Annotated in this window: 54 protein-coding genes, 1 tRNA gene and 1 pseudogene (1 of these 56 cut by a window edge); 24 read left to right on the top strand and 32 right to left on the bottom strand. The window is 70.6% G+C overall.

All coding sequences use genetic code 11. The features are described 5' to 3' along the window. The 5 genes from IPG65_RS09925 to IPG65_RS09905 form a co-directional block, all read right to left on the bottom strand. On the bottom strand, positions 1–233 hold the 5' portion of the coding sequence (locus tag IPG65_RS09925) for an SCO family protein (protein WP_293189039.1). 379 nt of this gene lie to the left of the window's left edge; only the first 233 of its 612 coding nucleotides appear in the window; its start codon is at positions 231–233; its stop codon lies beyond the left edge, outside the window. Between the two features lie 11 nt (positions 234–244). After that, a complete protein-coding gene (gene cyoE, locus IPG65_RS09920; protein ID WP_293189038.1) occupies positions 245–1,156 on the bottom strand; it encodes a heme o synthase in 912 nt (303 codons plus the stop codon). Then, positions 1,153–2,292, bottom strand: coding sequence for a heme A synthase (locus IPG65_RS09915; protein WP_293189037.1), 1,140 nt, complete (start codon positions 2,290–2,292; stop codon positions 1,153–1,155). The genes cyoE and IPG65_RS09915 overlap by 4 nt, the downstream gene beginning before the upstream one ends. A 71-nt stretch (positions 2,293–2,363) precedes the next feature. Then, entirely contained in the window at positions 2,364–3,011 is a 648-nt protein-coding gene (locus tag IPG65_RS09910) for a hypothetical protein (protein WP_293190046.1), read from the bottom strand. Positions 3,012–3,057: 46 nt separating this feature from the next. Next, positions 3,058–3,738 (bottom strand): SURF1 family protein, encoded by a 681-nt coding sequence (locus IPG65_RS09905; RefSeq protein WP_293190044.1) that lies wholly within the window; start codon positions 3,736–3,738, stop codon positions 3,058–3,060. A 75-nt stretch (positions 3,739–3,813) separates the two neighbouring features. Between IPG65_RS09905 and IPG65_RS09900 the strand changes: the two genes are divergently transcribed. Further along, complete coding sequence (locus IPG65_RS09900) at positions 3,814–4,053, top strand: twin transmembrane helix small protein (RefSeq protein ID WP_293189036.1); 240 nt, start codon at positions 3,814–3,816, stop codon at positions 4,051–4,053. A gap of 81 nt (positions 4,054–4,134) precedes the next feature. Here IPG65_RS09900 and IPG65_RS09895 read toward each other — a convergent pair whose 3' ends face one another. The 7 genes from IPG65_RS09895 to IPG65_RS09865 form a co-directional block, all read right to left on the bottom strand. Next, on the bottom strand, positions 4,135–5,016 hold the full coding sequence (locus IPG65_RS09895) for a cytochrome c oxidase subunit 3 (protein WP_293189035.1): 882 nt from the start codon (positions 5,014–5,016) through the stop codon (positions 4,135–4,137). 103 nt (positions 5,017–5,119) lie between these two features. Next, positions 5,120–5,338, bottom strand: coding sequence for a DUF2970 domain-containing protein (locus IPG65_RS09890; protein ID WP_293189034.1), 219 nt, complete (start codon positions 5,336–5,338; stop codon positions 5,120–5,122). After that, the gene (locus tag IPG65_RS09885) at positions 5,335–5,955 is read right to left on the bottom strand and encodes a cytochrome c oxidase assembly protein (RefSeq protein ID WP_293189033.1); all 621 of its coding nucleotides are present in this window, start codon (positions 5,953–5,955) and stop codon (positions 5,335–5,337) included. The genes IPG65_RS09890 and IPG65_RS09885 overlap by 4 nt, the downstream gene beginning before the upstream one ends. Positions 5,956–5,969: 14 nt before the next feature. Further along, a complete protein-coding gene (locus IPG65_RS09880; RefSeq protein ID WP_293189032.1) occupies positions 5,970–6,083 on the bottom strand; it encodes a cytochrome oxidase small assembly protein in 114 nt (37 codons plus the stop codon). A 13-nt stretch (positions 6,084–6,096) separates the two neighbouring features. Then, on the bottom strand, positions 6,097–7,731 hold the full coding sequence (gene ctaD / locus IPG65_RS09875) for a cytochrome c oxidase subunit I (RefSeq protein ID WP_293189031.1): 1,635 nt from the start codon (positions 7,729–7,731) through the stop codon (positions 6,097–6,099). A 43-nt stretch (positions 7,732–7,774) separates the two neighbouring features. Further along, positions 7,775–9,358: a cytochrome c oxidase subunit II gene (coxB, locus tag IPG65_RS09870; RefSeq protein WP_293189030.1), complete on the bottom strand. Its 1,584-nt coding sequence runs from the start codon at positions 9,356–9,358 to the stop codon at positions 7,775–7,777. Positions 9,359–9,643: 285 nt separating this feature from the next. After that, positions 9,644–10,555, bottom strand: a complete 912-nt coding sequence (locus tag IPG65_RS09865; RefSeq protein WP_293189029.1) for a biotin synthase — start codon at positions 10,553–10,555, stop codon at positions 9,644–9,646. A 52-nt stretch (positions 10,556–10,607) separates the two neighbouring features. Here IPG65_RS09865 and IPG65_RS09860 point away from each other — a divergent pair, with 52 nt between their 5' ends. Then, positions 10,608–11,318, top strand: a complete 711-nt coding sequence (locus IPG65_RS09860; protein ID WP_293189028.1) for a ComF family protein — start codon at positions 10,608–10,610, stop codon at positions 11,316–11,318. A gap of 18 nt (positions 11,319–11,336) precedes the next feature. Then, on the top strand, positions 11,337–11,804 hold the full coding sequence (gene trmL / locus IPG65_RS09855; RefSeq protein WP_293189027.1) for a tRNA (uridine(34)/cytosine(34)/5-carboxymethylaminomethyluridine(34)-2'-O)-methyltransferase TrmL: 468 nt from the start codon (positions 11,337–11,339) through the stop codon (positions 11,802–11,804). A gap of 13 nt (positions 11,805–11,817) precedes the next feature. Here the strand turns inward: trmL and IPG65_RS09850 are convergent, their stop codons facing one another. Continuing rightward, positions 11,818–12,270, bottom strand: coding sequence for a MaoC family dehydratase (locus tag IPG65_RS09850; protein WP_293189026.1), 453 nt, complete (start codon positions 12,268–12,270; stop codon positions 11,818–11,820). Between the two features lie 211 nt (positions 12,271–12,481). Here IPG65_RS09850 and IPG65_RS09845 point away from each other — a divergent pair, with 211 nt between their 5' ends. Together IPG65_RS09845 and IPG65_RS09840 are read left to right on the top strand one after the other, a co-directional pair. Beyond that, a complete protein-coding gene (locus tag IPG65_RS09845; RefSeq protein WP_293189025.1) occupies positions 12,482–13,132 on the top strand; it encodes a trimeric intracellular cation channel family protein in 651 nt (216 codons plus the stop codon). A gap of 33 nt (positions 13,133–13,165) precedes the next feature. Next, the gene (locus IPG65_RS09840; RefSeq protein WP_293189024.1) at positions 13,166–13,600 is read left to right on the top strand and encodes a DUF1841 family protein; all 435 of its coding nucleotides are present in this window, start codon (positions 13,166–13,168) and stop codon (positions 13,598–13,600) included. Between the two features lie 108 nt (positions 13,601–13,708). Here the strand turns inward: IPG65_RS09840 and IPG65_RS09835 are convergent, their stop codons facing one another. Both IPG65_RS09835 and IPG65_RS09830 read right to left on the bottom strand, forming a co-directional pair. Continuing rightward, on the bottom strand, positions 13,709–14,911 hold the full coding sequence (locus IPG65_RS09835; protein WP_293189023.1) for a CoA transferase: 1,203 nt from the start codon (positions 14,909–14,911) through the stop codon (positions 13,709–13,711). 274 nt (positions 14,912–15,185) lie between these two features. Next, entirely contained in the window at positions 15,186–15,860 is a 675-nt protein-coding gene (locus IPG65_RS09830) for a c-type cytochrome (RefSeq protein ID WP_293189022.1), read from the bottom strand. Positions 15,861–15,969: 109 nt separating this feature from the next. Here IPG65_RS09830 and IPG65_RS09825 point away from each other — a divergent pair, with 109 nt between their 5' ends. From IPG65_RS09825 to IPG65_RS09815, 3 genes are all read left to right on the top strand, one after another. Next, a complete protein-coding gene (locus tag IPG65_RS09825; RefSeq protein ID WP_293189021.1) occupies positions 15,970–16,812 on the top strand; it encodes a MoxR family ATPase in 843 nt (280 codons plus the stop codon). Positions 16,813–16,878: 66 nt separating this feature from the next. Beyond that, on the top strand, positions 16,879–17,496 hold the full coding sequence (locus IPG65_RS09820; RefSeq protein WP_293189020.1) for a GNAT family protein: 618 nt from the start codon (positions 16,879–16,881) through the stop codon (positions 17,494–17,496). 10 nt (positions 17,497–17,506) lie between these two features. Then, on the top strand, positions 17,507–18,694 hold the full coding sequence (locus IPG65_RS09815) for a VWA domain-containing protein (RefSeq protein WP_293189019.1): 1,188 nt from the start codon (positions 17,507–17,509) through the stop codon (positions 18,692–18,694). Between the two features lie 3 nt (positions 18,695–18,697). On the opposite strand, the gene IPG65_RS09810 is transcribed toward IPG65_RS09815, so the two are convergent. Further along, positions 18,698–19,255, bottom strand: a complete 558-nt coding sequence (locus IPG65_RS09810) for a hemerythrin domain-containing protein (protein WP_293189018.1) — start codon at positions 19,253–19,255, stop codon at positions 18,698–18,700. A 126-nt stretch (positions 19,256–19,381) separates the two neighbouring features. On the opposite strand from IPG65_RS09810, the gene IPG65_RS09805 reads away from it, so the two are divergent. Beyond that, positions 19,382–21,274, top strand: a complete 1,893-nt coding sequence (locus IPG65_RS09805; protein ID WP_293189017.1) for a BamA/TamA family outer membrane protein — start codon at positions 19,382–19,384, stop codon at positions 21,272–21,274. Next, on the top strand, positions 21,274–25,383 hold the full coding sequence (locus tag IPG65_RS09800; RefSeq protein WP_293189016.1) for a translocation/assembly module TamB domain-containing protein: 4,110 nt from the start codon (positions 21,274–21,276) through the stop codon (positions 25,381–25,383). The genes IPG65_RS09805 and IPG65_RS09800 overlap by 1 nt, the downstream gene beginning before the upstream one ends. 125 nt (positions 25,384–25,508) lie before the next feature. Here the strand turns inward: IPG65_RS09800 and IPG65_RS09795 are convergent, their stop codons facing one another. Then, positions 25,509–25,937 carry an RNA-binding S4 domain-containing protein gene (locus IPG65_RS09795; RefSeq protein WP_293189015.1) on the bottom strand — a complete coding sequence of 143 codons (429 nt, stop codon included), beginning with the start codon at positions 25,935–25,937 and terminating at the stop codon, positions 25,509–25,511. Positions 25,938–26,054: 117 nt separating this feature from the next. On the opposite strand from IPG65_RS09795, the gene IPG65_RS09790 reads away from it, so the two are divergent. The 3 genes from IPG65_RS09790 (at position 26,055) to IPG65_RS09780 (ending at position 29,202) form a co-directional block, all read left to right on the top strand. After that, the gene (locus tag IPG65_RS09790) at positions 26,055–27,011 is read left to right on the top strand and encodes a tripartite tricarboxylate transporter substrate-binding protein (protein ID WP_293189014.1); all 957 of its coding nucleotides are present in this window, start codon (positions 26,055–26,057) and stop codon (positions 27,009–27,011) included. 156 nt (positions 27,012–27,167) lie between these two features. Then, positions 27,168–27,695: a tripartite tricarboxylate transporter TctB family protein gene (locus IPG65_RS09785; protein ID WP_293190042.1), complete on the top strand. Its 528-nt coding sequence runs from the start codon at positions 27,168–27,170 to the stop codon at positions 27,693–27,695. A 19-nt stretch (positions 27,696–27,714) separates the two neighbouring features. Further along, positions 27,715–29,202, top strand: a complete 1,488-nt coding sequence (locus IPG65_RS09780) for a tripartite tricarboxylate transporter permease (protein ID WP_293189013.1) — start codon at positions 27,715–27,717, stop codon at positions 29,200–29,202. 7 nt (positions 29,203–29,209) lie between these two features. On the opposite strand, the gene IPG65_RS09775 is transcribed toward IPG65_RS09780, so the two are convergent. The 6 genes from IPG65_RS09775 to acnA form a co-directional block, all read right to left on the bottom strand. Beyond that, positions 29,210–30,580: an MATE family efflux transporter gene (locus IPG65_RS09775; protein ID WP_293189012.1), complete on the bottom strand. Its 1,371-nt coding sequence runs from the start codon at positions 30,578–30,580 to the stop codon at positions 29,210–29,212. Then, a complete protein-coding gene (locus IPG65_RS09770; protein ID WP_293189011.1) occupies positions 30,577–31,194 on the bottom strand; it encodes a DUF2239 family protein in 618 nt (205 codons plus the stop codon). Before IPG65_RS09770 ends, IPG65_RS09775 begins: the two co-directional genes overlap by 4 nt. Before the next feature lie 266 nt (positions 31,195–31,460). Then, entirely contained in the window at positions 31,461–32,534 is a 1,074-nt protein-coding gene (locus IPG65_RS09765; protein ID WP_293189010.1) for a lactonase family protein, read from the bottom strand. A 4-nt stretch (positions 32,535–32,538) separates the two neighbouring features. After that, the gene (locus tag IPG65_RS09760) at positions 32,539–33,282 is read right to left on the bottom strand and encodes an ABC transporter substrate-binding protein (protein WP_293189009.1); all 744 of its coding nucleotides are present in this window, start codon (positions 33,280–33,282) and stop codon (positions 32,539–32,541) included. Next, complete coding sequence (locus IPG65_RS09755; RefSeq protein WP_293189008.1) at positions 33,279–34,175, bottom strand: GntR family transcriptional regulator; 897 nt, start codon at positions 34,173–34,175, stop codon at positions 33,279–33,281. The genes IPG65_RS09760 and IPG65_RS09755 overlap by 4 nt, the downstream gene beginning before the upstream one ends. A 35-nt stretch (positions 34,176–34,210) precedes the next feature. Then, positions 34,211–36,832, bottom strand: coding sequence for an aconitate hydratase AcnA (acnA, locus tag IPG65_RS09750; RefSeq protein WP_293190040.1), 2,622 nt, complete (start codon positions 36,830–36,832; stop codon positions 34,211–34,213). Positions 36,833–36,941: 109 nt separating this feature from the next. Here acnA and IPG65_RS19345 point away from each other — a divergent pair. The 3 genes and pseudogenes from IPG65_RS19345 to IPG65_RS09740 form a co-directional block, all read left to right on the top strand. After that, a pseudogene (locus tag IPG65_RS19345) lies at positions 36,942–37,379 on the top strand (tripartite tricarboxylate transporter substrate-binding protein); the annotation flags it as partial. A gap of 55 nt (positions 37,380–37,434) precedes the next feature. Continuing rightward, positions 37,435–37,932, top strand: a complete 498-nt coding sequence (locus IPG65_RS19340) for a tripartite tricarboxylate transporter substrate-binding protein (protein WP_366820368.1) — start codon at positions 37,435–37,437, stop codon at positions 37,930–37,932. 35 nt (positions 37,933–37,967) lie between these two features. Next, positions 37,968–38,795 carry an alpha/beta fold hydrolase gene (locus tag IPG65_RS09740; RefSeq protein ID WP_293189007.1) on the top strand — a complete coding sequence of 276 codons (828 nt, stop codon included), beginning with the start codon at positions 37,968–37,970 and terminating at the stop codon, positions 38,793–38,795. A gap of 56 nt (positions 38,796–38,851) precedes the next feature. Here the strand turns inward: IPG65_RS09740 and hemH are convergent, their stop codons facing one another. After that, positions 38,852–39,916, bottom strand: a complete 1,065-nt coding sequence (gene hemH / locus IPG65_RS09735) for a ferrochelatase (RefSeq protein WP_293189006.1) — start codon at positions 39,914–39,916, stop codon at positions 38,852–38,854. Between the two features lie 15 nt (positions 39,917–39,931). Here hemH and IPG65_RS09730 point away from each other — a divergent pair, with 15 nt between their 5' ends. From IPG65_RS09730 to IPG65_RS09715, 4 genes are all read left to right on the top strand, one after another. Then, positions 39,932–40,657, top strand: a complete 726-nt coding sequence (locus tag IPG65_RS09730; protein ID WP_293189005.1) for an HAD-IA family hydrolase — start codon at positions 39,932–39,934, stop codon at positions 40,655–40,657. 119 nt (positions 40,658–40,776) lie between these two features. Then, on the top strand, positions 40,777–42,093 hold the full coding sequence (locus tag IPG65_RS09725; protein WP_293189004.1) for a citrate:proton symporter: 1,317 nt from the start codon (positions 40,777–40,779) through the stop codon (positions 42,091–42,093). Beyond that, positions 42,090–42,575, top strand: coding sequence for a universal stress protein (locus tag IPG65_RS09720; RefSeq protein WP_293189003.1), 486 nt, complete (start codon positions 42,090–42,092; stop codon positions 42,573–42,575). Before IPG65_RS09725 ends, IPG65_RS09720 begins: the two co-directional genes overlap by 4 nt. Continuing rightward, entirely contained in the window at positions 42,575–43,765 is a 1,191-nt protein-coding gene (locus IPG65_RS09715; RefSeq protein WP_293189002.1) for an ABC transporter substrate-binding protein, read from the top strand. Before IPG65_RS09720 ends, IPG65_RS09715 begins: the two co-directional genes overlap by 1 nt. 102 nt (positions 43,766–43,867) lie before the next feature. On the opposite strand, the gene IPG65_RS09710 is transcribed toward IPG65_RS09715, so the two are convergent. The 4 genes from IPG65_RS09710 to IPG65_RS09695 form a co-directional block, all read right to left on the bottom strand. After that, positions 43,868–43,957, bottom strand: a tRNA-Ser gene (locus IPG65_RS09710). Between the two features lie 33 nt (positions 43,958–43,990). Beyond that, complete coding sequence (gene serS / locus IPG65_RS09705; RefSeq protein ID WP_293189001.1) at positions 43,991–45,289, bottom strand: serine--tRNA ligase; 1,299 nt, start codon at positions 45,287–45,289, stop codon at positions 43,991–43,993. Positions 45,290–45,449: 160 nt separating this feature from the next. Next, positions 45,450–46,421: a 4-hydroxy-3-methylbut-2-enyl diphosphate reductase gene (gene ispH / locus IPG65_RS09700; protein ID WP_293189000.1), complete on the bottom strand. Its 972-nt coding sequence runs from the start codon at positions 46,419–46,421 to the stop codon at positions 45,450–45,452. Positions 46,422–46,598: 177 nt separating this feature from the next. Next, entirely contained in the window at positions 46,599–47,042 is a 444-nt protein-coding gene (locus tag IPG65_RS09695) for an FKBP-type peptidyl-prolyl cis-trans isomerase (RefSeq protein ID WP_293188999.1), read from the bottom strand. Positions 47,043–47,098: 56 nt separating this feature from the next. Here IPG65_RS09695 and radC point away from each other — a divergent pair, with 56 nt between their 5' ends. Both radC and IPG65_RS09685 read left to right on the top strand, forming a co-directional pair. Beyond that, positions 47,099–47,776, top strand: a complete 678-nt coding sequence (radC, locus tag IPG65_RS09690) for a DNA repair protein RadC (protein WP_293188998.1) — start codon at positions 47,099–47,101, stop codon at positions 47,774–47,776. Then, on the top strand, positions 47,767–48,408 hold the full coding sequence (locus tag IPG65_RS09685; protein WP_293190038.1) for a Smr/MutS family protein: 642 nt from the start codon (positions 47,767–47,769) through the stop codon (positions 48,406–48,408). Before radC ends, IPG65_RS09685 begins: the two co-directional genes overlap by 10 nt. 63 nt (positions 48,409–48,471) lie before the next feature. Here IPG65_RS09685 and IPG65_RS09680 read toward each other — a convergent pair whose 3' ends face one another. Genes IPG65_RS09680 through IPG65_RS09665 form a run of 4 tightly spaced genes read right to left on the bottom strand, consistent with a single transcriptional unit; the run spans position 48,472 to position 52,670 of the window. Further along, a complete protein-coding gene (locus IPG65_RS09680; RefSeq protein WP_293188997.1) occupies positions 48,472–49,422 on the bottom strand; it encodes an MFS transporter in 951 nt (316 codons plus the stop codon). After that, positions 49,320–49,697 carry a hypothetical protein gene (locus tag IPG65_RS09675; RefSeq protein ID WP_293188996.1) on the bottom strand — a complete coding sequence of 126 codons (378 nt, stop codon included), beginning with the start codon at positions 49,695–49,697 and terminating at the stop codon, positions 49,320–49,322. The genes IPG65_RS09680 and IPG65_RS09675 overlap by 103 nt, the downstream gene beginning before the upstream one ends. Then, on the bottom strand, positions 49,690–50,088 hold the full coding sequence (locus tag IPG65_RS09670; RefSeq protein WP_293188995.1) for a group II truncated hemoglobin: 399 nt from the start codon (positions 50,086–50,088) through the stop codon (positions 49,690–49,692). Before IPG65_RS09670 ends, IPG65_RS09675 begins: the two co-directional genes overlap by 8 nt. Before the next feature lie 56 nt (positions 50,089–50,144). Next, positions 50,145–52,670 carry an FtsX-like permease family protein gene (locus IPG65_RS09665; protein WP_293188994.1) on the bottom strand — a complete coding sequence of 842 codons (2,526 nt, stop codon included), beginning with the start codon at positions 52,668–52,670 and terminating at the stop codon, positions 50,145–50,147. Positions 52,671–52,786: 116 nt separating this feature from the next. Between IPG65_RS09665 and IPG65_RS09660 the strand changes: the two genes are divergently transcribed. Next, complete coding sequence (locus tag IPG65_RS09660) at positions 52,787–53,539, top strand: Coq4 family protein (RefSeq protein ID WP_293188993.1); 753 nt, start codon at positions 52,787–52,789, stop codon at positions 53,537–53,539. A gap of 186 nt (positions 53,540–53,725) precedes the next feature. Then, the gene (locus tag IPG65_RS09655) at positions 53,726–55,213 is read left to right on the top strand and encodes a HEPN domain-containing protein (RefSeq protein WP_293188992.1); all 1,488 of its coding nucleotides are present in this window, start codon (positions 53,726–53,728) and stop codon (positions 55,211–55,213) included. The last annotated feature ends 121 nt before the right edge of the window (positions 55,214–55,334 follow it).

Here is a 55,334-nt window from a genome sequence, read left to right as displayed (position 1 = left end):
TCGGGGCACTGGGTGTAGCCGAAGAACACCACCACCACCTTGCCCGCGAAGTCGCCCAGCGTGCGCGGCTGGCCGTTGAAGTCGGTGAGCGCGAAGCCGCGGGCGTAGTCGGCGCCGGTGATGTCGATGCCGCGGAACGACGGCTTGTCGGGCGTGCAGGCACTAAAAACGGCCACAGCCCCCGCCAATACTGCGCTGGATGCTATTTTCTTGAGAGCAGATCGTCGCCGCATGAAGGTATCCGTCATTTCAGGTAGTGATCGACCAGCAGCGCCGCGAACAGCAGCGACAGGTGGATGAGCGAGAAGCGGAAGGTCTTGCGCGCGAGCTGGTCGGAATAGCCGCGCCACAGCTTGAACGCATGGCCGATGAAGCCGGCATTGAGCAGCACGGCCGCCGCCAGGTACAGCCAGCCGCTCATGCCGTAGACGAAGGGCAGCAGGCAGGCCGCCAGCAGGATGAAGGTGTACAGCAGGATCTGCAGCCGCGTGAAGGCGTTGCCGTGCGTGACGGGCAGCATCGGCAGGCCGCTCTTGCGGTAGTCCTCCACGCGGTACAGCGCCAGCGCCCAGAAGTGCGGCGGGGTCCAGATGAAGATGATCAGGAACAGGATCAGCGCCTGCGGCCCCACCTCGCCCGTCATCGCCGCCCAGCCCAGCACCGGCGGCATCGCGCCGGAGGCGCCACCGATGACGATGTTCTGCGGCGTCAACGGCTTGAGCACCACGGTGTAGATGACCGCGTAGCCGACGAAGGTGGCGAAAGTGAGCCACATCGTCAGCGGATTGACCCACGCGTACAGCACGGTGGAGCCGGCCACGCACAGCAGGGCCGAAAAGACCAGCGCCTGCGTGTCCGACAGCTCGCCGCGCGCCGTGGGACGCCAGGCGGTGCGCTTCATGCGCGCATCGATGGATTTCTCGACCAGACAGTTGAAGGCCGCCGCCGCTGCCGCCACCAGCCAGATGCCGGCGCAGGCGATCGCCATGCGGCCCAGCGCCGCCGCGCTGGGCAGGCCGGGCACGGCCAGCACCATGCCGATCAGGGCGCAGAACACGATGAGCTGCACCACGCGCGGCTTGGTCAGCACGTAGTACTGGCGCCAGACGGGCATGGCCGGCAGCGCCACGGCGGGCGCGGACGCGGGCGCCGTCATGCCGCCACCTCCCGGACCGTGGAGGGCGACGGCGCGGCGGCCACGTCCGCGGCCCGCGCGCGGCTGGCGCACAGCGCCCAGGCCAGCACCGTCATCAGCGCGGCGGCCCCGCCGGTGTGCAGCACGGCGGCCAGCAGCGGCCAGTCCAGCACCACGTTGGACAGGCCCGTGAGCAACTGCAGCGCGGCCAGCCCCAGCAGCCAGCGCCGCTGCGCTGGCAGGGCGTCCGCGCGGCGCAGCCGCCAGACCAGTCCCAGCAGCACGGCGAACACGGCGTAGGCGAACAGGCGGTGCGCGTAGTGGATCGCCGTCAGCGCTGCAAAGGCCAGCGGCGTGCCGTCGCTCGACGCGCCCAGCGGGCGCCACAGCTCGAAGCCCTGCGCGAAGTCCATGGCCGGCCACCAACCCCCCTGGCACAGGGGGAAGGTGTTGCACACCAGCACCGCATAGTTGGTGCTGACCCACCCGCCCAGGGCGATCTGCACGCCCACCATGGCCGCCGCCAGCCACAGCAGCGCCCGCAGGCCGCGGCCCAGGCCCCGGACCGCGCCGCCGGCGGCCTGGCGGTAGCGCTCGGCCTGCATCGCCAGCAGCACCAGCAGGCCCACGCCGCCCAGCAGGTGCAGGGTGACGATGGCGGGGAACAGCTTCATCGTCACCGTGAGCGCGCCAAACGCCCCTTGCGCGCACACCCACACCAGCGTGGCCAGCGGCCACCAGGGGCTGAGCACGCGCGCGCCCGCCGGCGCCTGGCCCCCGCTGCGGCGGCCGCGGCGCCACTGCAGGGCCGTGGCCAGCGCCAGCACGATGATCAGCACGCCGACGCCGGTGGCCAGGTAGCGGTGCACCATCTCCACCCAGGCCTTGCCGTGGGTGACAGGGCCGGTGGGCATGGCGTCCTGCGCGGCGGCGATGTGCGCGCGCGCGCCCACCGGGCTGGCATGGCCGTAGCAGCCGGGCCAGTCGGGGCAGCCCAGGCCGGAATCGGTCAGGCGCGTGAAGGCGCCGAACAGCACCAGGTCGAACGTCAGGAACAGCGTCAGCAGGGTCAGTGCGCGCAGGCGGCTGGCCGGCGGCGCGCCGCGGCTGCGCAGCCACAGCCAGGCCAGGGGCCCCAGCGCGACCGCCAGGCCCATGCCCATCAGCCGCAGGGCCGGGCTCAGGTCGTACAGGAAGGGGTGTCCATGGCGTGTGCGTCGGGCATGCCCTACGGGTGGTCGCGGCCGGCCGTGTCCCAGCTGGCGGACGCGCGCATCAGGCGCTCCAGGTCGCGCTTGGCCTGGGCGGCGCCGGCGTGGTCCAGCCCGGCGGGAAAGCGCATCATCCAGTGGCCCATGGGATCGACCACGTACAGGTGCTCGGCGAGCTGGCGGCCGGCTTCGGGCGCCAGCCAGCCCGCCAGGGCGTCGTCCGGCACTCGCACCACGGTGGCCTGGCCGAGCGCGGGGCGCAGCGCATCGGGAATGCGCGCGTCGTCGTTGACCAGCCAGATCCAGTCCAGGCGGTCCTTGTCCTTGCCCAGGCCCTCGCGCAGCTGGCGCTGCAGGTACAGGTGGTTCTCGCAGCCGGCGTCGCAGGCGCCGCCGGCCACGCTGACCAGCAGCCACTGGCCCTTGAGCGCGGACAGGTCGAAGGGCTGGCCGCTCAGGTCGGTGGCGGCCATGGTCGCGGGCAGCGGGCGCTGCGGCTCGATCAGCACGCCGAAGTTGCGCCGCCCCTCGGGCCGCACCACGTAGTAGCTGAGGTAGGACGCCAGCACCGGGGCCGCGCACACCAGCGCCAAGCCCAGCATCTGCCAGCGCCCCGCGTGCGTGCGGCGCGCATCCCGCGCCACCGCGCCGCCGGGCGAGGGCATGGAGTGGACGGTCAAGCCCAGCGGCTCGTCGCGCGCGCCGGCAGGATCAGGCACGTGGGGAACGGTAGAAAGGTCTGACAACTTGAAACCACAGAAAAAGCGCGCCGATCAGGGCGCACAGGCCGAACCACTGGAAGGCGTAGCCGTAATGCGTGTCGATGCCGGTCGCCGGCTCGGGCCAGTCGCGCTCCAGCCCTTCCGACGTGCCGCCGGTCTGCCGCACGACCATATCCGCCAAGGGCAGGCCGGTCTCGCGCCGAAAGGCGTCCAGGTCGAGATTTTGCCGGATCGGGCCGCCCGCCTCCTCGCCAAGGGCATACGCGCGCGGCGGCCGCACGGCGATGCGGCCGTGGACCTCGACCTCGCCGGGCGGCGTCAGCACGGCCGGCAGGGCCGCGCGGTCCACGAAGTTGCGCGGCGCCCAGCCCCGCTGCACCAGCACCACCGCGGGGCTGCCGGCCAGGCGCAGCGGCGTCAGCACGTAGAAGCCGGTCCGGCGGTCCATGGGGCGGTTGTCGAGGTACACCGTGCGCTCCGGCAGCCACGTGCCGCGCAGCGCGACGGCGCGGTGCAGCAACGCGCCGGCCTGCGCAGGCGGCAGCGGCTGCGCGAGGGTGGCGCCGTCGAGGGCGGGAAGGTGTTGGCGCTGGGCGATGGCGGCTTGCAGGGCCTCCTTCTCGGCCGCGCGCGACAACTGCCAGCGCCCGAGCGCACCGGTGGCGGCCATGGCCGCCAGCGTCGCCACGACCAGCAGCACCCGGCGTCCTTCCACGGTCCAGCCGCTCACGGGATAATCCGCTCCATGAAACAACTGCTCGTCGGCTTGGCCTTCGTGGGCATCATCGGTAGCCTGGGATCGGCGCTGTTCTTCATGATGCGCGGGGACAAGCCAGGGCCAGGCAATGACGACCCGCGCCGCGCCAACCGCATGTTCAAGGCGCTGGCGCTGCGCGTGGGCCTGTCGGTGCTGCTGTTCATCTGCATCCTCATCGCCTGGAAGCTGGGCTACATCCAGCCCACCGGCCTGCCCGCCAGCCCCTGAGCGCCCCCGGCGCCACGGCCTGGCGATCCAAGAAAAAGAGCGCCGGCCGGCGCTCTTTTCTCGTTCGGCCCGCAGCGGCTCTCACATCCAGTACACCAGCAGGTACAGGCCCAGCCACACCACGTCCACGAAGTGCCAGTACCACGCGGCGCCCTCGAAGCCGAAGTGGCGCTCGGGGGTGAAATGGCCCTTCATCAGGCGCAGGGTGATGAACAGCAGCATCAGCATGCCCACGAACACGTGCAAGCCGTGGAAGCCCGTCAGCATGAAGAAGGTCGAGCCGTAGACGCCGGAGCTGAGCTTGAGGTTCAGGTCGCTGTAGGCGTGGAAGTATTCGTAGCCCTGCACGAACAGGAAGACGATGCCCAGCAGCACGGTGAGCCACATGAACGACACGCAGCGGCTGCGGTTGCCCACCTGCAGGGCGTGGTGCGCGATGGTCAGGGTGACGCCCGAGGTGAGCAGCAGCGCCGTGTTGATGGTGGGCAGCCAGAACGGGCCCATGGTCTGGAACGGCTCGACGATGCCGGCGGGCGACGCAGTGGCGCCGGCTACCACGCTGGGCCATACCGCCTTGAAGTCGGGCCAGAGCAGCGCGTTGTCCAGGCTGCCCAGCGCCGGCACCGAGTGCGCACGCGCCCACCACAGCGCGGTGAAGAAGGCGCCGAAGAACATCACCTCGGAGAAGATGAACCAGCTCATGCTCCAGCGGTAGGACAGGTCGATCTTGCGGCCGTACAGGCCGCCTTCGCTCTCGCGCACGGCCTCGCCGAACCACTGGTAGAGCACGAACAGCCATCCGAGCATGCCCAGCAGCAGCAGCCAGGCGCCCCAGCCCGCGCCGTTGATCCACTGGGTCGCGCCCAGGATGACCAGGAACAGCCCGATGGCCGCCATCACCGGATGGCGCGACGGGTGCGGGACGTAGTAGTACGGCGCGTGGCCGTGGGCGGTGCTGCTCATGTCGACTTCACTCCTATGCTCTCGATTTTATAGCTTATAGCGCTTGTTCGATGTGGGCTGGAGGCCCATTTTGCTTGTAAAATGATTCACGCCGGCCGCGCGCTCAGGCGCTGGCCACCACCCACTTCACGATGCCGACCAGCGCCAGCACCAGGATCACCACGCCGGCGAGGGCCGCCAGCACGACGTGGAACGGGTTGACTTGCGCCAGATCGTCCTGGTAGCCGCTCTTCTTGCGTATCCCCAGAAACCCCCAGGCGACGGTGCGCACCGAGCGCCAGAACGACGCCTTGCGCGGCTGCGGGGCGCGAGCATCGCTCATGCGCCGGCTCCGACACGCGCATGCTCGCCTGCATTGGCCGTGGCCGGCGCGGGCGGCGTCTTGCCGCCCACCTCGAAGAAGGTGTAGGACAGCGTGATCGTGGTCACGTCCTTGGAGATGCGCGGATCGATGACGAAGGCCACCGGCCACTCGCGCTTCTCGCCCGGATCCAGCGTGTACTGGTTGAAGCAGAAGCACTCCAGCTTGTTGAAGTGCGGCGCGGCCTGGCGCGGCGCGTAGCTGGGAATGGCCTGTGCCGCCATGCGATGGTCTTGCACGTTCTGGAACTCGTACATCACCGTGGCCAGCTCGCCCGGATGCACCTGGATCGAGCGCTGCGCCGGCCTGAAGTGCCAGGGCCCGCGCGCGTTGGCGTCGAACTCGACCGTGATGAGGCGGCTGCGGTCCACCTGCGTGTTGCCGGCCGCCGCGCGCGCCGCCGTGCCGGCCACGCCGTTGCCCGGAACCTGACGCTCGGACAGCGACAGGATGTTGATGCCCGTGGCCTCGCAGATGGCGCGGTACAGCGGAATCATGGCGTAGCCGAAAGCGAACATGCCGGCCGCCACGACGGCCAGCTTGCCCACCATCCTGAAGTTTTCCGCGCGCAGACCCATGGCTCGATCGGTGCTCAGCCGCCCAGCAGGACCATGCGCGCCATGAAGCCGAGGAAGAACACAGCCGCCACCGACGCCAGGATCAGGCCCAGCCGCAGGTTGCGCTTCTTCTGTTCTTCGCGCGTCATCGCACCAGCCCCGTCAACCCACCACGCGCGTGGCCGTGGCGTCCAGCTTGGGCGGCGTCTCGAAGGTGTGGAAGGGTGCCGGCGACGGCACTTCCCATTCCAGGCCCTCGGCGCCTTCCCAGGGACGCTGGGGCGCCTTCTCCCCCTGGCCGCGCATCGTCGGCAGCACCACGAACAGGAAGAAGTACACCTGGGCGAAACCGAAGAAGAACGCGCCCACGGAGGCCACCATGTTGAAGTCCGCGAACTGCATCGGATAGTCGGCATAGCGGCGCGGCATGCCCGCCAGGCCGAGGAAGTGCATCGGGAAGAAGGTGACGTTGAAGGAGATGAGCGACCACCAGAAATGGATCTTGCCGCGCGTCTCGTTGTACATCACGCCTGTCCACTTGGGCGACCAGTAGTAGAAGCCGGCGAACAGCGCGAACAGCGAGCCGGCCACCAGCACGTAGTGGAAGTGCGCCACGATGTAGTAGGTGTCCTGGATCTGCGTGTCGATCGGGGCGACGGCCGGGATCAGGCCGGTGAAGCCGCCGATGGTGAACACGAAGATGAAGCCGACCGAGAACAGCATGGGCGTCTCGAAGGTCATCGAACCGCGCCACATGGTGGCGATCCAGTTGAAGATCTTCACCGCCGTGGGCACGGCGATCAGCATCGTCGCGTACATGAAGAAGAGCTGGCCCGTCACCGGCATGCCGGTGGTGAACATGTGGTGCGCCCACACGATGAACGACAGGATGGCGATGGCCGAGGTGGCGTACACCATCGAGGCGTAGCCGAACAGCTTCTTGCGCGAGAACGCCGGCACCATCTGGCTGATGATGCCGAAGGCCGGCAAGATCATGATGTACACCTCGGGGTGACCGAAGAACCAGAAGATGTGCTGGTACATCACCGGGTCGCCGCCGCCGGCGGGATTGAAGAAGCTGGTGCCGAAGTGGCGGTCGGTCAGCGTCATGGTGATGGCGCCGGCCAGCACGGGCATCACGGCGATCAGCAGGTAGGCGGTGATGAGCCAGGTCCAGGCGAACATCGGCATCTTCATCAGCGTCATGCCGGGGGCGCGCATGTTCAGGATGGTGACGATGATGTTGATCGCCCCCATGATCGAGCTGGCGCCCATGATGTGCATGGCGAAGATGCCGGCGTCCATCGACGGACCCATCTGTAGCGTCAGCGGCGCGTACAGCGTCCAGCCGGCGGCGGGCGCGCCGCCGGGCATGAAGAAGGAGCCGACCAGCATCAGGCCCGCCGGGATCAGCAGCCAGAAGCTGAAGTTGTTCATGCGCGCGAACGCCATGTCGGAGGCCCCGACCTGCAGCGGCAGCATCCAGTTGGCGAAGCCCACGAAGGCCGGCATGATGGCGCCGAACACCATGATCAGGCCGTGCATGGTGGTGAGCTGGTTGAACAGCTCGGGGTTGACCACCTGCAGCCCGGGCTGGAACAGCTCGGCACGGATCAGCAGCGCCAGCAGGCCGCCCACCATCAGCATGGTGAAGGAGAACAGCAGGTACAGCGTGCCGATGTCCTTGTGGTTGGTCGCGTAGACCCAACGGCGCCAGCCGGTCGGCGCGTCGTGGCCGTGGTCGTCGTGCGCATGGTCGTGGTGGCCGGCATGCGGGGTGGGAAGTACGGCGCTCATGGGCGTTCTCTCTCGAATGAAACTCTGGTGTTGCCGTGCGGGATCAGCTGGCGGCCTGGATGTCGACGCGGCGGGGGGCGTCGCGGTCGGCGCCCTGGCCGGCGGTGATCACCTCGGGCTTGCGCAAGTCGATCCGGTCAGCCGCCACGCCGCCCGCCTGCAGCGCGTCGCGCACGGCTTCGGCGCGCTTCTTGGCCAGCTCGGCGTTGGCATCGGCGTTGCCGGTGGAATCGACGAAGCCGGACAGGGCGACCTTCACGTCGGCGTGCGACTTCAGGTAATCGACCGCCGCCTTGAGCGTGGTGGAGGCTTCGGCGTCGAGGCTGCTCTGGCCCGAGGCGAAGAAGACCTGGAATGGCATGCCGGCGGCAGGCGCGGGCGCGGCAGGGGCCGCCGCGGCGGGCGCGGGCGTCACGGCCGCGAGCGCCGCCGCGCCGCCGTCGGGGAATTTGCCCTCACGCGCGGCCTTGAAGTCGGCCGGCTGGATCAGTTGGCCGGTCTTGTTCGTCCAGTGGTTCTTGGTGTAGGTGGCGACCGCCGCCAGCTCGACGTCGGACAGCTGCTTCCAGGCCGGCATGGCGCCGTTGGCGCGGCCTTCCAGCAGCACGTGCATCTGCTCGGCCACGCCACCCAGCACCACCGGGCTGCCGTCCAGCGCCTTGATGGCGCCGCCGCCCTTGCCGCTCTCCAGGTGGCAGGCCGCGCAGTTGGCGGCATAAACCTTCTCGCCGCGCGCCACCATCTCGGGCAGCGTCCAGACCTTGCTGGGGTCGTCGGCCAGCGCCGCCAGGCGCTTCTTCTCGCCCTCGACCCAGGCGGTGTATTCGTTCTGCGGCAGCACCTTCACGTGGATGGGCATGTAGGCGTGCTCCTTGCCGCACAGCTCGGCGCATTGGCCATAGAAATCGCCGGTCTTTTCGGCGCGGAACCAGGTGTCGCGCACAAAGCCGGGGATGGCGTCCTGCTTGACGCCGAAGGCCGGCACCATCCAGGCGTGAATCACGTCGTTGGCGGTGGTGATGATGCGGACCTTCTTGTTGACCGGCACCACCAGCGGGTTGTCCACCTTCAGCAGATAGTCGTCGCCTTCGGGCGTGCCGGCGTCCGACAGGGCGCGCTGCGACGAATCGAGCGTCGCCAGGAACGAAATGCCCTCGCCCTCGCCGCTCAGGTAGTCGTAGCCCCACTTCCATTGGTAGCCCGTGGCCTTGATGGTGAGGTCGGCGTTGGTGGTGTCCTTCTGCGCCACCAAAACCTTGGTGGCCGGCAGGGCCATCCCGATGATGATCAGGAACGGCACCACCGTCCACGCCACCTCGACGGCCACCGATTCGTGGAAACTCGCCGGCTTGGCGCCTTGCGACTTGCGGTGCTTCCAGATCGAATAAAACATGACCGAGAAGACGCACAAGAAGATGATCACGCACAGCGTCAGCATCATCCAGTGCAGCCAGTGCTGCGACTCGGCGATCTTGGTGACGGGCGGATGCAGGTTGAGCTGATTGACCGCAGGACCGCCGGGCAGGTCGTTCACCTTGGCCGCGTGCGCGGCGGCGGCGACCCATGCCGTCGTCCAGACGGCCGCATGGCGCGGAAAGCCGGCCAGCGTCTTTGCAATGCTCTTCATCGTGTCACGTCTTCCAGAGTCTCAAACAATCACGTCCCGATCCACGCGGTGCGGCGGGATGCGCGGCCGCGGGATCCGGCGCTGTCTCCTGCCAGCGGCAGGCGCCGGAGGGGCCGCTCGCAGCCGGACTCCGTGCGCTCGCGCCTGCCGGCCCGCTTCCTCTTCCCAAGATCCAAAGCGACGGGGCAATTCCCTCCGAGATCACCGCCGCGCCAGGCTCTCGCGCGTAGCTGGCCGCAAGTTTAACCGACTCGCATCGGCCGATTCGGCGCCGCCGGGCAATTCTCAAGGCGGCGGCGCCTTGCGGCGCTGCCGCAGCGAGGCCCGCATTTCCTCGACCGTGATCTCGGCGCGCGGCGCCATCGCAAGGCGCGGCGCGGGCTTGAGCGCGTGGCCATAGATGATCTCGAAGGTCAGCGCCAGCGGGCCGCCGCCGGCCGGCCGCAGGCGCCGCTCCAGCGCCGCCTCCAGCCGGCCGCGCCAGGCCGGCGTGCGCAGGCCGGCGAAGCGCGCGGGGTGCAGGTTGCGCCCCAGGCCGCGCAGCTCGGCCAGCAGGCGCTCGGGGGTCTCGAAGGTCAGCGTGATGTGCTCCATGTCCATCACCGGCTCGGCGAAGCCGGCGGCCACCAACTGGTCGCCCCAATCGTGCATGTCGGTGAAGTCCTGGGCCGGGGGCGGCCAGCCGGCGTCGGCATACGGCGCCCGCAACTCGCGCAGTGTGTCGGGCCCCAGGCAGGAGAACATCACGAAGCCGTCCACCGCCAGGGCGCGGTGCCAGGCGGCCAGCAGCGCGCCCGGATCGGCGACCTGGTGCGCCAGCATGTTGGCCCAGACCAGTTGCACCGCGCCATCGGGCGGCGCCTCTCCCGTGGCCAGGGCTCCCGCACGCCCCAGGCCGAGCCGTTGCCACCATTTGTTTACTACGTTTTCAGTAGCTGCTGGCGTTTGACTGGTGCGGGCAAACACCTCAAAACACTTTGAATCCGGGTAGCGGGCCGCCACCAGCGCCCGCCCCTGCCGACCACCGCGCACCGGCTCCCACTGCGCCCAGCGCCGCACCGGCAGCCGGATCCACGCCAGGCGTTCGGCCATGCGCCGCGCCACTTCGTCGTGCAGCCAGGGCGATTGGGCGAGCGGCCGCGCGGCCCAGCGGCGGGCGGCAACGGGATCGATGGTCGGCGGCAGGTGGGCGGGCATGGCGGATCGCGGCAGTATATTGATCCAGCCGTCTTCGCCTCCATCGCGTCGGATGTCCACGCCCCGCCCCACCCGCCGCCCCTGGCCCAGCCAGTGCCTGATCTGCCGCGCCTGGCCCGCGCAGCCGGTGTGCCGGGCCTGCGCGGCGCGCTTCGCGCCGCCGGGCACGCGCTGCGAAAGCTGCGCGCTGCCCGTGCCCGCCGGCGTGGCGCGCTGCGGAGCCTGCCTGCGCGAGCCGCCGCCGCTCGACCTCTGCCTGGCCGCCGTGCCCTACCAATGGCCCTGGACGGGCTGCATCGCGCGCCTCAAGTTCCACCAGGATGCCGGCCTCGCCGCGCCGCTGGCCGACCTGCTGACCCGCGCCCCCGGCGTGGCGGATGCGCTGGCGCTGGCCGACCTGGTGCTGCCCATGCCGCTGTCGCCCGAGCGCCTGGCCGAGCGCGGCTACAACCCGTCCGTGCTGCTGGCCCGCCGGCTAGCGCCGGCGCGCTGCCGCATCGACCTGCTGGTGCGCACGCGCCATACGCCGCCGCAGCGCGGGCTGGCGCGCGCGGACCGCCTCAGGAACGTGCGCGGCGCCTTCTCCGTCGATCCCCTGCGCGCGCACGAGCTGCACGAACGGCGCGTGGCGCTGGTGGACGACGTGATGACCACTGGCGCCAGCCTGCACGAGGCCGCGCGGGCGCTGCGCGACGCCGGCGCGCGCCACGTCGTCGCCCTGGCGTTCGCGCGCACCGACGAGCCGGCTGCCGGCCGCTCATAGGGGACGACAATCCCCGCCATGTTCCACATCGTCCTGGTCGAGCCCGAGATCCCGCCCAACACCGGCAACGTGATCCGCCTGGCCGCCAACACCGGCTGCACGCTGCACCTGATCGAACCGCTGGGCTTCTCGATGGACGACAAGCTGCTGCGCCGCGCCGGACTGGACTACCACGAGTACGCCGAGGTGCGCCGCCATGCCGGGTGGGAGGCGTTCATCCAGGCGGAGCAGCCCGACCCGGCCCGCCTGTTCGCGCTCACCACGCGCGGCACGCGCGGGCTGCACGAGGTGCGCTTTCAGCCCGGCGACTGGCTAGTGTTCGGCGCCGAGACGCGCGGACTGCCGCCCGCCGTGCTGGAGCGCCTGGCACCGGCACAGCAGTTGCGCCTACCCATGCGCGCCGGCCAGCGCAGCCTGAACCTGTCCAATGCGGTGGCGGTGAGCGTCTTTGAGGCCTGGCGACAGAACGGCTTTGCCGGCGACTGACGGCCCGCCCGCTTCAGACGAAGTAGCGCGCCAGCGACTCCGCGATGCACGCGGGCTTGTCCGCGCCCTCGCGCTCGATGGTGGACTGCCACGCCAATTGCAGGCCGCCCTCGATAGGCGTCGCCTCCAGCAGCTTCATGCGCAGGCGCACGCGGCTGCCCGCCGGCACGGGGGAGGTGAAGCGCACCTTGTTCAGGCCGTAGTTGACGCCCATGCGCACGTCATTGATCACGAACGAACGGTCGGCCAGTCCGGCCAGCAGCGACAGTGTCAGGAAGCCGTGCGCGATGGTGGTGCCGAAGGGCCCGGTCTTGGCGCGCTCGGGATCGACGTGGATCCATTGGTGGTCGCCGGTGGCGTCGGCGAACTGGTCGATGTGCTGCTGCGTCACCGTGTGCCAGTCGCTCACGATGACTTCCTGGCCGGTGCAGGCCGCCAATTCGGCAAGGGTGTTGAAGGTTCTCATGGATGGCAATCTAGTCCGGCGGCGCTCCCGTGGCTGTCAACCGCGCGACTGGGCGAGCCGCGACCCGCCACGGGCGGCGCCCTCCGCCGGCGGCTCAGCGCACCGGTTTTCGAATGAGATCAGACCCATGCCCGCGCCGGATATACACCTGCAGCTACTTAAATAGCAGCACCCAGCGAACCCATCCGCGCCGGCCGCCACAATACGCGCCATGGACTTGATGCAACCGCTGCCCCCGGCCTGGGGCGAAAAGCTGCGCTTGGCGCTGGAATTCGCGGCCACGCTGGCCTTCGCGCTGTCGGGCGTGATCGAAGCCGCGCGCAAGCGCCTGGACGCGGTGGGCGTGTGCGTGGTGGCCTTCGCCACCGCCTTCGGCGGCGGCACGCTGCGCGACCTGCTGCTGGACCAGCGGCCCTTCTTCTGGGCCCGGCACGTCGAATACCTGTGGGGGCTGCTGGCACTGTGCGCGCTGGCGATCCTGTTCATGCGCCAGCGGCACCTGGCGCCGACCGAACGCGCCATCCTCTGGCCCGACGCCCTCGGCCTGGGCCTGTTCACCGCCGTGGGCGTGGACCTGGCGCTGGCCCTGGGCCAGCCGATGCTGGTGGCGGTGCTGATGGGCGTGATCACCAGCACCTTCGGCGGCGTGATCCGCGACATCCTGTGCAACGAGATCCCGCGCGCCCTCAGCGACCACCGGCCCTATGCGCTGTGCGCCTTCGCGGGCGCCTGGCTGCACGTGCTGCTGCAGACGCTGGGCCTGCCCCCGTGGCTGGTGCTCACGGTGACGGTCGCCGCGACGGCGGGCCTGCGGCTGCTGTCGGTGCGCCGCGACTGGCAGGTGCCGGGCTGGCGGCACTGAAGGCAGCCCTGGCCGTGCTACCCTCCTCGCACCATGTTCGCCCCCACGCAAGAAGAAGTCCGTCGTTTTTTTTGTAGCGCCTGGGCCAAGTCACGCGCGGGTCAGCCGATGGAAGCCATCGAGACCCTGGCCGCTGGCTGGATCGCCGAGCACCCCGAATGGCACGCCGACTTCGCCGACGCCGAGGCGGCCGTGGCGCGCGTCTACACCGACGGGCCGGGCCGCGCCAACCCGTTCCTGCACCTGTCGATGCACCTGTCGATCAGCGAGCAGTGCAGCATCGACCAGCCCCCCGGCATCCGCCAGGCGGTGGAGTTGCTGGCGCGCCGCCGGGACAGCCTGCACGACGCGCACCACGAGGTGATGGACTGCTTGGGCCAGATGCTGCAGGACGCGCAGCGCCACGGCCGCGCGCCGGACGGCGAGGCCTACATCGCCTGCGTGCAGCGGCGCGCCACGCGCGACTGATGGCTGCCGATAGCTGCATTATTGATAGCTTATAGCGCAATATCTACGCGGGCTTGAGGCCGATTTCATCACGAATCGACTCGGCGCCCGCAGCCGCGCGCCAGACGGTCAGGCGACAACCTTGCCGTCGCGCAGCTTCGCGATCGCCGCGTCGTCGTAGCCGGCATCGCGCAGCACCTGGTCGCTGTGCTCGCCGAGGGCCGGCGCCTTGCGCGGCCGGGCCTTCGGGGCGCCGCCGATGAAGAAGGGGCTGTCGATCGTCAGCATCGTGCCGTCCTCGAAGGGCACGAGCACGCCCGCATCCTTGGCCTGCTGGTCGTGCGGCAAGTCGCTCATCTCGGCGACGCACTCGAAGACGATGCTCGCCGCGTCCAGGCGCTGGCGCCAGTCGTCGCGGTCGCGGGTGGCAAAGGCGGCGTCGAACAGCGCGATCAACTCGACCGACCGCGCATACCGGTCGGCCTGCTTGGCGAACCGCGGGTCGTCGATCAGGTCCGCGCGGCCCATGCAGGCGGCGAAGACCGGCCAGTCGCGCGCCTCGTTGACGATGGACAGCAGCAGCCAACGCCCGTCGCGGCAGCGGTAGTAGCAGCCCAGCGCGCTGAAGCCCTTCTCGCGCGGCGGGCGCGGCGTGAAGCTGGCGCCGCACAGCGCCGCCTGCGCGAAGGTGCCGTTGGCCCACAGCCCGTTGGCCAGCAGGGATGAGCCGACCAGGGTGCCGCGCCCGGTGCGCTCGCGCTGGTACAGCGCCACCGCGACGGCCGCGAACAGCGAGACGCCGGAGGGGTGGTCGCCCATGCCGGCGATCGCGCGCGCCGGCGGCGTGGAGGCGTCGGGGCGCACCAGGGCCATCAGGCCCGAGCGCGCCCAGTAGGCCGTGGCGTCGAAGCCGGGCTTGGCCATCTCGGCGCCGGTTTCGCCGTAGCCGGTGAAGGACGCGTAGATCATCCGCTCGTTGAGGGCCATGAGCCGCCCATGGTCGAGCGCCAGCTTGTGGCGCACCGCGAGCGGGTAGTTGGTGACGAACACGTCGGCCTGGGCCGCCAGCCGATGCATCACGGCCTGGCCCTCCGGCTTGGACAGGTCCAGCGCCAGGCCGCGCTTGCCGCGGTTGTCGAGCATCCAGCCGTACGGATGCTCCGATTTCGGCATGCCGGGCAGGTGGGGAAGGGTGCGGCACGGATCGCCCGCGCCCGGCGGCTCGACCTTGATGACATCGGCGCCCAGGTCGCCCAGCAGGGTCGCCGCGGTGGGGGCGGCGATGAAGCTGCTGCAGTCGATGACTTTCAGTCCCTCGAAGATGTTGCTCATGCGTGTGTCTCCTTCCAATCAAGCTTCTGGTTCGATGTGCGCGGGACGCTGGCGCCGCGCGGATTCATCTTCTTCGCTCGCCCATGCATCCGGCGGCTGGAGCAGTGAGCCTCGGCCCGTGACGTGCCAGCCCGCGGGGCTGGCGGGAACGCGCAGGACCCTGGCGCGGGCCGCGCAAGCGGGGCGGTACTCTCGAAAATCAAACCGCCAAGCCGGTCAACGTGGACTCGATCGCTGCGGGTCCACGGAACGATGCGCCGTGGCGGAGGCGGGCTCAGCGGAACCGGGACTGCGGCACCGTCTTCAGATCGCCCGGCAGCGAGCCGATGTATTGGGCCATGGCCTTCAACTCGGCGTTGGAGAACTGCTTGGCCATGCCGGCCATGACGGGGTTGGCGCGACCCCAGCTGGCGTGCGTGTTGTCGCGGTAGGCCTTCAGCGCGACGTAAAGATAGTCGGCATGCTGGCCGGCGATCTTGGGGTAGCCCGGGTCGATCGGCTTGGCATAGTTGTCGCCGTGGCAGGACACGCAGGCGCCCTTTTGCAGCAGTTGCGCCACCTCGGTGCTGGGCTGGCGCGGGGCCGGCAGCTCGGCCGCGCCGGCGGACTTGCCCTGCGCTTCATAGAAGGCGGCCACGTCGGCGATGTCCTGTTCGCTCAGCGAGCCGGCGATGCCGCGCATGCTGGGGTGCTTGCGGTCGCCCTTCTTGTAGCTCTCCAGCACGGCGGCGATGTACTTGGCGTTCTGACCCGAAATCTTGGGCACCTGGTACACCTCGGGGAAGCTCGATTTGTAGCCCACGATACCGTGGCAGCCGATGCACATGGCCACCTTGCCCTCGCCGGCCTTGGCGTCCCCCGCCACCCCCTGAGCCTGGGCGGGCAGTGCCACGGCGAAGGTGGCGGCGACGGCCAGGGCAGCGAACATCGGGGACAAATTCTTCTTCATTTTGCGAGCACAATCCAAGGTTGATCGATTCACATCTGCGGGGATTGTAATCACGCCGAGGCCACGCCCCTGTCGCCGATTCCCCTCGCTCCACCCCCTTCATCACGACATGAAATTCCAAGGCTCCGAGAACTACGTCGCCACGCCGGACCTGATGCTGGCCGTCAACGCCGCCATCACGCTCAAGCGCCCGCTGCTCATCAAGGGCGAGCCCGGCACCGGCAAGACCATGCTGGCCGAGGAAGTGGCCGAGGCGCTGAAACTGCCGCTGCTGCAGTGGCACATCAAGTCCACCACCAAGGCGCAGCAGGGCCTGTACGAGTACGACGCCGTGAGCCGGCTGCGCGACAGCCAGTTGGGTGACGACCGGGTCAAGGACATCCACAACTACATCATCAAGGGCGTGCTGTGGCAGGCCTTCACCGCCGACGAGCCGGTGGCGCTGCTGATCGACGAGATCGACAAGGCCGACATCGAATTCCCCAACGATCTGCTGCGCGAGATCGACCGCATGGAGTTCCACTGCTACGAGACGCGCGAGACCATCCGCGCCAAGCACCGGCCGCTGGTCTTCATCACCTCCAACAACGAGAAGGAGCTGCCCGACGCCTTCCTGCGCCGCTGCTTCTTCCATTACATCAAGTTCCCCGAGCCCGAGACGATGCGGCAGATCGTGGACGTGCACTTCCCCGGCCTGAAGCAGGAGCTGCTGTCGGCCGCGATGCAGGTTTTCTATACCGTGCGCGGCCTGCCGGGCCTGAAGAAGAAGCCCTCCACCAGCGAGCTGCTGGATTGGCTGAAGCTGCTGGTGGCCGAGGACATCCCGCTCGAAGCGCTGCAGAGCAAGGACGACAAGGTGGCCGTGCCGCCGCTGGTGGGCGCGCTGCTCAAGAACGAGCAGGACGTGAGCCTGTTCGAGAAGCTGGTGTTCATGAACCAGCGCAACCGCTGATTTTTTAGTGTTTTTTGCCTGAAGCCCGCGCCGATATTGCGTTGCTAGCTATTTATTCAGTAGCATATGGACACCTCGACCGCCTTCGTCCACCCCACGGTACTGAACGCCGGCGGCGTTCGCCTGGAGCCGCTGGCGCTGTCGCACGAGGACGGCCTGCGCGCCGCCGCGGCCGACGGCCAGCTGTGGACGATCCGTGTCACCTCCGTGCCCGAGCCGCGGGAGACGCGCGCCTACATCGAAACCGCGCTGAGGATGCACGGTGAAGGCACGCGCCTGGCCTTCGCCGTGATCGACGACGCCAGCGGCACCGTGCTGGGCTCGACCAGCTACCACGACATCGTGCCCGCCCTGCGGCGCGTGGAGATCGGCTACACGTGGTACCGCCGCAGCGTGCAGCGCACGCACGTCAACACCACGTGCAAGCTGCTGATGATGGGCCACGCCTTCGACGCCCTGGGCTGCGCCGTCGTCGGCTGGCGCACCGACAACTACAACTTCGCCTCGCAGCGCGCCATCGAGCGCCTGGGCGCGCGCAGGGACGGGGTGATCCGCCATCACGCCCTGCGGCGCGACGGCACCGTGCGCGACACCGTCATGTACAGCATGACGGCCGGTGAGTGGCCCGAGGCGCGCGCACAGCTTCTGTACCTGCGCGCCCGCCATGGCGCGGGGCCCACCTGAGATTGCCGCCATGCTCATCGATTTCTTCTATACCCTGCGCGCCGCCAAGCTGCCGGTCTCGGTCAAGGAGTTCCTGACGCTGCTGGAGGCGCTGCAGGCCCACGTGGTCGGCCCGAGCCAGCCCGACGCCTGCTCGATCGACGACTTCTATTACCTGGCCCGCACCACGCTGGTCAAGGACGAGAAGCACTTCGACAAGTTCGACCGCGCCTTCGCCGCCTACTTCAAGGGCGTCGAGATGCTGACCGACTTCACCAAGGAAATCCCCGCCGACTGGCTGCGCAAGGTGCTCGAGAAAGAGCTGACGCCCGAGCAGAAGGCCGCCATCGAGAAGATGGGCTGGGACGAGCTGATGGAAACGCTCAAGAAACGCCTGGAAGAGCAGAAGGAGCGCCACGAAGGCGGCAACAAGTGGATCGGCACCGGCGGCACCAGCCCGTTCGGCCACGGCGGCTACAACCCGCAGGGCATCCGCATCGGCGGCGCCGGCAAGAACAAGAGCGCCGTGAAGGTGTGGGACCAGCGCGCCTACAAGGACTACGACGACTCGCAGGAGCTGGGCACGCGCAACATCAAGGTCGCGCTGCGGCGCCTGCGCAAGTTCGCGCGCGAGGGGCACGACCTGGAGCTGGATCTGCCCGACACCATCCGATCCACCGCCGCCAACGCCGGCTGGCTGGACATCAGGATGGTGCCCGAGCGCCACAACAACGTGAAGGTGCTGCTGCTGATGGATGTGGGCGGCACCATGGACGAACACATCCAGCGCGTCGAGGAGCTGTTCAGCGCCGTCAAGGCCGAGCTGAAGCACCTGGAGTTCTACTACTTCCACAACTGCGTGTACGACTTCATGTGGAAGAACAACCGCCGCCGCTTTGCCGAGAAGTTCCCGACCTGGGACATCATCCGCAAGTACAACAAGGACTACAAGCTGATCTTCGTGGGCGACGCCACCATGAGCCCCTACGAGATCCTGCAGCCCGGCGGCAGTGTCGAATACAACAACGAGGAGCCGGGCGCCGAATGGCTGCAGCGCCTGACGCACGCCTTCCCCAAGTTCGCGTGGATCAACCCCGAGCCGCAAGGCGTGTGGCAGTACCGCCAGAGCATCGCCGTCATCCAGCAGCTCATGGGCCACCGCATGTTCCCGCTGACCCTCAAGGGGCTGGAGGAAGCGATGCGGACGCTCTCGAAATAAGAGCTACCGGCGCGTGTCCTGCCTGCGTCGGGACGCCATTTCATCCCCAATCCGCTGCAGTTCGCCGTCGCCGAACAACGGCCGCGCCGCCGGGTAGGCGACCGATTCCTCCAGTGCCATGTGGCTCTCGTAGGCGGCCACGAAGGCATCGACCAGCGCGCGCTCCCCGGCGCCGATGGGCGGCGGCGCGTCGCCCTGCCAGGCCAGCAGCGCTTGCCGCAGCCGCGCCCACAGGGCGTTCATGCGCACGTGGTCGGCGCGCAGCCGCGCCACGGCCTCGCGCAACCGCGCGTCGGCGTGCGCCTGCAGCGGCGGAAAGACGTGCCGCTCCTCGTCCTCGTGGTGGTGCGGGCCGGCGAGGTCGAAGTAGCGCAATACGTCGGCGACGGCGCTGCGCGAGGCGGCGTCGTGACCATGCGCATCGACGTGATCGACGATGCGCCGCAGCAGCGCCAGGCTGCGCCGCACGCGGTCGTGGCAGGCTTCGAGCATCTCGAAAGGCTGCTCGAAGCCAACCGCCGGGGCGCTGAAGCCGGGGATGGACGCGCTGACCTTGGACATGCGCCGCATTGTCCGCCGCCGCGTTTTCACTCGCCTGCAATCAGGTCAAGAACGGCGCCACCGGCCCGGATGTGCCCAGGCGTAATTGCGGCCTTGTCCGACACGGGCACCGCATAAACTGCCCCGGTGACCTGTTCGACCGTTTTCCCCGCGCGCTGGCGCGCCGCCTTGACGCTGGCCCTGGTGCTGGCCCTGCCCGGCTGCGCGATTCTCCGCACCTCTGGCGACGAGGCGTCGTCCCGCCCACCAGTGCCGGAGCGCAGCCAGACCACGCCGACGGGCGCCGCGCCCCAAGCCGCCGCCTTCGACATCCGCATTGAGGCCGAGGATGACGACCTGCGCCACCTCATCGAGCGCCACAACGAGCTGCAGCGCTACCGCGCCGTCGCCGACCTCGACGAGGCCGAGCTGGCGCGCCTGCTGGCCCTGGCCGAGCGCGACGTGCGCAACCTGCTGGGCACCGAGGGCTACTTCACGCCCCAGGTGACACTGCGCCGCGATGGCGCGCCCGGCGCGCGGCCCACCGTGGTCATCGCCATCGAGCCCGGCCCGGCGACCACCATCGCGGCGGTGGACATCGGCTTCGAGGGCGACATCGCCCAGTCCGCCGACCCCGGCGCCGTGGCGCAGCGCGAGGCCATCGTGGAGAACTGGGGCCTGCCCGAAGGCCGCCGCTTCACGCAGGACCGCTGGTCCGGCGCCAAGACCGGCGCGCTGCGCCAACTGGTGAAGCGTCGCTACCCGCGCGGCAAGGTCGGCCACAGCCTCGCCGACGTGGACGCCCCCCAGGCACAGGCCAGGCTGGGCGTGCGGCTCGACTCGGGGCCGCTGTACCGCCTGGGCCCCGCCACCGTGCAAGGGGCGAAGCGCTACCCGCCGGAGCTGGCCGAGCGCCTGTCCTGGCTCAAGCCCGGCGACGTCTACGACCAGAAGAAGCTGGTCGACGCGCAGCAGCGCCTGGCCGGCAGCGGCTACTACGACTCGGCCTACATCAGCATCGACCCCGAGGGCGACCCCGCCGCCGCGCCCGTCAGCTACACCGTCACCGAGGCCAAGCGGCACAAGGTACAGCTCGGCCTGGGCTACAGCACCGACGGCGGCGCGCGCGTGTCGCTGGAGCACCGCGACAACACCGTCTTCGGCACCTCCTGGCGCGCCGACACCAAGCTGCACCTGGACCAGAAAGCGCCCCTGCTGCAGACCGAACTGACCTCGCTGCCCGACGCGCGCGGCTGGCGCTGGGCCGGCCTGGCGCGCTACATGCGGCAGGACGACGGCGCGCTCAACACCACGTCCAAGACCCTGCGCGCCGGCATCGCCAAGACCGAGGAGCGCTACGACCGCCACTTCTACCTGCAGTACGACCACGCCCGCGTCACCGGCTCGGGCGCGCGCGCCGCGCCCGACGCGCTGATCGGCGATGGCGCCGCCGTCAGCGCCAACTACGCGTGGACGGGCCGCTACTTCGACCGCTTGCCCGTGCCCTCGCGCGGCTACGGGCTGAGCGGCGAGGTCGGCGCGGGCGTGACCACCGCGGGCGAGCGCAAGCCCTTCGCCCGCCTGACCGGCCGCTGGCTGGGCATCGTGCCCGTGGGCGACGGCGGCAGCCGGCTGGCGCTGCGCACCGAGGCCGGCGCCGTGCTGGCCGACAAGCGCGCGCGCCTGCCCCTGTCCTACCTGTTCCGCACCGGCGGCGACACCACGGTGCGCGGCTACGGCTACCGCAGCATCGGCATCCCGCTGGGCGGCGACGTGGTCGGCCCCGGCCGCTACATGGCCGCCGGCAGCGTCGAGTGGCAGCGCCCGGTCCTGCGGGAGCGCTTTCCCGGCCTGCTGGAGCACACGCTGTTCATCGACGTGGGCGGCGTCGCCAACCGCGCCAGCGACCTGCGCGCGCACTGGGGCGTGGGCACCGGTGTGCGGCTGATCACGCCCGTGGGGCCGATGCAGCTCGACATCGCCTACGGGCTGAAGTCCAAGCGGCTGCGGCTGCACATGAACGTGGGATTCGTCTTCTGATGAGCACGGCAGGATCTTCGGCGCCCGCGCCGGATGCTACTTCTTCGATAGCTGTCAGCGCAATATCCACGCTGGCTGAAGGCCAATTCGATCTTAAACCTACCCCACCGCGCCGCCGCGCTCTGCGCGCCGCCGGCTGGACGCTGGCCGGCCTGCTCGCGCTACTGGCGCTGGCCGCCGGCGGGCTGTGGCTCTGGGCCGGCACCGACGGCTCGCTGGCCACCGCCCTGCGCTGGGCCGGCGCGAAGCAGCCGCTGGTCACCGAGGAAGTGCAGGGCAACCTGCGCAGCAGCGGCAAGGTCGGCCGCCTGGTGTGGGAACAGGGCGGCCTGCGCGTGGAGGTGCAGGACGCCGAGATCCAGTGGACGCCCCTGGCCCTGCTCTCGCGCACGCTGCGCATCGACCGCCTGGCCGCGCGGCGCATCCTGATCGACGACCAAAGCACCAAGGGCGAACCCTCCGCCGGCCCGCCGGCATCGCTGGCCCTGCCGTTGCGCATCGACGTGCGCGCGCTGGCCGTGGGCGAGCTGCGCTGGGCCGGCCCGCCCGCCTACGCCCTGCAGGACGCCGCCGGCCGCTTCGCCGACGACGGCCGCCAGCACCTGCTGGAGCTGGACCGCGCCCGCGTCGAAGGGGGCGACTATCGCGCGCGCGCCGCCATCACCGCGCGCGCCCCGATCGGCGTGGACGTGGCCCTGGCCGGCGCCCTGGCCGCGCCCGTGCCCGGCGCCAGCGCGCCGGTGCCGCTCACCCTGCAGGCCCGCCTGCACGGTCCGCTGACCGAGATGCGCGCGCAGGCCGACCTGCGGGCCGTGCCGGCGCAGCCCGGCGCCTCGGCCCCCGCCCCGGCCGTCCCCGCGCTGCCCGCGCCCGGCGAAGCCTTCGCGCCGCCCGCCGAGCCCGCGTCCGCCGCCGGCGGCGCCGAGGTGCCCGCCGCCCACGCCACCGCCCGCCTCACGCCCTGGGCCGCGCAGCCGCTGCCCGAGGCGCACGCGCGCCTGCGCGCCCTCGACGTCGGCGCCCTGTGGGCCGAGGCCCCCCACACCCACCTGAACGGCCAGCTCGACCTGCAACCCCTGCCCGCCGGCGGCGCACCCGGCTGGACGGTCCAGGCCGACATCGCCAACGGCGCCCCCGGTCCCTGGGACCAGCGCCGGCTACCGCTGGACCGCCTACAGGCCGACCTGCGCTGGACCGGCGGCGTGGCCGACGTGCGCGCGCTGCGCGCGCAGGTGGGCGGCGGCACGCTGCAGGCCAGCGGCCACTGGGCCGCGCCGCCTTCGCCCCATGCCTCGGCGCCGGCCGTGGCGAGCCCCGGCGAGGACTGGCGCATCGACGCCCGCGTCGAAGGCGTCAACCCCGCCCGCCTGCACACGCAGATGGCGGCCTTCCCGCTCGACGGCACGGCCACCGTGTCCGGCCAGGGCGCCACCATCGGCTTCGACGCCGCGCTGCAGGCGCGCGCGCAGCGGGCCGCCGCGCCGGCCCGCGCGGGCGAATCCGCCGCCGACGCGCTGGCGCGTGATCTGCGCGCCCTGCGCCTGCGCGACCTGGCGGCCACCGGCCGCTGGGCCGACGGCGTGCTGGCGCTGAGCCGCCTGCGCGTGCGCACCGACGAGGCTCAGTTGGCGGGCAGCGCCCAGGTGCGCCCCGCCGCGCCCGGCGGCAGCGCCGACCTGACGCTGACCGCCCCCGGCACGAGCTGGGTGATCCAGGGCGAGGCCCAGCCCGACCGCGGCGCCGGCACCTTGCGCGCCCGCATCGACGACGCCGCGCGCACGCTGGCCTGGGCACGCAAGCTGCCCGGCGCCGCCGCCGCGCTGGACGGCGCGCGCGCCCGCGGCCGCGCCACGCTCGACGCCCGCTGGCGCGGCGGCTGGCGCGACCCGGCGCTGCAGGCGCGCCTGGCGGTGCCCAGCCTCGATCTGCGGCTGCCCGGCGCGGATGAAAGCACGCCGCCGATCCAGGCCCGCAGCGTGGACGTGAGCCTGGACGGCAAGCTGGCGCAGGCCCGCCTGGAGGCCAGCGGCAGCGTCGGCCAGGGCGAGCGCCAGCTCGAGCTGCGGCTCGCCGCCAGCGGCGGGCGCACCACGCCGCAGGCCGCGCTGGCCGACTCGGGCTGGCGCGCGCAGATCGGCCGGCTGCAGGCCGGCGTGCGCGACCCGCTGCTGGGCGAAGGCCGCTGGCAGATCGCCAGCCGGGGCACGGTGCCGCTCAGCTGGTCGCCCGCGCAGGGCGGCCAGTTCGAGGCCGGCGCGGGCGAGATCGCCGTCACCTCGCCCGCCCCGGCCGCGCAGGCGCTCGTCGCCTGGGGCCCGGCGCGCTGGCGCGGCGGCGAGCTGACCACCACCGGCCGCATCACCGGCCTGCCGCTGCAATGGGCCGAGCGCCTGGGCGGCCCGGCGCTGGCCGAGGCCGGCCTGACCGGCGACGTGGTCTTCAACGGCCAGTGGGACGCCGCCCTGGGCCGCGCGCTGCGCGTCAACGCCAGCCTGGCGCGCGCCAGCGGCGACGTGACCCTGCTGGCCAGCGACGCGCAGACCGGCGTGCAGTCGCGCGTCGCCGCCGGCCTGCGCGAAGCACGGCTGGCGCTGGCCAGCGACGGCCGCGCGCTGAACCTGCAACTGAAGTGGGACAGCGCCCAGGCCGGCACCGTGGACGCGCGGCTGCGCACCGAGCTGACCCCGGTGGCCGGCGCCGGGGGGCAGACCCGCTGGACCTGGCCCGAGACCGCCCCGCTGCAGGGGCAGGTGCAGGCGCAACTGCCGCAGATCTCGGCCTGGTCGGTGCTGGCGCCGCCCGGCTGGCGGCTGCGCGGCACCCTGGCCGCCGACGCGCGGGTGTCGGGCACGCGCAGCGCGCCGCTGGTGCACGGCACCCTGAACGCCGACCGGCTGGCGCTGCGCTCGGTGGTCGACGGCCTGCAACTGGGCGGCGGCCGGCTGCGCGCGCGGCTGAACGGCACGCGCCTGCTGATCGACGAGTTCAGCCTGCGCGGCCCCGGCCGCCAGGGCGAAGGCGGCCTGCTGCGCGCCACCGGCGAGGCCGGCTGGATCGACGGCCGCGCCCAGGCGCGCCTGTCGGCCACGCTGGAGCGGCTGCGCGCCAGCGTGCACGCCGACCGGCAGATGACCGTCTCCGGCGCCGTGCAGGCCGCCCTGGACGGCCGCGCCGTGAAGACCGATGGGCGCCTGCGCGTGGACCGCGCGCTGATCCAGCTGCCCGACGAAAGCACGCCCACCCTGGGCAGCGACGTGGTCGTGCGCGGCGCCGGCGGCCAGGCGGCGGCCGGCAGGCAGGCGCCCGGCGCCGTGGCGCGCCCCACCAGCACCGCCGGCCGCCAGGCCGACGCGCAGGACCGGCGCGCTGGCGCGCAGGCAGCGCGGGGCGACCCGCTGACCGTGGACGCCCGCGTGCAGATCGACCTGGGCGAGGACTTCCGCCTGCGCGGCCAGGGCATCGACACGCGCCTGGCCGGCGAGCTGCAGCTGGCCGCCGCCGGCCCGGTGGGCACCCCGCCGCGCCTGACCGGCGTGGTGCGCACCGTGGGCGGCACGTTCCACGCCTACGGCCAGAACCTGAACGTGCAGCGCGGCAACGTCACCTTCAGCGGCGCCATCGACAACCCGGCGCTCGACATCGTGGCGCTGCGACCCAATTACGCCAGCGACCAGCGCGCGGGCGTGCAGGTCATGGGCACGGCGCTGCTACCGCACGTGCGGCTGTACTCCGAGCCGGCGCTGCCCGACAACCAGACCCTGGCCTGGCTGCTGCTGGGCCGCCCCGCGCCCGACAGCGACGCCGAGGCCGCCATGCTGCAGTCGGCCGCGCTGGCCCTGCTGGGCGGGCGCGAGGGGCGCGGGCTGGCGGCCAACTTCGGCCTGGACGAGCTGAGCTTCTCCGGCGGCACGGAAGGCGCCGTGGCCGGCGCCAGCGTCACCCTGGGCAAGCGCCTGTCCGACCGGCTGTACGCCGCCTACGAGCACAGCATCGCCGGCGCCAGCGGCACGCTGCTGATCTTCTACGAGCTGTCGCGCCGCTGGACCTTGCGCGGGCGTGCGGGGGAGCAGTCGGCGGTGGACCTGATCTACCGGCTGTCGTTCGACTGAGGGCGCGTGAGCGATCTACCCGGCGGCAGGGCTTATCTCAAGTCAAATCAGGCTCCAGCCCGCATAGGTATTGCGCCACCAGCTATCAAAATTGAGTGTCGAACGACCCAGGGCCGACCCCCAGCTCACTCGTCCAGCGCCGCCGACCACCGGTCGTCCCAGCCGCCGCGCTGCTGCTGGTCGAGGGCGCGGCGGTCGCGCTTGGTGGGACGCCCCTGGACGATGGCGTGGGCGGGTTCGGGCGCCAGGCGGCGCGCCTGGCCGGCCTGCTCGCGCGCGGCGATGCTGTGCGGCGTCTCCTGGTACAGCCGCTGCGCCACCGGCGCGGGGCCGCGCATCGCGCTCAGGGCGAGCACGACGACCTCGCGCACGTCGGCACCCTGGCGCACGGTCACCGTGTCGCCGGGCTTGACCTCGCGCGCGGGCTTGGCGCTGGCGCCGTTGACCAGCACGCGGCCGTGGTCGAGTTGCTCCACGGCCAGGGCGCGCGTCTTGAAGAAGCGCGCGGCCCACAGCCATTTGTCGATGCGTTGTCGCTCCAGCGGGTCGGCCATGTCGGCGTCTGTGGTGATGGAATTACGTATTTTCCCTGACGAATCCGCCCGCGCAACCACGCCGCCGCGCGCGATGATGGCGGGGCTTCGAATTCCCCATTTTTCAGGAGACCTGCCATGCGCCGCGATACGTTTCTCAAATCCCTCGCCGCCCTCGCCGCCGCGGGCGCCCTGCCTGATGCCTGGGCGCAGGCGGGCGCCAACCTGCGGATGCTGATCCCCGCCAACCCCGGCGGCGGCTGGGACGCCACCGGCCGCGCCCTGGGCAAGGCGCTGCTGGACGCCAAGCAGGCCGCCACCGTCACCTACGACAACAAGGGCGGCGCGGCGGGCGCGCTGGGCCTGGCGCCCTTCCTGTCGAGCGCCAAGGGCGACCCCAACCAGCTGATGGTGATGGGCGCGGTGATGCTGGGCGGCCTGATCACCAGCAAGTCGCCGCTGAACCTGATGCAGGCCACGCCGCTGGCGCGCCTGACGACCGAGTACAACGTGTTCGTGCTGCCCGCCAACTCGCCCCTCAAGACCATGGCCGACGTGGTGGCGCAGCTCAAGAAGGACCCGGGCAGCGTGAAGTGGGGCGGCGGCTCGCGCGGCGCCACCGAGCACATCGCGGCGGCCATGATCGCGCGCGAGGTGGGCGTGGACCCGGCCAAGATCAACTACGTGGCCTTCCGCGGCGGCGGCGAGGCCACGGCGGCCATCCTGGGCGGCAACGTCACCGTCGGCGGCAGCGGGCTGTCGGAGTTCGCCGAGTACATCAACACCGGCAAGATGAAGGCCATCGCCTGCACCGCGCCGCAGACGCTGGCCGGCATCCCAACGCTGAAGGCGCAGGGCATCAACGTCGAGATCGGCAACTGGCGCGGTGTGTTCGGCGGCCCCGGCATCACGCCCGCGCAGCACAAGGGACTGATCGACGCCCTGGTGGCCACCACCAAGTCAGCGTCGTGGCAGGAAGCGCTGAAGAAGAACGACTGGACGCCGGCCGTGCTGACGGGCGACGAGTTCGGCAAGTTCGTCGAGGCCGAGTTCGCCAGCCTGCGGGCGATCATGCACAAGGCCGGCATGGTCTGACTCTGTTTTGAATAGAAATCCATCGAAGCCGTCGTGGATAAACGCTTGGTTGCTATCAATTAAATAGTTTACTGGCGTCGCCCACGCCCCCGTGGGCGGCCTGCCCCGCCGGAGGAGCCCCGCATGACGAGCCCGCGACCCAACCTGCCGCTGGAGATGCGGCCCGACCACCCCGAGCCTGACCATCCCTCCGGCCAGGCGCGGTGGTGGGAGACGCTGGTCAGCGCGCTCGTCTTCCTGGTCGGCGCGGGCCTGGCGGTGGGCGCCGTGGACATCCCGTCCGAGGCCGGCTACGGCGGCGTGGGCGCGAACTTTCTGCCCTGGGTGGTGGCCTTGGCGCTGATGGCCTGCGGCGCCGTGCTGCTGTGGGAGGCGCGCACCGGCGGCTACCGCGAGATGGAGGTGGGGCCGGGCGATGCCGGCCCCGACTGGCGAGGCTTCGTCTGGGTCTCGGCCGGCCTGCTGCTCAACGCGGCGCTGATCGAGCGCATCGGCTTCATCCTGAGCTGCGCGCTGGCCTACGTGCTGGCGGTGCAGGGCCTGAAGCGCGCCTTCGGCAAGCCGCACCGCACCTGGGTGGTGGACATCGCCACGGGGCTGGCCATCGCCGCGCCGGTGTACTGGCTGTTCACCAAGTTCCTGGCCATCAACCTGCCGGGCCTCACGGCCGGCGGCTGGATCTGACGCGGGAGACGCCCAGGCCATGGACACCGTCAACCTCCTGCTGCAGGGCTTTTCCACCGCCCTCACCGTCACCAACCTGCTGTGGGCGCTGTTCGGCTGCGCCCTGGGCACCGCCGTGGGCGTGCTGCCCGGCATCGGCCCGGCCACCACGGTGGCCATGCTGCTGCCCATCACCGCCAAGGTGGACATCACGGCGTCGATGATCTTCTTCGCCGGCATCTACTACGGGGCCATGTACGGTGGCTCCACCACCTCCATCCTGCTCAACACGCCGGGCGAGACGGCCAGCATGGTCACCGCGATGGAAGGCAACAAGATGGCCAAGAGCGGCCGCGCCGGGCAGGCGCTGGCCACGGCGGCCATCGGCTCCTTCGTGGCCGGCACCATCGCCACCGTGGTGGTCACGCTGTTCGCGCCCGTGGTGGCCGACTACGCCGTCAAGCTGGGCCCGCCCGAATACTTCCTGCTGATGGTGCTGGCCTTCACCACCGTGAGCGCGGTGCTGGGCAAGAGCACGGTGCGCGGCCTCACGGCGCTGTTCAGCGGACTGGCGGTGGGCCTGGTCGGCATGGACCAGATCAGCGGCCAGCCGCGCTACACCGGCGGCAAGCCCGAGTTCCTGGACGGCATCGAGATCGTGCTGGTGGCCGTGGGCCTGTTCGCCGTGGCCGAGGTGCTGCACGCCGTGCTGTTCGAGGGCAAGGTCGCGGAGACGCAGAACACCCTGACGCGCGTGCACATGAGCCGGCGCGACTGGCGCCGCAGCGTGCCCGCGTGGCTGCGCGGCGCGGCCATCGGCACGCCCTTCGGCTGCATCCCGGCCGGCGGCACGGAGATCCCGACCTTCCTCAGCTACGCCACCGAGAAGAAGCTGGCCAAGGGCGAGGACCGCGCCGAGTTCGGCACCCGGGGCGCCATCGAGGGCGTGGCCGGGCCCGAGGCGGCCAACAACGCCACCGTCACCGCCGCGCTGATCCCGCTGCTGACGCTGGGCATCCCCACCAGCAACACCACCGCCATCCTGCTGGGCGCGTTCCAGAACTACGGCATCCAGCCGGGGCCGCAGCTGTTCACCACCTCGGCCGCGCTGGTGTGGGCGCTGATCGCGTCGCTGTACATCGGCAATGTCATGCTGCTGGTGCTGAACCTGCCGATGGTGGGCCTGTGGGTGAAGCTGCTGAAGATCCCCAAGCCGCAGCTGTACGCCGGCATCCTGATCTTCGCCACCGTGGGCGCCTACGGCATGCGGCAAAGCACGTTCGATCTGTTCCTGCTGTACGCCATCGGCGCCATCGGCGTGCTGATGCGGCGCTTCGACTTCCCGACCGCGCCGGTGGTGGTGGGCATGATCCTGGGGCCGCTGGCCGAGGCGCAGATGCGCAACGCGCTGTCGATCGGCGAGGGCAAGTGGAGCGTGTTCGTCGAGCGGCCGGTCTCGGTCGTGCTGATCGTGGTCATCCTGGCGGTGCTGATTCTGCCGCGGGTGATGCGGCGGCACGCGGCCTGAGCCGCGTTCAGACCAGCCGCTCGATCCCGCGGTAGCGCCACACCAGCAGGTAGAAGGCGCTCTGCAGGGCCAGCATCACGCTGAACACCACCGGGTACGACATCCACACCCCCTGCAGCCCGAAGCGCGCCGACAGCGCGTGCGCCGCCGGCAGCTGCACCAGCAGGATCGAGGCGATGGCGATGCCCGTCGGCACCCACACCGTGCCGCTGGCGCGCATGACGCCGGCCACCACCGCCTGCATGCCGAACACCACGCTGGACCACAGCATCACGTGCAGCAGGGTCTGCGCCATCTCCAGCACGTGCGGCGTGGTCAGGAAGAAGCCCAGCAGCCGGCGCGACAACGCGTAGCCCAGCAGCACCAGGCTGCCCGTCAGCACCAGGTTCAGCAGCAGGCCGGTGCGCACGATGGGCGACAGGCGCTCGGTGCGGCCGGCGCCGATGGCCTGCGCGCCCAGGATCGACGCCGTGATGGCGATCGACAGCGCCGGGAACTGCACGTAGTTGACGATCTGGTTCACCGCGCCGTAGGCGGCCGTGGCGTCGGCGCCGTAGCCGTTGACCAGGCCCAGAATGGTCAGTTCGGCCATGGCGATGGTCACCATCTGCACGCCGGTCGGCACGCCGATGCGCAGCACCGCGCGCAGCAGCGCCGGGTTGATGCGCAGCGCGCGCAGCAGCGCGGCATCCGGCGCCAGCGGATGGCGCTTGCGCCGCAGATAAAACCAGAGGAAGGCCAGCGCCACGGCGAACGACACCCAGCCCGCCACCGCCGCGCTGACCACGCCCAGCTTCGGCAGGCCCAGCCAGCCCTGGATCAGCGCCGGCGTCAGCAGCAGGCCCACGCTGGTGGACAGGCACAGCGCCAGCAGCGGCGTCAGCGTGTCGCCCACGCCGCGCAGCAACTGCGTGAACAGGACGAACAGCAGCAGCAGCGGCATGCTCAGCATCATCACGCGCGCATAGGCCACGGCGTCGGGCAGCAGCTCGGGCGCGGTGCCCAGCGCCGCCAGCGCGGGGCGCGCGAACAGCTCGCCCAGCACGGCGGCGGCCAGGCCGATCAGGCCGCCCAGCGCCAGTGCGGTGCCGGCGATGGCCTTGGCCTTGCGCGGCTCGCGCGCGCCCCAGGCCTGGCCGATCAACACCGAGGCGCCGGCGCCCACGCCGATGACCAGCGCGATGAAGAAGAACACCACCGGGAACATGCCCGCCACGGCGGCCAGCGCGGCGGTGCCCAGCATCTGGCCGATGTAGACCGCGTTCACGCTGCCCGAAAGCGATTGCAGGATGTTGGCCAGCACCATGGGGCCCAGAAAGGCCAGGTAGGTGCGCCACAGCGGGCGTGTGGCGCCGGCGTTGACAGGTTTGGCGGTCATGGCTCGGCCTGCTCGCCGGCTGGCGAGCCGAAGGCGCCTTGCGCCAGGCGTTCCAGGTGCGCGCGCACATCCTGGGGCCAGGGCGCGATGCCAGCGGCGAAGGCGCGGACGTCCGCCGCGAACAGGGCGCGCGCGGCCTCCTCGAACTCGGGCCGGTGGCCGGCGATGGCGCTCATGAACTTGTAGCTTCTCTCGCCCGCTTGGCGGCGGTCGCCGACCTGTTCGCTGGATTTTCTGGCCTGCTCCACCAAGCGGCGCAAGGCGGCCGAGGCGCCGCCGGGCTGCGTGGACAGCCATTCCCAATGGCGTGGCAGCAAGGTCACTTCGCGCGCCACCACGCCCAGGCGCGGACGGCCGGGCGATGGGCGCGGTGCCTCATCGGCGCCGGCCGTGGCCGGTGCGCTTGACGCTTCGCTGCCCATGCGCGCCAGCAGCGCCGCATGCTCGGGGCGCGGCGGCGTGTCCACCGGGGCACCGGTGGCGTCGTCGAAGACCAGGACGGGGCCACCGACATCGCCCGCCGCCAAGGCCTGTGCGATGTCGGCATACGAGCCGCGCGCAACCATGCGCTCGTCCGCGAAGGCCGTGTAGCGGGATTGAAAGATCGTGTTCATGCACAAATTTTACCCGGATTTAATTATTTTGTCCGGGTATTTTTAGATCCTCCGCGCAGGCTGCCTTTGCTCGCATGCCCGCCGTTCAAACGCCCGCCTCGCCCGCGCTGCCGCGCGACGCCGCCAGCATCCTGGATCTGGCCGCGCGCTCCATGTTCGCCGGCGCCAGCGAAGGCATGCGCTGGTGGACCGCGACTTCGGCGTCAGCGTGCAGGTGCTGCCCCGCACGATGCGCTGGTGGCAGCGCCGCGCGGCCTGAGGGCGCCTCAGCCCCCGGCCGTCATGGGCGTCCGCGAGAACACCATGCACACGGAGCTGCCGCAGCGCCAGGCTTGCCCCGTCCCGATGAGCCGCCCCGTCCCCTGCTCTACCCGCAGCAGGACGATGGCGTCGCTGTCCTCGTTGAGCACGTAGAGCCAGCGGCCCTCCGGCGCCACCGCGAAGAAGCGCGGCGTCGTGCCGCCCGAGGGCATGGTCTGCACCAGCGCCAGCCGGCCCGTGGCCGGATCGACGGACATCACCGCGATGCTGTCCTCGCCCCGATTCGATGCGTAGAGGACGTGGCCCGCTGGATGCACCTCGATTTCGGAGGCCCGGCTGTTGCCGGTGAAGCGGTCCGACAGCGCGCTCACCACCTGAAAGGGCTGCAGCGCCCCGTCGCGCGGATCGAAGGCATAGGCGGTGACGGTGGAGTCCAGCTCATTGATGGCGTAGGCCCAGGGCCGGACGGGATGGAACGCCAGGTGGCGCGGTCCAGCGCCCTCGCGCGCCAGGGCCTCGGGTTTTGCGGCGGGCGTCAGGCGGCCGTTGTCGAAGCGGAAGCTGAACACCCGGTCCACGCCCTTGTCCGGTACCACGACGAACCGGCCGCTCGGATCGAACGGATTGAAGTGGGGCTTGGCGAAGGGCTGTTCCTTGCGGTGCGGCCCCGGTTCGCCTGCCAGCGGCACTCGTTGCGCCAGCGGCTGCGGGACACCGTCCTCCGACAAGGGCAGGACGGCCAGGCTGCTGGTGAGGTGGTTGGAGACGACGATAAACCGCTCGCTCGAATCCAGTGCCAGATGCACGGGGTTGCGCCCGCCGGTCGACTGGCGGCCCAGCAGGCGGATGCCGCCGGTGGCGGGATCGACGGCGAAGGCGCTCATGTCTTCGCCGTCGCCGCGCACCGCGTACAGCCGGGTAGCGGCCCGGTTGAGCGCCAGGAACGAGGGGTTGACCAGATCGCCGTGCACCTGCACCAGATCGAGCGCGCCCGTGGCCGGATCGCGGCGGAACACGCTGATGCCATCGCCGCGCGCGTGACGCTCGCGCGTGGTGCGGGAGCCGACGTAGGCGAACACTGCCTCAGCCCCCCGCCGCCGCGGGCGCCACCGACGCGCCCTGGATGCCGTGCCGCGCCAGCGCCTCGGCCACGAAGCCGCTCGCCTTCATGCGCTCCACGTAGGCGGCCAGGAAGGCTGCCGCGTCGGCGCCGCGCGACTTCGGCACACCCATGGCCTGCTGGATCACCATGAAGCGCCCCGGCAGCAGCCGGTGGCCAGGCAAACGCGCCAGGTCGGCCTGCAGTTGCTGGCGCACGCCGGCGGCGACCGCCGCCTGCTGCTCGACGAACACATCCACCACGGCCGGCGAGGTGGGCGCGCGCACGATCTCGGCCGCCTTCAGCTCGCGCGTGAGGAACAGGTCGTACGCGCTGCCCTTGCCGACCACGACTCGCGTGCCGGCCCGGTCCACCTCGTCGTTCGACCGCAGGGGCGAGTCTTCGCGCACCAGGTAGCTGCCCTCGATCAGGACGTAGGGCGCTGTGAACGCGATGTGCTCGCCCCGCTTGGGATCGATGGCGAAGAAGCCGATGTCGGCGCGCCCCTGCTCCACCGCCTCGACCGACTTGCCGGCGGCGTCGAACACCACCAGTTCTATCCCGACGCCCAGGGCCTGCGCCAGGCCCCGGGCCAAGTCGATGGACACGCCGAACGGCTGGCCCGTGGCCGGGTCCCGGTTGGCGAGGATGGGATTGCCCAGGTTGATGGACGCACGGAGCTGGCCCGTGGGCGCGAAAGCTTGGACGATGGCGGGTGAAGTGCTCATGGTTTCAGGATGCGGCTGATCTTCTGGTGGTTGGTGAGGGTGCGTTCGAGGTGCCGGCGCAGCTCGGCCGATGCCTCGTCGTTGCGGCCTGCCTCCAGCAGGTCGAGGATGCGCAGGTGCTGGCGGCAATGCTCCTTGTAGCGCCGGCGGTCCTGCATGAAGCGGTACGAGATCAGGCGCCGGATGCGGTTGACGCGGCGGATCGCGTCGATGAAAAAGGGGTTGCCCGAGGCTTCGATGATCGATTCGTGGAAGCGCACGCCGCGTTCGTGCAGTTGGTCGGGCGTGTCGGTCTCGATCGCTCCCTCCAGCAGGCGATGCTCGGCGGCGCGGCAGCGTTCGATGACTTCCGGATCGATGGCGTAGCCGGGCTCCAGCAGAGCCGCGGGCTCCAGCGCCAGGCGCAGGCGATAGGACTGCAGCAGGCTCTCGGGCGTGGTCAGCATGGCCTGAAACTCCCAGCCGTAGCCGCGCTTCTTCCGCACCCAGCCTTCCTGCGCCATGCGGTGCAGCACCGCGTTGAGCTGCGCCAGCGTGAGCGCGTAGCGGCTGCGGAGCAGCACCTCCGACACCTCGCGCGGCAGCTCGCCCTTGAACAGATCGTCCGCGATGCGGAAATAGGCGCCGGACACGACGTCGTCGTCCGAAGCCTGGCGCGCCACCTGCTCGGCCACTTCAGCCAAATCCACCGGCTGCGCCACGAAATAGCCCCGATTCTTCTGCCTCTCGACCACGCCATGGGCCTGCAGCAGCGCCAGCGCATCGTTGATGGGCGTGCGCGACACCCGCAGCCGATCGGCCAGCAGCTGCGCGGGCAAGTGGCTGCCCACCTCCAGGCCGTCGGTCTGGATGAGCTCGATGATCTGGGCGGAAAGCGGCTTGCCGGGGTCCATGGAACCCGGATTCTGCCCTGCCGCCAGGCACCCATTCATGCCGCAACGTCAGCACCGCCATGGTGGGCCTGGAGGGTCTTCTTGAGGATCGACGGCATGACGCCCCCGTCCCTGAGCTGCTCGACCTCCAGCTGGGTTTCGATCGCCGCGCGAGCCTGGAAGCGCTCGGTGCGGCCGTCGGCGCGGTGCAGTGTCAAGGCAACCATGGCGCGCGGCGCCAGTTCCCGGGCGTCCGCCCGGACCTCCAGGCGATCGCCGGGCTGGATGGCGAGCGTTTCCGGGTTCACGCCGTCCGGCAGCAGCAGGGACAGGATGCCCATGCCGATCAGGTTGGAGCGGTGGATGCGCTCGTAGCTCACCGCCAGCACGGCGCGAATGCCCAGCAAGCGCTGCCCCTTGGCCGCCCAGTCGCGCGAGGAGCCCATGCCGTAGCGCTCGCCGGCCACCAGCACCACCGCCTCGCCGGCGTCGCGATGGCGCCGGGCCACCTCCCAGATCGGCGCCACGTCCCCGGAAGGCATGTGCAGCGTGTGGGCGACGGGCATGCCAGGCCGCAGCAGGTTCACCAGCGCCTTGCTGTGGAACGCGGCGCGCATCATCACCTCCCAGTTGCCGCGCCGCGACGCGAACACGTTGAGGTCGCTGCGGTCGTCGCCACGCTCGACGAGGAAGTCGGCGACCAGGCTGTCGGGCGGGATGGCGCTGGCCGGGGAGATGTGGTCGGTCGTCACGTCGTCGCCGAGCACCAGCAAGGGGTAGGCCGTGTAGTGGCCGAGTTGGCTGCCCTCCGTCACCGCGGCGAACGGTGGGCGGCGCAGGATGGTCGAGCGCTCGTCCCAGGGGAACAGCGCACCACCCGGCGCCTCCAGCGCCGTCCAGAGGGGGTTGCCGGCCGCCACCTGAAAATCGCGCCGGAAGTCGGCCGGCGCCAGCCCCTGCCGCAGGTGCGCGGCGATCTCCTCAGGGGTGGGCCAGAGTTCGCGCAGGTACACCGGACGGCCATCGGGCGCGACCTGTACCGGCTCCTCGGCCAGGTTGCGTGCCGCGTCGCCCGCCAGGCCGAAGGCGACGACCAGTGGCGGCGACATGATGAAGCTCAGCTCGATGTCCGGGTGCACGCGGCCGGGGAAGTTGCGGTTGCCGGACAGGATGGCCACGGCCTTGCCCGCCCCCGTGGCCTGCGCCTGCACGATGGGCTCGGTCAAGGGGCCCGAATTGCCGATGCACGTGGTGCAGCCATAGCCCACGATGCCGAAGCCGACGGCCTCCAGATCTCCGGCCAGGCCGGCGCGGGCCAGGTACGACGCCGCCGCCGGCGAGCCGGGGGCCATCGACGTCTTGACCCATGGCGGCACCTTCAGGCCACGCGCTCCCGCCTTGCGCGCCAGCAGGCCGGCGGCGATCAGCAGCGCCGGATCCGACGTGTTGGTGCAACTGGTGATGGCGGCCAGCGCCACCGGGTGGCGCGGCAGCGCCGCCGACGCCCCCGGCCGCGGCTCGAAGCCCACGGCCCGGAGCGCTTCGCCCGTGCGCGAATAGTCCAGCAGATCCTGCGGGCGCCGCGGGCCGGCGACGTGCATGCCGATGCGACCCAGGTCGATCTCCAGCACCCGCGTGTAGCGCGGCGCGGCGGCGGGGTCGAACCACAGGCCGGCCCGCTTCAGGTACGCCTCGGCCAGCGTCAGGTGGTTGGCCGAGCGGCCCGTGGCGCGCAGGTAGTCCAGGGTCTGCCGGTCCACGGGGAAAAAGCCCGTGGTGGCCCCGTACTCGGGCGCCATGTTGGCGACCACGGCGCGGTCGCCGGCCGTGAGGGTGGACACGCCGGGACCGAAGAACTCGACGAAATCGCCGGTCACGTCCAGTTGCCGCAGCCGCTGCGTCACGGTGAGCGCCAGGTCGGTGGCCAGCACGCCCGGCGGCAGTTGCCCCGCCAGCCGCACGCCCACCACGTCCGGAATGCGCAGCATGGTCGGCATGCCGAACATCACGGTCTGCGCCTCCAGCCCGCCAACGCCCCAGCCCAGCACGCCGATGCCGTTGACCATGGGCGTGTGGCTGTCGGTGCCGATCATCATGTCGGGCGCCAGCCAGCGCCGGCCGCCGCGCTCCTGCACCGTCACCACGGTGGCGAGCTGCTCCAGGTTGATGGTGTGCATGATCCCCGTGCCCGGCGGGTGGATGCGCACGCCCTTTAGCGCCTTGGACGCCCAGCGCAGGAAGCGATAGCGCTCGGCGTTGCGGCGGATCTCGTGCCGCATGTTCTCCATCGCCGCGCCGGCGCGCGCGTAGGCCTCGACGGCGAGCGAGTGATCGACCGACACGTCGACCGGCAGCACCGGGTTCAGCACCGTGGGATCGACGCCCGCCTCGGCCAACGCGTCGCGCATCGCGGCGGCGTCCACCAGCGCCGGGGTGCTGGTGGTGTCGTGCATCAGCACACGGCCGGGCTGGAAGGCGATCTCGCGCTCGCTGCTGCCCGTACCGAGCCAATCGAGGATGGCCTTCAGTGCCTCGCGCCGCTCCTCGCCCGCCATGTGGCGCGCGGCGTTCTCGGCCAGCAGGCGCAGCACCACGGGCAGGCGCGGCAACTGCTCGCCGAGCAGGGCGGGCAGATCGACCAGCACATGACTCTCGCCGCCGTGGTCGAGCGTCGCCATCGGAATGTCGTCAAGCAATTCGTTCATGCCTTGCATTTTGCATATGTTATATATAAAGTGCAATTAATCTCTTTTGCTGATTCCATTTTTTTCCTGTCAGGAGACCTCCATGCACACTCATCGCCGCCGCTTCGCCCTTGCCAGTCTCGCCGCCATCGGCACCTTGAGCCTGTCGGCGCTGGCCAGTGCGCAAGACTATCCCGGCCGGACGATCACCATCGTGGTGCCGTTCTCGGCCGGCGGCGGCGTGGACACGATGGCGCGCCTGCTGGCCGAGGAATTGCGCGCGTCGCTGAAGCAGAACGTCATCGTCGACAACAAGCCCGGCGCCAGCGGCATGATCGGCGCCCGCGCCGTGGCCAAGGGCACGCCCGACGGGTACACACTGCTCATGGGCTCGGCCGGCGAGACCGCCATCAACGCCTTCGTCCACAAGAAGCAGATGCAGTACTCGCCGGCGAAGGACCTGGCGCCGATCGCCCTGGTCACCAAGGTGCCCAACGTGCTGGTGGCCTCCAAAGCGTTCGCGCCCAACACCATCGAGCAACTGGTGGACCATGCGCGCAAGAACCCCGGCCAGGTGACGTACTCCTCCAGCGGCATTGGTAACCCCCCAGCACCTCAACGGCGCGCTGCTGGAAGAGATGGCCGGCATCAAGATGGTCCACGCCCCGTACAAGGGCGCGTCGGGGCAACTCGTGGACGTGGTGGCGGGCACGGTGCCGTTCACCTTCGTCAGCTACACGGCGGCCAAGGGCTTCATCCAGGACGGCAAGGTCAAGCCGATCGCGGTCACGTCCGCCCGGCGCACCGCGTTCGCGCCGAACATTCCGGCCATCGCCGAATACGCCCCGCTGGCCAAATACCAGTTGGAGAACTGGTTCGGCCTGTTCGCTCCCGCCGGCACGCCGGACGCCGTGCAGCAGAAGCTCAATGGCGCCGTCAACGACGCCCTGAAAAAGCCCGAGCTGGCCAAGCGCCTGCAGGACCAGGGCGGCGAGGTGTCGCCGATGACGACGCAGCAGTTCCGCGACTTCATCAAGGTCGAATCGGCCAAGTTCGAGCGCATCGTCGAGGCCGCCGGCATCGCGGCCGAATGACGCCGGCGCGGGATGCCTGGCGCTAACATGCGCCGATGCCCGCCTCGTCCCTTGACCTGCGCTGCGCCGGCCGCGAAATCCACTGCACGGACTGGCAGCCTGGCGGCGGCGGCGCGGCGCGCGGCACTGTCGTCGCCTGGCACGGGCTGGCGCGCTCCGGGCGCGACATGGACGCATTGGCCGCGCACCTGTCAGCGCACGGCTGGCGCGTGCTCTGTCCCGACACCCTGGGCCACGGCCTGAGCCAGTGGGCGCGCCATCCGAAGGACGAGTACTGCCTGGCCTTCCATGCCCGCCTGGCGCGCGAGCTGCTGGCGCAGCTGGGCATCGAGCGCTGCCACTGGGTCGGCACCTCGATGGGCGGCGCCATCGGCATGGTGGGGGCCTCAGGCTATTTCGAGCCGGAGCTGAAGCGCCGCATCCAGAGCCTGGTGCTGGACGACAGCGCGCCGCGATTGGCGCCGCCGGCCATCGAGCGCATCATGGCCAGCGCCGGCCCGCCGCCCGCCTTCGACACGGTGACCGCGCCGGAAGCCTGCCTGCCCGACGGCCGCGTGACGACGCACCACGACCCGGCCATCGTCGCCCAGTTCACGCACTACCCCGACGACTACCTGATCTGGCACCACTATGACGCGCTGCAGGTGCCGGTGCTGCTGCTGCGCGGCGCCGAATCCGACCTGGTGCTGCGCGAGACGGCCGAGCAGATGCGCACGCGCGGCCCCGGCGTGCGGGGCGGCTTCGAGTGGGTGGAGGTGCCCGCCCGCGAGCACGCGCCGGCGCTGAACGTGCCGAATCAACTGGCGCTGGTGAGCGGCTTCATCGAGCGCGTCGAACAGGCGGGCGGATCGGCCACCATTTGAACGAATAAGCCATGGAACCAGCGCCCGCATTGCGCCAATAGCTATTAAAATAATAGCTATCTGGCCAGGCCGGCCGCCGCCTCGGCGCGGCGCCCCCGCGTCGGCCAGCCCTGCAGATGCACCTGCACGATGTCGGCGAGCGCGGCCAGCCAGGCAGGGTGGTCGTTCAGGCAGGGCAGGTAGTGGAACTCCTGCCCGCCCGCGGCCCTGAAGGCAGCCTGACCTTCGATGGCGATCTCCTCCAGCGTCTCCAGGCAGTCGCTGACGAAGCCGGGGCAGACCACGTCGACCCGCCGCGTGCCAGCGCGGCCCAGTTGCTCCAGCACGGCCTGCGTCGCCGGCTCCAGCCACTTCGCCTTGCCGAAGCGCGACTGGAAGGCCAGCGTCCACTCGCCGTCCCGCAGCGCCAGCCGCCCGGCCAGCAGGCGGGCGGTCTCGCGGCATTCGTCGCCGTAGGGATCGCCCAGCGCCGCCGTGCGCTCGGGCACGCCGTGAAAACTCATCACCAGATGCTCCGGCCGGCCATGCGCCTGCCAGTGCTGGTGCACCCCGCTCGCCAGGGCGCGGATGTAGCCCTCGTCGTCGTGGAAGCGGTTGACGAAGCGCAGCTCTGGCACGTGGCGCGCATGCCGCGCCCAGTCGGCCACGGCGTCGATCACGCTGGCCGTGGTGGTGCCGGAGTACTGCGGGTACAGCGTCACCACCAGGACTCGGGTGCAGCCGCGGGCCCTCAGCTCGTCCAGTTGCGAGGCCACCGACGGCTGACCGTAGCGCATGGCCAGGCGCACGCTCACGTCGTGCCCGCGCTCGCCCAGGTAGCCGCGCAGCATCACCGCCTGCTTGCGGCTCCACACCATCAGGGGCGAGCCCTCGGGCGTCCAGATGGCCTGGTACTTCTCGGCCGACCGGGCCGGGCGCGTGCGCAGGATCAGGCCGTGCAGCAGCGGCTTCCAGACGGCGGGCGGGATCTCCACCACGCGCGGGTCGCCCAGGAACTCGGCCAGGTAGCGGCGCACGGCCGCGGGCGTCGGCGCGTCCGGCGTGCCCAGGTTGCACAGCAGCACGCCGGTGCGCGCGGGCTGGTCCCGGGCGTGGGCGGGTTCGGGACGAAAAAAGGGCATGCGCTATTCTCCGGCATGCCCACGCGCCTTCCCTCCCGTGCAGCGCTCGACGTGGCGCGCATCCGCGCCATCACCCTCGACCTGGACGACACCCTGTGGCCCGTGTGGCCCACGATCGAGCGAGCCGAAGGCGCGCTGGCCGGGTGGCTGGCCACGCATGCGCCCGCCACGGCGGCGATGTTCGGCGATGCCCAGGCGCTGCGCGCCGTGCGCGCGCAGGTGGAGGCGCAACGGCCCGACCTGCGGCACGATCTGAGCGGGCTGCGGCGCGAGTCGATCCGTCTCGCGCTCACGCAGGCGGGCGACGATCCGCTGCTCGCCAGGCCGGCGTTCGACTTCTTCTTCGCCGAGCGCCAGCGCGTGGATCTGTTCGACGATGCGCTGGCCGCGCTCGACTTCCTGGCCGCTCGCTATCCGGTGGTGGCCGTGTCCAACGGCAATGCGGACGTGCACCGCATCGGCATCGGCCGCTACTTCAAGGCCAGCCTGAGCGCGACGCAGGTGGGCATTGCCAAGCCCGATGCGCGCATCTTCCACGCCGGTGCGCAAGCGGCGGGCGCGGCGCCCGGCGAGGTGCTGCACGTGGGCGACGACCCGCACCTGGACGGCACCGGTGCCCTGGCCGCCGGCATGCAGATGGCCTGGATCAACCGTGCCGGCGCCCCCTGGCCGCAGGACGACGCCCGGCGTCCGCACGCCGTGGTGCGGGATCTGAAGGCGTTGTGCGGGCTGCTGCAATGACCTCCGGTGCAGGCCCCGCCACACGCCGGCGGCGGGCACCCCCGCGCGTTGCGCTACCATCGGTACGCTGATCGTCGGGCCGAGGTTCGAACAGCGCAACAAAAAAACGGAGACAACACATGCTGACCGCCCTCGCCTACGCCATGATCATCGTCTTCATGGCGCTGATCATGACCAAGCGCCTATCGGCGATGGTTGCACTGATCCTGGTGCCCATCGCCTTCGGCCTCCTCGGGGGCTTCGGCATGGGGCTGGGGCCCATGATGCTGGACGGCATCAAGAAGCTGGCGCCCACCGGCGTGATGCTGATGTTCGCCATCCTGTACTTCGGCATCATGATCGACGCGGGCCTGTTCGACCCCATCGTGAAGCTGGTGCTGCGGCTGGTGGGCGGCAGTCCCACCAAGATCGTGGTGGGCACCTTCCTGCTGGCGGCGGGCGTGTCGCTGGACGGCGATGGCTCCACCACCTACATGATCACCTGTGCCGCCATGCTGCCGCTGTACCAGCGGCTGGGCATGAACCGCCTGGTGCTGGCCTGCGTGGTGATGATGGCCGGCCAGCTCATGAACATCCTGCCCTGGGGCGGCCCCACGGCCCGCGCCGTCAGCGCCCTGGGCGTGGAAATGGGCCAGGTCTTCGTGCCCATGATCGGCCCCATGATCATCACCGGCCTGTGGTGCACCTTCGTCGCCTTCATCCTCGGGCGGCGCGAAAGCCGCCGGCTCGGCGCCATCCGGCTCGATGGCATGTCCAGCGGCAGCCAGTCGATCGCCGAGGTCACCGGCGGCGACCCCGAGCTGGCGCGCCCGAAGCTGCTGTGGGTCAACGCCCTGCTGACGCTGGGCCTGATGACGCTGCTGATCATGGACGTCTTCCCGCTGCAGGTGCTGTTCATGGTGGCCTCGGCCATCGGGCTGATGATCAACTACCCCAAGCTGCAGCAGCAGAAGGAGCGGATCGAAGCCCATGCCGTCAACATCGTGCCGGTGGTGTCGCTGATCTTCGCCGCCGGCATCTTCGTGGGCATCCTCTCGGGCACCAAGATGGTGGACGCCATCGCCACCAGCGTGATCGGCATGGTGCCCGACTGGATGGGGCCCTACATGGCGGTGGTGACGGCGGTGCTGAGCATCCCCTTCACCTTCTTCATCTCCAACGACGCGTTCTACTTCGGCATCCTGCCCATCCTGGCCAAGACGGCGGCGGTCTACGGCATCGGCTCGGTCGAGATCGCGCGCGCCTCGCTGGTCGGCCAGCAGGTGCACCTGCTCAGCCCGCTGGTGGCCTCGACCTACCTGCTGGTGGGGCTGGCCAAGGTGGAATTCGGCGACCATCAGCGCTTCACCCTGCTGTGGGCGATGACGGCCGCCGTCGTCATGCTGGCGGCGATGCTCGTGCTGGGCGTCATTCCGCTGGTGGGGAGCACGCCATGAACCACGACATCCGCACCATCCTGTACGCCTGCGGCCTGGGCGAGGGCTGCGAAGCCACGCTGGCCCACGCCATCAACCTGGCCAACCGCCTGGGCGCCCGGCTGCTGGTGCTGAGCGTGATCGACGACCAGCGCGAGCGCTCGCTGATCGACCTGCCCGCGCACGTGCCGCAGCAGGGACTGGACCAGTACCACGACGACCGCGCCAAGCGAGCCCGCGCGCACATCGAGGCGCAGGTGGCCGCCTTCTACGCGGTGCGCAGCGACGACGCGCCGACGCGCCCCATCACCGAGCTGATCGTGCATGAGGGCGACGACGTGCCGCAGGCCATCCTCGACGAGGCCGAGCGCGGCTCGGCCGACCTGATCCTGATGGCTTCGCGCGGCGAAGGCCTGCTGGCGGGCCTGCTGTTCGGCTCGGTGGCGCAGGAGGTGCTGCGCCGCACCCGCAAGCCGCTGCTGCTGGTGCCGGTGGAGTCATGATGCAACGCCGCCCCGCCCAGCGCCCCGCGAGTCGCCCGTTCTCACGCCGATCCGCCCTGGGCAGGCTCGCGGCGCTGGGCCTGGCCCCCGCCCTGGCCGCACCCGCGATGGCGGAGGATGACAATGAATTGATGAGCTACGCCGTGCGCGGCGCGGCGCCGCCCGGCTACCCCCAGGCCTATGCGGCCACGGTGCGCGCCGCCGAGGACGAGGGGCGGCTCACGGTCCATTCCACCACCGACGAGCGCGTGGCCGTGCCGCTGGTGGCCGACTTCAAGCGGATGTACCCGCGCATCAACGTCGCCTACGAGGACTTGAACAGCACCGAGCTGTACCACCGCTTCATCGCCGAAAACCAGCTCGGACGCGAGGCCGCCGACGTGCTGTGGAGTTCGGCCATGGACCAGATGGTCGCCCTGGCCACGGCCGGCCACGCGCTGGCCTACGACTCGCCCGAGAAGGCGCATCTGCCGGCCTGGGCCCAATGGCAGGACCGGCTCTGGTCCACCACCTACGAGCCCGTGGTGTTCGCCCACCACAAGCCCTCGCTGTCCGAGGCCCAGGTGCCGCGCAGCCACGCGGCGCTGGCGCAGTGGCTGGCGCGCGAGGGCGACCGCGCCAGCGGCAAGGTGGTGAGCTACGACATCCAGAAATCCGGCCTGGGCTACTTCCTGGCCACGCAGGACATTGCCGCCAATACCGACGCATTCTGGGCCACGGCGCAGGCCCTGGGCCACGGCCGCGCCCGCCTGCTGCTGACCACCGACGCCATGGTGCGCCAGATCGCCACAGGTCGCGCATTGCTGGGCGTGAACCTGCTGGGCGCCTACACCGTGGCGCAGGCCCGCCGCCAGCCATCGCTGGGCGTGGTCTTCCCCGAGGACTACACCCTGGTCAGCTCGCGCGTGCTGCTCATCAACGGCAAGGCCGCGCACCCCAACGCCGCCCGCCTGTGGCTGGACTACCTGCTGTCGCGGCGCGGGCAGACGGTGATGGCCACCGCGTCACGCCTCTACGCGCTGCGCGCCGACGCGCAGGGCGAAACCACCGCCGCCGCGCTCAGCCAATTGCTGGGTCAGCGCCAGCGCCCCATCGCCCTCGGCCCTGAACTGGCCGCGCCGCTGGCCAATGCGGCCTACCACGACGTCATTCTGCGCTGGCGGGCTGCCCTCGGGTATCGCAGCGTCTGACGCGGTGCCGCGGGCGATGGCGCAGTGCCCATCCCGGCGCCCCTTCACAGCGAGGGACAGGAATGAAAAACGCGCCACAAGGGCGCGTTTTTCATGGGTTTCTGGCGGAGAAGGAGGGATTCGAACCCTCGATACGGTAAACCGTATACCGGATTTCGAGTCCGGCGCATTCGACCACTCTGCCACCTCTCCGTGTATCCGTGTCGAATCTAGAATTCTAGCAGTTCACGCGCGAAGCTCCTCCAGCCCGCCCAGGTACGGCCGCAGCGCCGCCGGGATGCGGATGGCGCCGTCGGCCTGCTGGTGGTTCTCCAGCACGGCGACCAGGGCGCGGCCGACGGCCAGGCCCGAGCCGTTGAGGGTGTGCACCAGCTCGTTCCTGCCCTGCGCGTTCTTGAAGCGCGCCTGCATCCGGCGGGCCTGGAAGGCCTCGCAGTTGCTCACCGAGCTGATCTCGCGGTAGATGTCCTGCGCCGGCACCCACACTTCCAGGTCGTAGGTCTTGGCCGAGCCGAAGCCCATGTCGCCGGTGCACAGCAGCACCACGCGGTAGGGCAGCTCCAGTTGCCGCAGCACGGCCTCGGCGTGGCCGACCATCTGCTCCAGCGCGTCGTCGCTGTGGTCGGGGTGGGTGATCTGCACCATCTCGACCTTGTCGAACTGGTGCTGGCGGATCATGCCGCGCGTGTCGCGCCCGGCGCTGCCGGCCTCGGAACGGAAGCACGGCGTGTGCGCGGTCAGGCGGATGGGCAAATCGCCCTCGGCCACGATCTCGCCGCGCACCAGGTTCGTGAGCGAGACCTCCGAGGTGGGAATCAGGTACAGGCTTTCGCCCTCGCCTTCCTGCCCGCCTTTCTTGGCGGCGAACAGGTCGGCCTCGAACTTGGGCAACTGGCCGGTGCCGCGCAGCGTGTCGGCGTTGACGATGTAGGGGGTGTAGCACTCGGTGTAGCCGTGCTGCTGCGTCTGCACGTCCAGCATGAACTGCGCCAGCGCCCGGTGCAGCCGCGCGATGGGTCCGCGCATGAAATTGAAGCGCGAGCCGGCCAACTTGGCGCCGGTCTCGAAATCCAGCCCCAGCGGCTCGCCCAGCTCGACGTGGTCCCTGACCGGGAAGTCGAAGCGGCGCGGCTCGCCCCAGCGCCGCACCTCGACGTTGCCGGTTTCGTCGGCGCCGACGGGCACGCTGGCGTGCGGCAGGTTGGGCACGGCCAGCAGCAAGGCGTGCAGCTCGGCCTGCAGGGCGTCGAGCCGCGCGGCGGAGGCGTCCAGCTCGTCCTTGAGGCCGGCCACCTGGGCCATCAGGTCGTCGGCGGGCTCGCCCTTGGCCTTGCGCTGGCCGATCTGCTTGCTGGCGGCGTTGCGCTGGGCCTGCAGATCCTCGGTGTGGGTCTGCAGTTGCTTGCGTTCGGCCTCCAGCGCGGTGAAGGCGGCTTCGTCGAGGAAGGGCTGCGGGTTCTTGCGGGTGGCCAGGCGCGCCAGCACGGCGGGCAGGTCCTTGCGGAGCAGAAGGGGATCGAGCATGGCGCCGATTGTAGGCGGGGGCCTTCGCCGGCCGGGCGCGCCGGGTCCAGCCCCGCCAGGCGGCAGATTCTCAGCAAAAAGTGCCGGAATCCCGCTCCCTCATTGCATCAAAAGCTATATTTTATATAGCAACCCAGCAGCCACGCCGGGCCTGCGCCGTTCAGCGCAGGTGCGCCAGCTTCACCTCGGCCACGTCGTCCAGCCTCAGCCCCTTGGGCAGCGGGAACTTCACCGTTTCCTCGATGCCGTCGAGCGTGCGCACCGACACCGCGCCCAGCGCGCGCAGCCGCTCGATCACCTGGCGCACCAGGATGTCGGGCGCCGAGGCGCCGGCCGTCAGGCCGATGCGCGCCTTGCCGGCGATCCATTCGGGCCGCAACTCGTCGGCGCCATCGATCATGTGGCTGTCGGTGCCCAGCTTGCGCGCCACCTCGCGCAGGCGGGTGCTGTTGCTGCTGGTGGGGCTGCCGACGACGATCACCACGTCCACGTCGCGCGACAGCAGCTTGACCGCGTCCTGCCGGTTCTGCGTGGCGTAGCAGATGTCCTGCTGCTTGGGCTCGCGCACCTTGGGAAATCGCGCCTTCACGGCGGCGGCGATCTCGGCCGCGTCGTCCACGCTCAGCGTGGTCTGCGTCACCACGGCCAGCTTGTCGTGCTGCGCGGGCTGGATGCGCGCCACGTCGGCCACGTCCTCCACCAGGTGGATGCCGCTGTCGAGCTGGCCCATGGTGCCTTCGACCTCGGGGTGGCCCTTGTGGCCGATCATGATGAACTCGTAGCCCTCGCGGTGCAGCTTGGCCACCTCGACGTGCACCTTGCTCACCAGCGGGCAGGTGGCGTCGAACACGCGAAAGCCGCGCGCGGCGGCCTCGCGTTCGACCGACTTGGGCACGCCGTGGGCGCTGAACACCAGCGTGGCGCCGGGCGGCACCTCGTCCAGGTCCTCGATGAAGACGGCGCCCTTGGCCCTGAGGTCGTTCACCACGTAGGTGTTGTGCACGATCTCGTGCCGCACGTGGATCGGCGCGCCGAACTTGGCCAGGGCGCGCTCGACGATCTCGATGGCGCGGTCCACGCCGGCGCAAAAGCCGCGCGGCGCGGCCAGCAGGACTTCGGCAGGCTCATTCATCCCGGCCTCCCGCAACGCCGGCCACCACCTGCGAGGCATCGAACAAAAAGGTGCCGATGGCCGCGGAACAGGCCGCGCCAGTGCGCTCCTGGCCGGGGTTTCCCCAGCCAACGGGCGCGCCCCCTGGAGGGGGGAGGCGCAACATCGCGCAGCGAGTGGAGACACGGGGGTGGGCCATCACAGCACGCCGATCAGTTGGACTTCGAACGTCACGGGCTGGCCCGCCAGCGGGTGGTTGAAGTCCAGCCGCAGCGCGCCGTCCTCGCGCACGGCCTGCACCACGGCGGCGAACTGGCCCTGCCCGTCGGGCGTGGGCAACTGCACCACCTCGCCCACGGCGTAGCGCTCGTCGGGGTCGCCCATCGCGTCCAGCTCCTTGCGCGCCAGCCACTGCACCATGTCGGGGTTGCGCTCGCCGAAGGCCTCGCCCGCCGGGATCTGGAAGGTGGCGCGCACGCCCTCCTCCAGCCCGATCAGCCGCTGCTCGACCGCAGGCGACAGCTCGCCCGCGCCCAGCGACAGCGTGGCCGGCGGGCCGCCGAAGGTGTTGATGACATCGCCCTGCGGCCCGGCCAGGCGGTAGTGCAGGGTCAGGAAGGAGGCGGGTTCGACAGTGGTCATGAAAAACGAAACGTCCCAGATAAACTGCCCCGATTGTAAAAAGCCCCGCCTTCCCGATGCCGATCAAGGACTTGCCCCCCGACGCCCGCCCGCGCGAGAAGCTGCTCGCGCGCGGCCCCGGCGCCTTGAGCGACGTGGAGCTGCTGGCCCTGCTGCTGCGCACCGGCCTGGCCGGCAAGAGCGTGCTGCACCTGGCGCAGGACCTGCTGGACGGCTTTGGCGGCATCGCCGGACTGCTGAATGCCGGCGCCGACGACCTGAAGCGCGTCAAGGGCCTGGGCGGCCCGGCCAAGCGCGCCGAGCTGGTGGCGGTGCTGGAGCTGGCGCGGCGCGTGCTGGCCGAGCAGCTGCGGGAGCGGCCCGCGCTGGACGACCTGCGCGCCGTCATGGACTACCTGCAACTGCACCTGGCCTCGCGCGCGCACGAGGTGTTCGCGGTGCTCTTCCTCGACAGCCAGTTGCGGCTGATCGCCCTGGAGGAGCTGTTCCGCGGCACCCTGACGCAGACCAGCGTGTACCCGCGCGAGGTGGTGCTGCGCGCCCTGCACCACCACGCCAGCGCCGTGGTGCTGGCGCACAACCACCCCAGCGGCAGCGTTGCGCCCAGCCGCGCCGACGAAACGCTGACGCAGACGCTGAAGGCCGCGCTGGCCCTGGTGGACGTGCGCGTGCTCGACCACGTCATCGTAGCGCCCGGCCAGGCGCTGTCCATGGCCGAGAAGGGATTGGTGTGAAGGCCCGCTCGCTGCAGGACCTGCAGCCCATCCGGCAGCACCTGGCCGAGGCCCGCGCCCGCGCCGCGCAGGAGGCCGCCGCGCGCGCCGCGGCCGCCCGCCAGGTCCGCGCCGGGCAGAGCCTGTTCGCCCGCGCCGTCGGCCCCGTGCAGCCGCTGCGCGCGCACGGCCGCGTGGTGCACGCGCCCGCCGCGCCCCTGCCCCTGCCGCGCCATCGCCAGCGCGACGAGCAGGCCGTGCTGCGCGAGGCCCTGTCCGACGAGTTCGACGCCAGCACCCTGCTGCAGGTGGACGAGCACCTGAGCTTTCGCCGCCCTGGCATCGGCCCCGACGTGGCGGCCCGGCTGCGCCGCGGCCACTGGGCGGTGCAGGGCCAGATCGACCTGCACGGCCTGCGCCGCGACGAGGCGCGCGAGGCGCTGGCCGCCTTCCTGCGCGACGCCCGGCGCGCCGGCCTGCGCTGCGTGCGCGTGGTGCACGGCAAGGGCCTGGGCTCGCCGGGCCGCGCGCCCGTGCTCAAGGGCAAGGTGCATGGCTGGCTGGTGCAGAAGCAGGAGGTGCTGGCCTTCGTGCAGGCCAAGCCGCTCGAAGGCGGCGCGGGCGCGCTGCTGGTGCTGCTGGCGGCGGGTTGAACCGGCAGGTCACGGATTTCAAGAAAAATCCGGCCTCAGCCCGCTCCCACATTGCGCCAAAAGCTATTGATAACGTAGCAATCTCACACCTTGCCGCGCACCGCCCGCCACGCCAGCAGGCCCAGCGCCAGGGCCGCCGGCACGGCCAGCGCCGCGTAGGCCGCGCGGTAGCTGCCGGCCGCCGCCGACAGCGCGCCGAAGGCCGGGGCGCCGCACACCACGCCCATGAAGGTGAACATCAGCGTGCCCCCCCGTGGCCACGCCGGCCTGGCCCGGCGGCGCCTGCCGCGCCACGGCGGCCAGGTACACGCCGTTCCAGCCGATGGCCGAGGCGCCCAGCAGCGCCACCACGGCCCAGATCAGGCCCGTCGGCCAGTGCGGCTGCAGCAGCGCGGTCAGCAGGCAGCCGACCACCATCAGCGTGGCCAGCAGAATCAGGGTGTTGCGCGCGCCCAGTCCGTGGTCCGACACCGCGCCCCACGCGATGCGCCCCGCCACGCCCGCCAACTGGGACACCGACAGCGCCGCGCCGGCCGCCAGCAGGCTCAGGCCCAGCGACTCGTTCAGGTAGCTGACCATGTACGCCGTCACCGACACCTGCACCGCCGAGAACAGGAACGAGCATGCCGCCAGCACCGCCAGCGGGCGGTGGCCCAGCACCATGCCCAGCGGCGCCAGCAGCGCCGACAACGCCAGCCCCTGGCCCCGCTGGCGGTCGGCGTCCAGCGCCGCGCGCAGCGGCTGCGCCAGCCCCACGCAGGCCAGGCACGCCGCCGCCACGGCCAGCAGCGCGCCCTGCCAGCCCGCCAGCAGCAGCAGGCCGGGCACCAGCGCCCCGGCCAGCATGCCGCCGGCCGGCACGCCGGTCTGCTTGATCGAGAACACCAGCGACATGCGGTGCGCCGGCGTGGTCAGCGCCAGCAGGTGCGAACTGGCGGGCGTGATGGGCCCGTAGCCCGCGCCGATGCACAGCGCCCCCAGCGCCACCGCCGGCAGCCAGGGCAGCGCGCGCACAGCGCCAGCCCGCCGGCGCACAGCAGCAGCCCGAGCTGGCTGACGCGGATGGCCCCCAGCCGCCGCACCAGCGTGCCGCCGGCCAGGCTGGAGAACATCGCCGCCAGGTAGCACAGCGCCACGTACACGCCCACCAGCGTGGTCGGCACGCCCAGCGCGCGCGCCGCCGCCGGCGCCATGGCCGGCAGCGCGAGCAGGGCCATCGACACCATGGCCTGGACGGCGGTGGTGACGGCGAGGCTGCGCCAGGCGCCGGGCGGCGGGGTTTCAGCCACCCTGGTTGCGCATCCAGTCGGCGGTCTGGAAGAAGCTCTGGTTCAGGCGCTGGCGCAGCGCCTCGTCCACGCCGGTCTCGCCCATGGCCTGGTCCATGCATGCCAGCCACTGGTCGCGCTCGCGGATGCCGATGGCGAACGGCAGGTGGCGCGCGCGCAGGCGCGGGTGGCCGAAGCGCTGGACGTAATGGTCGGGCCCGCCGAGCCAGCCGCACAAAAACCAGGACAGCTTGCGCCGCGCGTCGGCCAGCGTGCTGCCGTGCGCGGCGCGCAGCGCGGCGTAGCGCGGCTCCAGGTCCATCAGGTCGTAGAAGCGCTCGACCAGCGCGTGCACGGCTGGCTCGCCGCCGATCCGGGCGAAGGGCGTGGCCTCATCGGTTTTTTGGGTCAAATCGGCCTCCAGCCGGCGTCGGCATTGCGCCAACAGCTATTTATTGTGTAGCAATTCTACTCGGCCGCTCGGCGCAGCGTCTCCACCACCGGGCGGCGCAGCACCTCGCGCAGGCCCCACCAGCCGGCCAGCAGCGCCAGCACGGCGCCGGCCAGGCCGCCCAGCGCCAGCACCAGGGGCGAGGCGCTCCAGGCGAAGTCGAACACGTAGCGCGCCATGCCCCAGCCGACCGCGCTGGCCGCCGCGCTGGCCAGCAGGCCCGCCAGCAGGCCGACGCCGGCCAGCTCGGCGCGCTGCACGTCGCGCAGCAACCGGCCGCCCGCGCCCAGGGCGCGCATGATGGCGAACTCGCGCGCGCGCTCCTCGCGCGTGGCGCCGACGGCGGCCAGCAGCACGATCAGCCCCGCCGCCAGGGTGAAGCCGAACAGGAACTCGACCGCGCGGATCACCTGGTCCAGTACACGCCGCACCTGGGCGATGGACTGCTCGGTGTCCACGTTGGTGATGTTGGGGAACTGGCGCACCAGCGCGTTGTCGAAGCCGGCCCGCGCCGGCGCGCGGTAGGCGGCGATGTAGGTGACGGGCAGCTCCGGCATCTCGGCCAGCGGGAACATGGCGAAGAAGTTGACCCGCATCGACGCCCAGTCCACCTTGCGCAGCGAGGTGATGCGCGCCTCCATCGGCATGCCGGCAACGTCGAAGCGCAGCGTGTCGCCCAGTTTCAGCCCCAGCGTGTCGGCCAGGCCCTGCTCGACGCTGATGGCGCCGGGCTCATTGGCGATCCAGCGACCGGCCACCACTTCGTTGTGCGCAGGCCTGATGGCGTCGTGCGAGAGGTTGAACTCGCGATCCCCCAGGCGACGGGCGCGCTCGTCGGGGTAGTCGGCGGGCGACATGTCTTTACCGTTGACGGCCACCAGCCGGCCGCGGAACATGGGGTACCAGTCGAGCCTTTGCACACCCGCATCGGTGAGCGCGGCGCGAAACGCATCGCCCTGGTCGGGCATGACGTTGATGACGATGCGATTCGGCGCGTCGGCCGGCGTGGCGGCGCGCCAACTCGCGATGAGATCGGTGCGCAGCAGCACCAGCAGCACCAGCGCCAGCAGACCCACCGCCAGGCTGCTGACCTGCACCACCGCGTAGGCCGGCCGCGCCGACACCTGCCGCGTGGCCAGCACCAGCCAGCGCGGCGCCGTCTGCTCGTTGACCAGCCGGCGCAGCAGCTTCACCGCGCCCCAGGAGAGCAGCGCGAACAGCCCCACCGCGCCGGCGAAGCCGCCGACGACGATCAGCCCCAGCACCCGATCAGAACTGGCGGCCAGCAGCAGCGCCGCGAAACCGGCCACGCCCAGCCCCAGCACAGCCAGTGAAGCCGGCCGCAGGTTGCCGACGTCGCGCCGGATCACGCGCAGCGGCGGCACCTGCGCCAGCTGCAGCACGGGCGGCAAGCCGAAGGCCACCAGCAGCGTCAGCCCGATGCCCAGACCGAACAGAACGGGCCAGCCGCTGGGCGAGGGCAGCCCCGCATCCACCAGCCCGGCCAGCAGCGCCACGAACACGTGGTGCACGGCCCAGCCGGCCAGCACGCCGGCCGCGCTGGCCGCCAGGCCGACCAGCAAAAACTCGACCGCGTAGGCACCGGCGATACGCCGCTGCGGCAGACCCAGCACGCGCAGCATGGCGCAATCGTCCAGGTGCCGCGCCGCGAAGCCGCGCGCCGCCAGCGCCACAGCCACCGCCGACAGCAGCGCCGCCAGCAGCGCCACCAGGTTGAGGAACTTTCCGGCGCGGTCGAGCGTGATGCGCATCTCGGGTCGACCGCTGTCCAGCGACTCCAGCCGCACGCCGTGCACGCCAGGTTGGGTGACCTGCTGCTGCGCCCACGCCAGGTAGCGCCGCACCGCAGCGTCGGGCCCGGCCAGCGCCAGCCGCCAGGTGATGCGGCTGGCCGGCTGCACCAGCCCCGTGGCAGGCAGGTCGGCGGCGTTCACCATCACGCGCGGCGCGAAGCTCATGAAGCCCGCGCCCCGGTCCGGCTCCAGCGCGATCAGGCGCGCCACGGTGAAGGCGCTGTCGCCCAGCAGCAGGGTGTCGCCCAGTTGGAGCCCCAGCGCCTCGGGCAGCGCCGGATCGACCCACGCCTGGCCGCGCGCGGGCACCTCGCGCGTGAGCTCGCCCAGGCGGTCCCGCGCAGCACCCTGCGCCAGCCGCAGGCTGCCGCGCAGCGGGTAACCCGCCTCCACCGCCTTGAGCGCCACCAGCCGCGTGGCGCCGCCCTGCGCGTCGGGCGCGCGGCCCATGGTCGGGAAGCTGAGCGTGAGCGCGCTGCTCAGCCCCAGCGCGCGCGCCTGCGTGGTCCACGGCGCGGCGGGCGGGTTGTCGCTGACCACCACCGCGTCGCCGCCCAGCAGCTGGCGCGCGTCGCGCTGCAGGCCGCCCTGCAGCCGGTCGGCGAAGAAGCCCACCGCCGTCAGCGCCGCCACCGCCAGCGTGACGGCGACCATCAGCAGGCGCAACTCACCCGCGCGCACGTCGCGCCACAAGCCGCGCCACCCCAGGGAAAACGATGAAACCCGCATGGCCGACACCATAGCCCAGAACGGGCGATGGGCACGGCGGGCGCGCACTCTGGGAAGATCGGGGCCATCGCCGCGGCAGGCCTGTCCACCACCTGCCCGGCCCCCGGAGCCGCCCCATGACCACCGCCAACGCCAAGCCCCATCCGTACAAGCGCGACCTGCCCGCCGCCTTGCGCGCCGTGCGCGCGCTGCTGCGCGACCCCAACGACACGGCCCAGGTGTTCGTCATCATGCAGTCGCTCAACGGCCCTTCGGCGCCCATCAACTTCGACCGCCTGATGCGCGCGGAAGGCGGCCCCAGGCAGGCTTACCGCCGCGTCGAGCTGGCCGAGCGATTGTCCGACCCCGCCTTCATCGCCGGCTTTGCGCCCGGCACCGTGGGCGCCGCGTACCGCGCCTTCCTGGAGCAGACCGGCTACTCCGCCGCCGGCCTGGCCGAGGTCTCCAACCCCGAGGCCCGCCCGCTGGTGGAGCACCCGCACGCCTGGATGGCCCGCCGCATCCGCGACGTGCACGACATCTGGCACGTGCTCACCGGCTACCAGGCCGACCAGCCGCTGGGCGAGGCGGCCCTGGTCGCCTTCAGCTACGCGCAGACCAAGGGCCTGGGCTGGGCCTTCATCGCCGCCGCCGCCGCGCTGAAGAGCCTGCGCGTGTCGCGCCGCACCGCCTTCGCCCGCGCCGTGATCGAAGGCTGGCGCCGCGGCCGCCGCGCCGGCTGGCTGCTGGGGGAGGACGTCGAGGCGCTGCTGCACGAGCCGCTGGAGGTGGCGCGTGCGCGCCTGAACATCGGCCCCGCGCCCGCCTATGCCAGGGCGCAGGACATGCTGGCGGGCCTGGACGGCGCGGGCGGCGCTGCCGCCGCCTGATGCGCGCAGCCATTCCGCCAACAACGTCCGCCTCAGGCTGAAAACAGCCATTGGTGGAGAGTGGACTAGATGACCAAGGCAAGAAGTGGTATTGGTACCCAATCACTTGGGTTGGCAACTTTGCCGTCGAGGACAGACGCACCGTGTCTTAAATCGAGTGCTCGAACAGCTGCAGGGAGGAATTAAATGAAAGAAGCGTACAACGAGCGATGCATTGCGGGGCAGTTCTCCCTTGGTGGATCGTTGACTGCGGCAGGCGAACTGCATTTGCGCGGGCAAGCTTCGCGGCTGAAGCTTTTCTCTCGTTCTGAACCTGACTGGTCTGCGAAGCGAGATGTCTGTGGGCGGTTGCTTGACTCCACGCACGTGTCCCTGCTCAACTGCATACCGATGGTTGGTACAGGAGAGCATTTTCGTGATGATGATCACTTCTTTGTGAGAAACCTGTTTCCGAATTACATCTTGATTGGTCAAAAGCACGTGACGTCCGAGGAAGAGCGGATCGCAAGCATCCATTTTTCATTAGATGACGCGACGGCGTTGTTCGGCGACTTTCGAGCATTTGGCCAAATCTTCAATGCGCGCGAGCATCTGGCGGAGCTGTCGAAGACAGAGAGCGGAAAGTATGTCGGAGAGCTTGGAGCACTACCGCACATTTTTTACTTCAACGGCAAGCTTGAGCTTCTCTCCACAGCCACATCGTTGGGTGTGGTCTCGGCGAGGTACACGCTGATCGTTCCCTCTTCGTCAGCCGATGGGATACATCTTGATGCCGATGTAATTCTGGCGATCGATTTCCCTACTGCAATTACCGTGAAGCACGCCCTACGAGCTCTGCTGGATTTAGTTAGATTTGTCGAGATCGCGGCGGGACGTCCACAGAACGTAAAGGACATCAAGGTTGAACTGGATGGGGAGGAAGGTGTCCATCGGCAGCAGCTTGATCTCATCTGGCCTCTCGGACCTCGCAGAGACGCCGAGGATGAATGGGAGCCTACCAGCTGGTTTGACCTCCCCTTCTGGCCGTCGCGAGAGCCTGAGAAGATAAGCAAGGTCTTAGCTGCGTGGTTGGCAAGAAACGAAGAATGGCGCACCGCACGTCTGCGCTATTCCACCAGCTTCGCCTCTCAACGGCGCTACGACCCAGATCGGCTAGTGGGTGCAGCAAATATGTTCGACCTGTTACCGGACAATGCTTTCCCGCCTCCTGACCCCATCCCATATAATCTTGCCGAGGCTCGAGATAAGGCCCGCGCGCTCTTCAGGAGCCTCCCTCACGGAGATGATCGGAGCTCGGTTCTCGGAGCGTTGGGGCGGATCGGAAAGCTCAGCCTGAAAAGGAAAGTTCGCAGCCGGGTGCGGACAATAGACCGACAAGTAGGAGATCTATTTCCCGACTTGGAACTCGTCGCTGATCATGCCGTGGATTGCCGAAACTACTATGTCCATGGCACGAGGCCCAAGCTGGACTACGAGTCCGGCGAGAGTCCGGTGGCATTTTTTACGAACACTCTCGAATTTGTCTTTGCAGTGTCTGATCTGATCGACGCAGGATGGAACTCCAATGAGTGCATTCGACGATACACGACGATGTCTCACCCGTTTGGAAGATATCGTGTGAGCTATGCGAAAGATCTGGCGGAGCTCAAGGCGCTGCTCCCGAGAAGCGCATAAAGCTCAAAAATCCGTCTCAAGCTCCGCGTACCGCGTGGCGTGTGGCGTGTGGCGTGTGGCGCTCGACTGACGGATTCTTCAACGTTGCAGACATTGCATGGGGCGGGGCCGAACTTCCGCA

Source organism: Ottowia sp., from assembly GCF_016703145.1.
Taxonomy (GTDB): Bacteria; Pseudomonadota; Gammaproteobacteria; order Burkholderiales; family Burkholderiaceae_C; genus Ottowia.
This window is presented reverse-complemented; position numbering and strand designations above follow the sequence as displayed.

Bases quoted from the DNA above. Each gene is read 5' to 3' on its own strand.
- cyoE (WP_293189038.1), bottom strand. From the start codon at position 1,156: ATGACGGCGCCCGCGTCCGCGCCCGCCGTGGCGCTGCCGGCCATGCCC.
- IPG65_RS09915 (WP_293189037.1), bottom strand. From the start codon at position 2,292: ATGGGCCTGGCGGTCGCGCTGGGGCCCCTGGCCTGGCTGTGGCTGCGC.
- IPG65_RS09910 (WP_293190046.1), bottom strand. From the start codon at position 3,011: ATGCCCTCGCCCGGCGGCGCGGTGGCGCGGGATGCGCGCCGCACGCAC.
- IPG65_RS09905 (WP_293190044.1), bottom strand. From the start codon at position 3,738: ATGGCCGCCACCGGTGCGCTCGGGCGCTGGCAGTTGTCGCGCGCGGCC.
- IPG65_RS09900 (WP_293189036.1), top strand. From the start codon at position 3,814: ATGAAACAACTGCTCGTCGGCTTGGCCTTCGTGGGCATCATCGGTAGC.
- IPG65_RS09895 (WP_293189035.1), bottom strand. From the start codon at position 5,016: ATGAGCAGCACCGCCCACGGCCACGCGCCGTACTACTACGTCCCGCAC.
- IPG65_RS09890 (WP_293189034.1), bottom strand. From the start codon at position 5,338: ATGAGCGATGCTCGCGCCCCGCAGCCGCGCAAGGCGTCGTTCTGGCGC.
- IPG65_RS09885 (WP_293189033.1), bottom strand. From the start codon at position 5,955: ATGGGTCTGCGCGCGGAAAACTTCAGGATGGTGGGCAAGCTGGCCGTC.
- IPG65_RS09880 (WP_293189032.1), bottom strand. From the start codon at position 6,083: ATGACGCGCGAAGAACAGAAGAAGCGCAACCTGCGGCTGGGCCTGATC.
- ctaD (WP_293189031.1), bottom strand. From the start codon at position 7,731: ATGAGCGCCGTACTTCCCACCCCGCATGCCGGCCACCACGACCATGCG.
- coxB (WP_293189030.1), bottom strand. From the start codon at position 9,358: ATGAAGAGCATTGCAAAGACGCTGGCCGGCTTTCCGCGCCATGCGGCC.
- IPG65_RS09865 (WP_293189029.1), bottom strand. From the start codon at position 10,555: ATGCCCGCCCACCTGCCGCCGACCATCGATCCCGTTGCCGCCCGCCGC.
- IPG65_RS09860 (WP_293189028.1), top strand. From the start codon at position 10,608: ATGTCCACGCCCCGCCCCACCCGCCGCCCCTGGCCCAGCCAGTGCCTG.
- trmL (WP_293189027.1), top strand. From the start codon at position 11,337: ATGTTCCACATCGTCCTGGTCGAGCCCGAGATCCCGCCCAACACCGGC.
- IPG65_RS09850 (WP_293189026.1), bottom strand. From the start codon at position 12,270: ATGAGAACCTTCAACACCCTTGCCGAATTGGCGGCCTGCACCGGCCAG.
- IPG65_RS09845 (WP_293189025.1), top strand. From the start codon at position 12,482: ATGGACTTGATGCAACCGCTGCCCCCGGCCTGGGGCGAAAAGCTGCGC.
- IPG65_RS09840 (WP_293189024.1), top strand. From the start codon at position 13,166: ATGTTCGCCCCCACGCAAGAAGAAGTCCGTCGTTTTTTTTGTAGCGCC.
- IPG65_RS09835 (WP_293189023.1), bottom strand. From the start codon at position 14,911: ATGAGCAACATCTTCGAGGGACTGAAAGTCATCGACTGCAGCAGCTTC.
- IPG65_RS09830 (WP_293189022.1), bottom strand. From the start codon at position 15,860: ATGAAGAAGAATTTGTCCCCGATGTTCGCTGCCCTGGCCGTCGCCGCC.
- IPG65_RS09825 (WP_293189021.1), top strand. From the start codon at position 15,970: ATGAAATTCCAAGGCTCCGAGAACTACGTCGCCACGCCGGACCTGATG.
- IPG65_RS09820 (WP_293189020.1), top strand. From the start codon at position 16,879: ATGGACACCTCGACCGCCTTCGTCCACCCCACGGTACTGAACGCCGGC.
- IPG65_RS09815 (WP_293189019.1), top strand. From the start codon at position 17,507: ATGCTCATCGATTTCTTCTATACCCTGCGCGCCGCCAAGCTGCCGGTC.
- IPG65_RS09810 (WP_293189018.1), bottom strand. From the start codon at position 19,255: ATGTCCAAGGTCAGCGCGTCCATCCCCGGCTTCAGCGCCCCGGCGGTT.
- IPG65_RS09800 (WP_293189016.1), top strand. From the start codon at position 21,274: ATGAGCACGGCAGGATCTTCGGCGCCCGCGCCGGATGCTACTTCTTCG.
- IPG65_RS09795 (WP_293189015.1), bottom strand. From the start codon at position 25,937: ATGGCCGACCCGCTGGAGCGACAACGCATCGACAAATGGCTGTGGGCC.
- IPG65_RS09790 (WP_293189014.1), top strand. From the start codon at position 26,055: ATGCGCCGCGATACGTTTCTCAAATCCCTCGCCGCCCTCGCCGCCGCG.
- IPG65_RS09785 (WP_293190042.1), top strand. From the start codon at position 27,168: ATGCGGCCCGACCACCCCGAGCCTGACCATCCCTCCGGCCAGGCGCGG.
- IPG65_RS09780 (WP_293189013.1), top strand. From the start codon at position 27,715: ATGGACACCGTCAACCTCCTGCTGCAGGGCTTTTCCACCGCCCTCACC.
- IPG65_RS09775 (WP_293189012.1), bottom strand. From the start codon at position 30,580: ATGACCGCCAAACCTGTCAACGCCGGCGCCACACGCCCGCTGTGGCGC.
- IPG65_RS09770 (WP_293189011.1), bottom strand. From the start codon at position 31,194: ATGAACACGATCTTTCAATCCCGCTACACGGCCTTCGCGGACGAGCGC.
- IPG65_RS09760 (WP_293189009.1), bottom strand. From the start codon at position 33,282: ATGAGCACTTCACCCGCCATCGTCCAAGCTTTCGCGCCCACGGGCCAG.
- IPG65_RS09755 (WP_293189008.1), bottom strand. From the start codon at position 34,175: ATGGACCCCGGCAAGCCGCTTTCCGCCCAGATCATCGAGCTCATCCAG.
- acnA (WP_293190040.1), bottom strand. From the start codon at position 36,832: ATGGCGACGCTCGACCACGGCGGCGAGAGTCATGTGCTGGTCGATCTG.
- IPG65_RS09740 (WP_293189007.1), top strand. From the start codon at position 37,968: ATGCCCGCCTCGTCCCTTGACCTGCGCTGCGCCGGCCGCGAAATCCAC.
- hemH (WP_293189006.1), bottom strand. From the start codon at position 39,916: ATGCCCTTTTTTCGTCCCGAACCCGCCCACGCCCGGGACCAGCCCGCG.
- IPG65_RS09730 (WP_293189005.1), top strand. From the start codon at position 39,932: ATGCCCACGCGCCTTCCCTCCCGTGCAGCGCTCGACGTGGCGCGCATC.
- IPG65_RS09725 (WP_293189004.1), top strand. From the start codon at position 40,777: ATGCTGACCGCCCTCGCCTACGCCATGATCATCGTCTTCATGGCGCTG.
- IPG65_RS09720 (WP_293189003.1), top strand. From the start codon at position 42,090: ATGAACCACGACATCCGCACCATCCTGTACGCCTGCGGCCTGGGCGAG.
- IPG65_RS09715 (WP_293189002.1), top strand. From the start codon at position 42,575: ATGCAACGCCGCCCCGCCCAGCGCCCCGCGAGTCGCCCGTTCTCACGC.
- serS (WP_293189001.1), bottom strand. From the start codon at position 45,289: ATGCTCGATCCCCTTCTGCTCCGCAAGGACCTGCCCGCCGTGCTGGCG.
- ispH (WP_293189000.1), bottom strand. From the start codon at position 46,421: ATGAATGAGCCTGCCGAAGTCCTGCTGGCCGCGCCGCGCGGCTTTTGC.
- IPG65_RS09695 (WP_293188999.1), bottom strand. From the start codon at position 47,042: ATGACCACTGTCGAACCCGCCTCCTTCCTGACCCTGCACTACCGCCTG.
- radC (WP_293188998.1), top strand. From the start codon at position 47,099: ATGCCGATCAAGGACTTGCCCCCCGACGCCCGCCCGCGCGAGAAGCTG.
- IPG65_RS09665 (WP_293188994.1), bottom strand. From the start codon at position 52,670: ATGCGGGTTTCATCGTTTTCCCTGGGGTGGCGCGGCTTGTGGCGCGAC.
- IPG65_RS09660 (WP_293188993.1), top strand. From the start codon at position 52,787: ATGACCACCGCCAACGCCAAGCCCCATCCGTACAAGCGCGACCTGCCC.
- IPG65_RS09655 (WP_293188992.1), top strand. From the start codon at position 53,726: ATGAAAGAAGCGTACAACGAGCGATGCATTGCGGGGCAGTTCTCCCTT.